Origin of the sequence: Paralteromonas sediminis, assembly GCF_003820355.1 — a bacterium.
GTDB lineage: Bacteria > Pseudomonadota > Gammaproteobacteria > Enterobacterales > Alteromonadaceae > Alteromonas_F > Alteromonas_F sediminis.
Genome location: NZ_RPOK01000004.1, coordinates 1 through 56,010, shown reverse-complemented (window position 1 = coordinate 56,010; position 56,010 = coordinate 1). Strand labels below are relative to the sequence as shown.

The 56,010-nt window shown below is 45.3% G+C and carries 63 protein-coding genes (1 of these 63 only partly in view); 38 read left to right on the top strand and 25 right to left on the bottom strand.

What is annotated here, in order from left to right:
* Window positions 1–123, top strand: the end of a protein-coding gene (locus DRW07_RS12385; RefSeq protein ID WP_124028252.1) for a type IV pilin protein. The gene continues 342 nt to the left of window position 1, outside the view; 123 of the gene's 465 nt are visible here — the last part of the coding sequence; its start codon lies off the left edge, out of view; the stop codon is at window positions 121–123.
* A 4-nt stretch (window positions 124–127) separates the two neighbouring features.
* Here DRW07_RS12385 and DRW07_RS12380 read toward each other — a convergent pair whose 3' ends face one another.
* From DRW07_RS12380 to DRW07_RS12365, 4 genes are read right to left on the bottom strand one after another with little or no spacing between them, the layout of a single operon-like run.
* The gene (locus DRW07_RS12380; protein ID WP_124028251.1) at window positions 128–595 is read right to left on the bottom strand and encodes a PilW family protein; all 468 of its coding nucleotides are present in this window, start codon (window positions 593–595) and stop codon (window positions 128–130) included.
* Window positions 580–1,455: a type IV pilus modification PilV family protein gene (locus DRW07_RS12375; RefSeq protein ID WP_124028250.1), complete on the bottom strand. Its 876-nt coding sequence runs from the start codon at window positions 1,453–1,455 to the stop codon at window positions 580–582. The genes DRW07_RS12380 and DRW07_RS12375 overlap by 16 nt, the downstream gene beginning before the upstream one ends.
* Entirely contained in the window at window positions 1,448–2,074 is a 627-nt protein-coding gene (locus DRW07_RS12370) for a hypothetical protein (RefSeq protein WP_124028249.1), read from the bottom strand. The genes DRW07_RS12375 and DRW07_RS12370 overlap by 8 nt, the downstream gene beginning before the upstream one ends.
* Window positions 2,068–2,583: a prepilin-type N-terminal cleavage/methylation domain-containing protein gene (locus DRW07_RS12365; protein WP_124028248.1), complete on the bottom strand. Its 516-nt coding sequence runs from the start codon at window positions 2,581–2,583 to the stop codon at window positions 2,068–2,070. The genes DRW07_RS12370 and DRW07_RS12365 overlap by 7 nt, the downstream gene beginning before the upstream one ends.
* Before the next feature lie 118 nt (window positions 2,584–2,701).
* Here DRW07_RS12365 and DRW07_RS12360 point away from each other — a divergent pair, with 118 nt between their 5' ends.
* Window positions 2,702–3,079 (top strand): type IV pilin protein, encoded by a 378-nt coding sequence (locus DRW07_RS12360; RefSeq protein ID WP_124028247.1) that lies wholly within the window; start codon window positions 2,702–2,704, stop codon window positions 3,077–3,079.
* Here DRW07_RS12360 and DRW07_RS12355 read toward each other — a convergent pair whose 3' ends face one another.
* Window positions 3,080–3,646, bottom strand: coding sequence for a GspH/FimT family pseudopilin (locus DRW07_RS12355; RefSeq protein WP_240630619.1), 567 nt, complete (start codon window positions 3,644–3,646; stop codon window positions 3,080–3,082).
* 150 nt (window positions 3,647–3,796) lie between these two features.
* Here DRW07_RS12355 and nadE point away from each other — a divergent pair, with 150 nt between their 5' ends.
* Both nadE and DRW07_RS12345 read left to right on the top strand, forming a co-directional pair.
* Window positions 3,797–4,645: an ammonia-dependent NAD(+) synthetase gene (gene nadE / locus DRW07_RS12350; protein WP_124028246.1), complete on the top strand. Its 849-nt coding sequence runs from the start codon at window positions 3,797–3,799 to the stop codon at window positions 4,643–4,645.
* Window positions 4,642–4,980 carry a P-II family nitrogen regulator gene (locus tag DRW07_RS12345; protein WP_124028245.1) on the top strand — a complete coding sequence of 113 codons (339 nt, stop codon included), beginning with the start codon at window positions 4,642–4,644 and terminating at the stop codon, window positions 4,978–4,980. The genes nadE and DRW07_RS12345 overlap by 4 nt, the downstream gene beginning before the upstream one ends.
* 8 nt (window positions 4,981–4,988) lie before the next feature.
* On the opposite strand, the gene DRW07_RS12340 is transcribed toward DRW07_RS12345, so the two are convergent.
* Both DRW07_RS12340 and ygfZ read right to left on the bottom strand, forming a co-directional pair.
* A complete protein-coding gene (locus DRW07_RS12340; protein WP_124028244.1) occupies window positions 4,989–5,471 on the bottom strand; it encodes an FKBP-type peptidyl-prolyl cis-trans isomerase in 483 nt (160 codons plus the stop codon).
* Window position 5,472: 1 nt separating this feature from the next.
* Window positions 5,473–6,399 (bottom strand): CAF17-like 4Fe-4S cluster assembly/insertion protein YgfZ, encoded by a 927-nt coding sequence (ygfZ, locus tag DRW07_RS12335; protein ID WP_124028243.1) that lies wholly within the window; start codon window positions 6,397–6,399, stop codon window positions 5,473–5,475.
* Between the two features lie 145 nt (window positions 6,400–6,544).
* Here ygfZ and DRW07_RS12330 point away from each other — a divergent pair, with 145 nt between their 5' ends.
* From DRW07_RS12330 to DRW07_RS12320, 3 genes are all read left to right on the top strand, one after another.
* Entirely contained in the window at window positions 6,545–6,796 is a 252-nt protein-coding gene (locus tag DRW07_RS12330) for an FAD assembly factor SdhE (protein WP_124028242.1), read from the top strand.
* 82 nt (window positions 6,797–6,878) lie between these two features.
* Entirely contained in the window at window positions 6,879–7,211 is a 333-nt protein-coding gene (locus DRW07_RS12325; protein WP_124028241.1) for a hypothetical protein, read from the top strand.
* A 14-nt stretch (window positions 7,212–7,225) separates the two neighbouring features.
* Window positions 7,226–8,128 (top strand): MaoC/PaaZ C-terminal domain-containing protein, encoded by a 903-nt coding sequence (locus DRW07_RS12320; RefSeq protein ID WP_124028240.1) that lies wholly within the window; start codon window positions 7,226–7,228, stop codon window positions 8,126–8,128.
* Here DRW07_RS12320 and nadB read toward each other — a convergent pair.
* Window positions 8,075–9,754, bottom strand: a complete 1,680-nt coding sequence (gene nadB / locus DRW07_RS12315) for an L-aspartate oxidase (protein WP_124028239.1) — start codon at window positions 9,752–9,754, stop codon at window positions 8,075–8,077. The genes DRW07_RS12320 and nadB overlap by 54 nt on opposite strands.
* A 154-nt stretch (window positions 9,755–9,908) precedes the next feature.
* Here nadB and rpoE point away from each other — a divergent pair, with 154 nt between their 5' ends.
* From rpoE to DRW07_RS12265, 10 genes are all read left to right on the top strand, one after another.
* Window positions 9,909–10,487, top strand: coding sequence for an RNA polymerase sigma factor RpoE (rpoE, locus tag DRW07_RS12310; RefSeq protein ID WP_124028238.1), 579 nt, complete (start codon window positions 9,909–9,911; stop codon window positions 10,485–10,487).
* Window positions 10,488–10,572: 85 nt separating this feature from the next.
* Entirely contained in the window at window positions 10,573–11,163 is a 591-nt protein-coding gene (locus DRW07_RS12305) for a sigma-E factor negative regulatory protein (RefSeq protein WP_124028237.1), read from the top strand.
* Window positions 11,164–12,156: a MucB/RseB C-terminal domain-containing protein gene (locus DRW07_RS12300; RefSeq protein WP_124028236.1), complete on the top strand. Its 993-nt coding sequence runs from the start codon at window positions 11,164–11,166 to the stop codon at window positions 12,154–12,156.
* Between the two features lies 1 nt (window position 12,157).
* On the top strand, window positions 12,158–12,592 hold the full coding sequence (locus tag DRW07_RS12295) for a SoxR reducing system RseC family protein (RefSeq protein ID WP_124028235.1): 435 nt from the start codon (window positions 12,158–12,160) through the stop codon (window positions 12,590–12,592).
* Between the two features lie 90 nt (window positions 12,593–12,682).
* On the top strand, window positions 12,683–14,479 hold the full coding sequence (gene lepA, locus DRW07_RS12290; protein WP_124028234.1) for a translation elongation factor 4: 1,797 nt from the start codon (window positions 12,683–12,685) through the stop codon (window positions 14,477–14,479).
* Window positions 14,479–15,384 (top strand): signal peptidase I, encoded by a 906-nt coding sequence (gene lepB / locus DRW07_RS12285; protein WP_124028233.1) that lies wholly within the window; start codon window positions 14,479–14,481, stop codon window positions 15,382–15,384. The genes lepA and lepB overlap by 1 nt, the downstream gene beginning before the upstream one ends.
* Window positions 15,384–16,067, top strand: coding sequence for a ribonuclease III (gene rnc, locus DRW07_RS12280; RefSeq protein ID WP_124028232.1), 684 nt, complete (start codon window positions 15,384–15,386; stop codon window positions 16,065–16,067). Before lepB ends, rnc begins: the two co-directional genes overlap by 1 nt.
* On the top strand, window positions 16,060–16,971 hold the full coding sequence (era, locus tag DRW07_RS12275) for a GTPase Era (RefSeq protein WP_124028231.1): 912 nt from the start codon (window positions 16,060–16,062) through the stop codon (window positions 16,969–16,971). Before rnc ends, era begins: the two co-directional genes overlap by 8 nt.
* 14 nt (window positions 16,972–16,985) lie before the next feature.
* On the top strand, window positions 16,986–17,624 hold the full coding sequence (gene pdxH / locus DRW07_RS12270) for a pyridoxamine 5'-phosphate oxidase (RefSeq protein WP_124028230.1): 639 nt from the start codon (window positions 16,986–16,988) through the stop codon (window positions 17,622–17,624).
* Window positions 17,597–18,388 carry a TatD family hydrolase gene (locus DRW07_RS12265; RefSeq protein WP_165870490.1) on the top strand — a complete coding sequence of 264 codons (792 nt, stop codon included), beginning with the start codon at window positions 17,597–17,599 and terminating at the stop codon, window positions 18,386–18,388. Before pdxH ends, DRW07_RS12265 begins: the two co-directional genes overlap by 28 nt.
* On the opposite strand, the gene DRW07_RS12260 is transcribed toward DRW07_RS12265, so the two are convergent.
* Window positions 18,358–19,137: a hypothetical protein gene (locus tag DRW07_RS12260; protein ID WP_124028228.1), complete on the bottom strand. Its 780-nt coding sequence runs from the start codon at window positions 19,135–19,137 to the stop codon at window positions 18,358–18,360. The genes DRW07_RS12265 and DRW07_RS12260 overlap by 31 nt on opposite strands.
* 3 nt (window positions 19,138–19,140) lie before the next feature.
* Between DRW07_RS12260 and serB the strand changes: the two genes are divergently transcribed.
* Window positions 19,141–20,127 carry a phosphoserine phosphatase SerB gene (gene serB, locus DRW07_RS12255; RefSeq protein ID WP_124028227.1) on the top strand — a complete coding sequence of 329 codons (987 nt, stop codon included), beginning with the start codon at window positions 19,141–19,143 and terminating at the stop codon, window positions 20,125–20,127.
* A 21-nt stretch (window positions 20,128–20,148) separates the two neighbouring features.
* Here serB and DRW07_RS12250 read toward each other — a convergent pair whose 3' ends face one another.
* Together DRW07_RS12250 and DRW07_RS12245 are read right to left on the bottom strand one after the other, a co-directional pair.
* Window positions 20,149–20,499 carry a hypothetical protein gene (locus DRW07_RS12250; RefSeq protein ID WP_124028226.1) on the bottom strand — a complete coding sequence of 117 codons (351 nt, stop codon included), beginning with the start codon at window positions 20,497–20,499 and terminating at the stop codon, window positions 20,149–20,151.
* A gap of 8 nt (window positions 20,500–20,507) precedes the next feature.
* Complete coding sequence (locus DRW07_RS12245; RefSeq protein ID WP_124028225.1) at window positions 20,508–23,024, bottom strand: PilZ domain-containing protein; 2,517 nt, start codon at window positions 23,022–23,024, stop codon at window positions 20,508–20,510.
* Between the two features lie 160 nt (window positions 23,025–23,184).
* Here DRW07_RS12245 and radA point away from each other — a divergent pair, with 160 nt between their 5' ends.
* Entirely contained in the window at window positions 23,185–24,546 is a 1,362-nt protein-coding gene (radA, locus tag DRW07_RS12240; protein ID WP_124028224.1) for a DNA repair protein RadA, read from the top strand.
* On the opposite strand, the gene DRW07_RS12235 is transcribed toward radA, so the two are convergent.
* The 5 genes from DRW07_RS12235 to ettA form a co-directional block, all read right to left on the bottom strand.
* Window positions 24,532–25,764: an ATP-binding protein gene (locus DRW07_RS12235; RefSeq protein WP_124028223.1), complete on the bottom strand. Its 1,233-nt coding sequence runs from the start codon at window positions 25,762–25,764 to the stop codon at window positions 24,532–24,534. The genes radA and DRW07_RS12235 overlap by 15 nt on opposite strands.
* A 6-nt stretch (window positions 25,765–25,770) precedes the next feature.
* A complete protein-coding gene (locus tag DRW07_RS12230) occupies window positions 25,771–26,472 on the bottom strand; it encodes a response regulator (protein ID WP_124028222.1) in 702 nt (233 codons plus the stop codon).
* Window positions 26,469–26,837, bottom strand: coding sequence for a DUF3019 domain-containing protein (locus tag DRW07_RS12225; protein WP_124028221.1), 369 nt, complete (start codon window positions 26,835–26,837; stop codon window positions 26,469–26,471). Before DRW07_RS12225 ends, DRW07_RS12230 begins: the two co-directional genes overlap by 4 nt.
* 14 nt (window positions 26,838–26,851) lie before the next feature.
* Complete coding sequence (locus tag DRW07_RS12220) at window positions 26,852–27,736, bottom strand: MipA/OmpV family protein (RefSeq protein ID WP_124028220.1); 885 nt, start codon at window positions 27,734–27,736, stop codon at window positions 26,852–26,854.
* Window positions 27,737–27,936: 200 nt separating this feature from the next.
* A complete protein-coding gene (gene ettA, locus DRW07_RS12210) occupies window positions 27,937–29,604 on the bottom strand; it encodes an energy-dependent translational throttle protein EttA (RefSeq protein WP_124028219.1) in 1,668 nt (555 codons plus the stop codon).
* A 136-nt stretch (window positions 29,605–29,740) separates the two neighbouring features.
* Between ettA and lpxD the strand changes: the two genes are divergently transcribed.
* The 10 genes from lpxD to DRW07_RS12160 all read left to right on the top strand — a co-directional run bounded on the left by lpxD (window position 29,741) and on the right by DRW07_RS12160 (window position 37,984).
* Complete coding sequence (gene lpxD, locus DRW07_RS12205) at window positions 29,741–30,757, top strand: UDP-3-O-(3-hydroxymyristoyl)glucosamine N-acyltransferase (protein WP_124028218.1); 1,017 nt, start codon at window positions 29,741–29,743, stop codon at window positions 30,755–30,757.
* Window positions 30,758–30,888: 131 nt separating this feature from the next.
* The gene (glyA, locus tag DRW07_RS12200; protein WP_124028217.1) at window positions 30,889–32,145 is read left to right on the top strand and encodes a serine hydroxymethyltransferase; all 1,257 of its coding nucleotides are present in this window, start codon (window positions 30,889–30,891) and stop codon (window positions 32,143–32,145) included.
* A 17-nt stretch (window positions 32,146–32,162) separates the two neighbouring features.
* Complete coding sequence (nrdR, locus tag DRW07_RS12195; protein WP_124028216.1) at window positions 32,163–32,618, top strand: transcriptional regulator NrdR; 456 nt, start codon at window positions 32,163–32,165, stop codon at window positions 32,616–32,618.
* Window positions 32,619–32,629: 11 nt separating this feature from the next.
* Complete coding sequence (gene ribD, locus DRW07_RS12190; RefSeq protein ID WP_124028215.1) at window positions 32,630–33,742, top strand: bifunctional diaminohydroxyphosphoribosylaminopyrimidine deaminase/5-amino-6-(5-phosphoribosylamino)uracil reductase RibD; 1,113 nt, start codon at window positions 32,630–32,632, stop codon at window positions 33,740–33,742.
* A 15-nt stretch (window positions 33,743–33,757) separates the two neighbouring features.
* Window positions 33,758–34,426, top strand: coding sequence for a riboflavin synthase (locus DRW07_RS12185; RefSeq protein WP_124028214.1), 669 nt, complete (start codon window positions 33,758–33,760; stop codon window positions 34,424–34,426).
* A 41-nt stretch (window positions 34,427–34,467) separates the two neighbouring features.
* Window positions 34,468–35,565 (top strand): bifunctional 3,4-dihydroxy-2-butanone-4-phosphate synthase/GTP cyclohydrolase II, encoded by a 1,098-nt coding sequence (ribBA, locus tag DRW07_RS12180; RefSeq protein WP_124028213.1) that lies wholly within the window; start codon window positions 34,468–34,470, stop codon window positions 35,563–35,565.
* A 43-nt stretch (window positions 35,566–35,608) separates the two neighbouring features.
* Window positions 35,609–36,091, top strand: coding sequence for a 6,7-dimethyl-8-ribityllumazine synthase (gene ribH, locus DRW07_RS12175; protein WP_124028212.1), 483 nt, complete (start codon window positions 35,609–35,611; stop codon window positions 36,089–36,091).
* A gap of 3 nt (window positions 36,092–36,094) precedes the next feature.
* Window positions 36,095–36,514, top strand: a complete 420-nt coding sequence (gene nusB / locus DRW07_RS12170; protein WP_124028211.1) for a transcription antitermination factor NusB — start codon at window positions 36,095–36,097, stop codon at window positions 36,512–36,514.
* Window positions 36,515–36,530: 16 nt separating this feature from the next.
* Window positions 36,531–37,493 (top strand): thiamine-phosphate kinase, encoded by a 963-nt coding sequence (gene thiL, locus DRW07_RS12165; protein WP_124028210.1) that lies wholly within the window; start codon window positions 36,531–36,533, stop codon window positions 37,491–37,493.
* Window positions 37,493–37,984: a phosphatidylglycerophosphatase A family protein gene (locus DRW07_RS12160; RefSeq protein WP_124028209.1), complete on the top strand. Its 492-nt coding sequence runs from the start codon at window positions 37,493–37,495 to the stop codon at window positions 37,982–37,984. The genes thiL and DRW07_RS12160 overlap by 1 nt, the downstream gene beginning before the upstream one ends.
* Here DRW07_RS12160 and dxs read toward each other — a convergent pair.
* The 3 genes from dxs to DRW07_RS12145 are packed head-to-tail and all read right to left on the bottom strand — an operon-like array spanning window position 37,981 to window position 41,042.
* Window positions 37,981–39,846, bottom strand: a complete 1,866-nt coding sequence (dxs, locus tag DRW07_RS12155; protein WP_124028208.1) for a 1-deoxy-D-xylulose-5-phosphate synthase — start codon at window positions 39,844–39,846, stop codon at window positions 37,981–37,983. The two genes, DRW07_RS12160 and dxs, sit on opposite strands and share 4 nt — an antisense overlap.
* Window positions 39,847–39,876: 30 nt before the next feature.
* Entirely contained in the window at window positions 39,877–40,788 is a 912-nt protein-coding gene (locus DRW07_RS12150) for a farnesyl diphosphate synthase (RefSeq protein WP_240630616.1), read from the bottom strand.
* Window positions 40,785–41,042 (bottom strand): exodeoxyribonuclease VII small subunit, encoded by a 258-nt coding sequence (locus tag DRW07_RS12145; protein ID WP_124028207.1) that lies wholly within the window; start codon window positions 41,040–41,042, stop codon window positions 40,785–40,787. Before DRW07_RS12145 ends, DRW07_RS12150 begins: the two co-directional genes overlap by 4 nt.
* 169 nt (window positions 41,043–41,211) lie before the next feature.
* Between DRW07_RS12145 and pomA the strand changes: the two genes are divergently transcribed.
* Both pomA and DRW07_RS12135 read left to right on the top strand, forming a co-directional pair.
* Window positions 41,212–41,976, top strand: a complete 765-nt coding sequence (gene pomA / locus DRW07_RS12140; protein WP_124028206.1) for a flagellar motor protein PomA — start codon at window positions 41,212–41,214, stop codon at window positions 41,974–41,976.
* Window positions 41,977–41,985: 9 nt separating this feature from the next.
* Complete coding sequence (locus tag DRW07_RS12135) at window positions 41,986–42,933, top strand: flagellar motor protein MotB (protein ID WP_276310717.1); 948 nt, start codon at window positions 41,986–41,988, stop codon at window positions 42,931–42,933.
* Here DRW07_RS12135 and DRW07_RS12130 read toward each other — a convergent pair.
* Genes DRW07_RS12130 through DRW07_RS12110 form a run of 5 tightly spaced genes read right to left on the bottom strand, consistent with a single transcriptional unit; the run spans window position 42,930 to window position 47,404 of the window.
* A complete protein-coding gene (locus DRW07_RS12130; protein WP_124028205.1) occupies window positions 42,930–44,183 on the bottom strand; it encodes an SAM-dependent methyltransferase in 1,254 nt (417 codons plus the stop codon). The genes DRW07_RS12135 and DRW07_RS12130 overlap by 4 nt on opposite strands.
* Window positions 44,170–44,952: a DUF1365 domain-containing protein gene (locus DRW07_RS12125; RefSeq protein WP_338067765.1), complete on the bottom strand. Its 783-nt coding sequence runs from the start codon at window positions 44,950–44,952 to the stop codon at window positions 44,170–44,172. Before DRW07_RS12125 ends, DRW07_RS12130 begins: the two co-directional genes overlap by 14 nt.
* The gene (locus tag DRW07_RS12120; protein WP_124028204.1) at window positions 44,946–46,229 is read right to left on the bottom strand and encodes an NAD(P)/FAD-dependent oxidoreductase; all 1,284 of its coding nucleotides are present in this window, start codon (window positions 46,227–46,229) and stop codon (window positions 44,946–44,948) included. Before DRW07_RS12120 ends, DRW07_RS12125 begins: the two co-directional genes overlap by 7 nt.
* A 3-nt stretch (window positions 46,230–46,232) precedes the next feature.
* The gene (locus tag DRW07_RS12115; protein ID WP_124028203.1) at window positions 46,233–46,967 is read right to left on the bottom strand and encodes an SDR family NAD(P)-dependent oxidoreductase; all 735 of its coding nucleotides are present in this window, start codon (window positions 46,965–46,967) and stop codon (window positions 46,233–46,235) included.
* Window positions 46,964–47,404, bottom strand: a complete 441-nt coding sequence (locus tag DRW07_RS12110) for a nuclear transport factor 2 family protein (RefSeq protein WP_124028202.1) — start codon at window positions 47,402–47,404, stop codon at window positions 46,964–46,966. The genes DRW07_RS12115 and DRW07_RS12110 overlap by 4 nt, the downstream gene beginning before the upstream one ends.
* Before the next feature lie 149 nt (window positions 47,405–47,553).
* On the opposite strand from DRW07_RS12110, the gene DRW07_RS12105 reads away from it, so the two are divergent.
* The 3 genes from DRW07_RS12105 (at window position 47,554) to DRW07_RS12095 (ending at window position 49,465) form a co-directional block, all read left to right on the top strand.
* Window positions 47,554–48,129 (top strand): LON peptidase substrate-binding domain-containing protein, encoded by a 576-nt coding sequence (locus tag DRW07_RS12105; protein ID WP_124028201.1) that lies wholly within the window; start codon window positions 47,554–47,556, stop codon window positions 48,127–48,129.
* 66 nt (window positions 48,130–48,195) lie between these two features.
* A complete protein-coding gene (locus DRW07_RS12100; RefSeq protein ID WP_124028200.1) occupies window positions 48,196–48,807 on the top strand; it encodes a sigma-70 family RNA polymerase sigma factor in 612 nt (203 codons plus the stop codon).
* The gene (locus DRW07_RS12095; RefSeq protein WP_124028199.1) at window positions 48,800–49,465 is read left to right on the top strand and encodes a ChrR family anti-sigma-E factor; all 666 of its coding nucleotides are present in this window, start codon (window positions 48,800–48,802) and stop codon (window positions 49,463–49,465) included. Before DRW07_RS12100 ends, DRW07_RS12095 begins: the two co-directional genes overlap by 8 nt.
* A 43-nt stretch (window positions 49,466–49,508) precedes the next feature.
* On the opposite strand, the gene DRW07_RS12090 is transcribed toward DRW07_RS12095, so the two are convergent.
* Window positions 49,509–50,273, bottom strand: coding sequence for an outer membrane protein assembly factor BamD (locus tag DRW07_RS12090; protein ID WP_124028198.1), 765 nt, complete (start codon window positions 50,271–50,273; stop codon window positions 49,509–49,511).
* A gap of 135 nt (window positions 50,274–50,408) precedes the next feature.
* On the opposite strand from DRW07_RS12090, the gene rluD reads away from it, so the two are divergent.
* The 4 genes from rluD to pssA all read left to right on the top strand — a co-directional run bounded on the left by rluD (window position 50,409) and on the right by pssA (window position 55,761).
* Window positions 50,409–51,392, top strand: a complete 984-nt coding sequence (rluD, locus tag DRW07_RS12085) for a 23S rRNA pseudouridine(1911/1915/1917) synthase RluD (RefSeq protein WP_124028197.1) — start codon at window positions 50,409–50,411, stop codon at window positions 51,390–51,392.
* The gene (gene pgeF, locus DRW07_RS12080) at window positions 51,373–52,125 is read left to right on the top strand and encodes a peptidoglycan editing factor PgeF (RefSeq protein ID WP_124028196.1); all 753 of its coding nucleotides are present in this window, start codon (window positions 51,373–51,375) and stop codon (window positions 52,123–52,125) included. The genes rluD and pgeF overlap by 20 nt, the downstream gene beginning before the upstream one ends.
* A gap of 79 nt (window positions 52,126–52,204) precedes the next feature.
* Window positions 52,205–54,775 (top strand): ATP-dependent chaperone ClpB, encoded by a 2,571-nt coding sequence (gene clpB / locus DRW07_RS12075; RefSeq protein ID WP_124028195.1) that lies wholly within the window; start codon window positions 52,205–52,207, stop codon window positions 54,773–54,775.
* 152 nt (window positions 54,776–54,927) lie between these two features.
* Window positions 54,928–55,761 carry a CDP-diacylglycerol--serine O-phosphatidyltransferase gene (pssA, locus tag DRW07_RS12070; RefSeq protein WP_124028194.1) on the top strand — a complete coding sequence of 278 codons (834 nt, stop codon included), beginning with the start codon at window positions 54,928–54,930 and terminating at the stop codon, window positions 55,759–55,761.
* The last annotated feature ends 249 nt before the right edge of the window (window positions 55,762–56,010 follow it).

Here is a 56,010-nt window from a genome sequence, read left to right as displayed (position 1 = left end):
CCTGTATCTGGTACGCCACAAGCCGGTGATGGCATCATTGTTTATTATAGTGATGGTAGAAAAGGATGGGATCAAAACAATAATGGTGCAATTGAAGCGTCTGAATTTTGTTGGAGCTGCTAATCACTTAGTGTGAGAATTTAATATGCTGCCAGCTTACAGACGTTAATGGCTTGGTCGGCGTCTTGAACGCAGTCTCCTTAGCTTCAGTTGTACTGATGGCGTAATGATAGTTACCTTTCATGTTACCTGATGTTATTTCTACCCATGTATCATCTACACCATCGCCGTTTCCATCAATGTAAGCGGCGTAGGAATAACTGGTTATCACCGTTACTGCTTCTGGGTTTGCCTTGGTAAAACTCCACTTTTTTTCAGCGTACTCTGCTGACTCTGGAAACCAGTTGGGGGACGTATTGATAACACTTTCTAGTTCCTGATACAGGCTTTCTTGCATTAAAAAAGTGCGTTGAACACCAATTAGTCTCGTGTACTGTTTATACACAGATACCAGCGCTAATGTAAAAAGTAGAATCAAAGTCGTCGCCAACATAAGTTCGATTAATGAGAAGCCCTTTCTCAATTGAATTTCCATGATCCTGTAATTATTTCCAATTTTTGATTGTCGGGATGGTCATGTAACATTTTTACAATGTTCGGTTCTGGTTTTACTAGCGCAGTGCCGACTTGAGTATTACATGAGGTGGCAAGTGCACCTTGTAATGCATATTGTGAGTCACTTGATATCACGTGTGGCTCACCGTTAAAACATAAGTGAAGTACTAGCCCAATAAAATGCGTGTTACTCCCGAACTTAAGGTCACCGTCTATGATTATTAAAAAGAGTGGCCTGTTATTTTTGCCTAGCTTGACATTATTTAGTGAACAATCGCCTTTGATAACAACGATACCATGAACATCTTTTGGGAACGTATTGCAACTTTCAAACGTCGAGTCAGCAAACTTCACAAGGTAGGATTGCAGATCATAGGTGAGTGATAATTTGTGCAGTAATACCTGATGCAAGTCATCGTTATTCAGGTGCGTTACAGATGCCAAAAGCAATTTATCTGCAAATTTAAAACGTCCAACGAGCACCTCTTGTGATAACCATGTGTTCAAGCTTTTGGTTTTTCTGACGGAAGCTTTTACTCTATATACTCCTTCATAGAGATGAGCCGATAGCGGTTCGTATTCCACCGCCGATAGATAGGTATACGGTACTGCCGCTTCCTCTGTAGCGGTTACGGTTGCTTTGTCGATAAATAATTTTGCAAGTTGTTCTTTCATTCTTTTATCGAGCGCTGTCGTTGCGCCATGATAATGCTGATTTACCACATAGTTTTGCTTATCCATATAGGCCTGCATTGCTACCAATGAGCAAAAAAATAGTCCTACCGAAATAATGACCAATGAAAGCGCTAAGAGCGAAAAGCCTCGCTGTTGTTTAGACATTGTCATTCCAAACCGGTGTTAACCAGGCAAACGTTATTTCAACTTCCGGCATGTGAGTAAGCTGGGCTGTTAAATGAAAAGATAGGTAAGAGCGCTTGGACGTAGCGTTGAATAAAGGGGTATTTTTAATAACCGTAAAATTTACGATATTAATGAATGTAGGATCGGTGAGGTCTTGCCAAGTCCCCCCAATACATGTGGCATTGCCCATGGGCACTTCAATGCTGCCTCCTTTTAGGCGGTAACCAAAATGTTCTTTAGATTTTTTTGTGGGAAGCATGCCGTCGCCATCATGATCATAAACAAATTCAACACAGGAAAAAGCACCGTTTTTATCCTTCATACCAAGTGTTATGGGGTCAGTAAATGGTGATTTTGTTGACGTTAGTAAGGTGTGTTTAGCTAATGCTTTGCCATCGAATCCCGCATACCGAACGTGACGGTCAATTATCATGGAAATAAGCTGCACTTCATTAATCAACCGACTGTATTGCTGGCTCTTGTAAAAGTGCAAGGCGGCACTCGAGAGTAGCGAAAGCATTGCTGTGGTCGCCAAGGAAGCAAGGGTTATGGTCACGGCTAGCTCGATAACAGTGAAGCCATTTCTGTTGACTAACATTGAGCAAACCCACTTAAGTTTCCATTCACTAGACATGTCCTTGTTCTGCCCAATGCTGAAATAACAGTCCGTGTTGTGGCAACTGGTGAGGTTAAAAGAAAAGACCCGTTAAAGCCATATGCGGTACCTAATGGTGAGTCAAATAGAATTCGGTCTCCCTTTATCAGCGTCGAGCTGCTCATTGTAATAGCCGAATCATATTTTTTATTGATAACGTATGGGGTGTTATTGATCAAACAATCAGAAGGTGGCAGACACGAGCATGATGGGTCCACTGTAGCGCCTAAACACCACGTCTGAGGTTCTAGCACGACCGTAACCGGTTTGCCGTTTGACATTGAAAGGGTTCTTGCCTGGTTTAGAAAATGCTCTACTGCATTCGCAGAAGCTTTATGTGTCAGTACATTACGCAAGTGACTGAGACCTGGGCCACTTAACAACATCATAAGGCTTAATAATGCTAGTACAAGCAACAATTCAATCAGTGTTATCCCTAAACGCTTTTTCATAGTTGCCGATCTCCCTGGCAGATAATGGTCAGTTTTTGACGTTTCACAGTGACGCCACGCAAAAAATCTATACGATTAGACGTACAAATAACAAGTACTGAAAGGGAAAAAACGTACCATGGAACAGGTTAGAAACAGAGCGGGCTTTAGCGTGATTGAGCTAATGGTTACCGTGGCTATTGTGGGCATACTTAGTGCCATTGCGCTACCGAGTTATCGTCACATCAATGGTCAGGCCCATCTCAAACTCACGCAAGCTAGTCTGCTTGATTTGCACATGCAACAACAGCATTATCAGATGCTTCATGGCAAATATGCCAAGCTGCAAGAATTAAACTTACCCGATTTGAAATATCACACCATCACAATGAGTGAGCATAGTGGAGTGGCTTTTGAATTTGTTGCGACTGCGAAAGGGGAGAGTGTGAAAACGCTTCAATGCAATGTGATAAAAATTGACCACTTGCTCAACAAAACGCCGCAGGAATGCTGGTAATTAGCAGCTTAGTGCTGAGCCAGAAGCATTTTCTGCGATCCCGTCACCGTTGGAGTCAACACTGATGCTGATTTTCCCATACAATGTTACAAGCAGGGCGCGTGCGTATTTGGCCTCGCCTGTTGAAGGGCAGTAAGTAAGGGTAAGGGCTTCATCCGCACTGCCATCAGGCGCAAAGCTAAATGCCTGATTGGTGCCACTAAGGGTATTGTTTTTGGAGGTGGGGTCACCACTGGCTAATAGCGCTTCATCAGCATCGCGCTGACCGTTGCCGTTGCCATCAATAAACACCATTTTACCATTGTTCCAGTTTCCCGAACAGGAGGTGAAATTGCTCGTTGAGCACACGGTGACAACTCTTTGTTCATTCACGGCAGTATGTTTAGCAAATCGCATGAGACTGCTTAAACCGTTGACATCAGCAGTGATACGGTTGGAAATGAGAATAGACTGCACGTTGGGGCCGACTGCTGTAAGCAATATCGCCACAATCGCTAACCCGATAAGAAGCTCTAAAAGTGTCGCTCCAACCGAAATCCGTTTTATTTGAATAAACTTTTTCATCATGCTGTATTCTAGGCCAAATATTGCAGATAATACGTATCGATCAGTGTACGAGGGTCTGAATTTTCTTACCTGTACGAAAAATGCGCTGTCATCATCATTAGAGTACTCTTTACATGCTATCAATACAAGGTCGAACAGGGGCAGTTATTTATGCATAAACAAGCCATAATCGAAGAAATGCGCGTGTTACCAGAAATAGACGCGGCATATGAGGTCGAAAGGCGAGTTAGCTTTATCAAAAATCAACTTAAGTTATCCGGTTTAAAAACCCTCGTTTTGGGGATCAGTGGGGGTGTCGATTCTTGTACACTTGGGCGTTTGGCACAGGTGGCTGTTGATGAACTCAATGCCAGCGAGGAGACCAGTGGAAGTTACCAATTTATCGCCGTGAGACTACCCTACGATAAGCAAGCTGACGAAAGCGATGCGCAAGATGCCATTCATTTTATCCAGCCGAGTAAGTCTGTTTCTGTCAATGTAAAGCCAGGGGCGGATGCCATTGATATGGCAACAATAACAGCGTTGGAAACCGTTGGACTAGTGCCTGACAACGAAAGCAAATGTGATTTTGTTAAAGGTAACGTAAAAGCCCGCACGCGCATGGTGATCCAATACCAAATTGCGGGCTTGACAGATGGGCTGGTGTTGGGAACTGATCACTCAGCGGAAAACATTACTGGATTCTATACCAAATACGGTGATGGAGCCTGCGATTTGGTGCCTCTATTTGGTCTTAATAAGCGTCAAGTCAGGGCTGTAGCAGCTTTTCTCGGCGCGCCACCACATATCATCGCTAAAGCACCAACGGCCGACTTGGAGTCACTGTCACCACAAAAGACAGATGAACAAGCGCTGGGTTTATCTTATGATGAAATTGATGATTTTCTCGAAGGGCGACACGTTGCCGCTCATGTAGACCAAAGATTGGTAGAAATATTCAACAAAACACAACACAAACGCGTTCCTATACCGACAGTGTATGATGATGAGGCCGTATGAAAAAAATAGAAGCAGTAATTAAACCTTTTAAAACAGACGATGTGCGCGAAGCTCTAAGTAGTGCTGGCATTTCAGGTATGACGATTACAGAGGTTAAAGGCTTTGGACGTCAAAAAGGCCACACTGAGCTTTATCGCGGTGCAGAATATCAGGTCGACTTTTTGCCCAAAGTAAAAATAGAGCTTGTGGTTCCTGATGACAGAGTTGATATCGCGGTTGAGGCCATCGCCAATGCTGCAAAAACAGGCAAAATCGGCGATGGGAAAATTTTCGTCCTGGATGTACTAAGTGCTACTCGCATCCGCACCGGTGAGCATGACGAGGAAGCTATCTAATATATGCACTAGCCGCAGCTGTGATCGCCTTTTTCACCGTGGGGATGACCGTGTTCAAGCTCTTCCGCTGTGGGCGCTCTGACAGACAGTATTTCAACGTCAAACGTTAGGTCCATGCCGCTCAACGGGTGGTTGCCGTCGACAACCACCTGGTCATCTTCAACTTCTATAACGATGACAGATTGCTCGCCATCGTCTGTTGTGGCTCGAAAGCTCATGCCTACTTCAACATCTATACCCTCAAACATAGTTTTGGGTACCGATTGCACTAAATTTTCATGACGCAACCCATAGGCTTTTTCTGCTTCAACTTTAACCGTAAAAGTGTCTCCCTCACTTTTTCCAATCAAGGCTTCTTCAAGGCCTTCAATTAGAAAGCGGCTGCCTAGAAGAACGAGTAAAGGCTCGCTTTCTCTGGATGAGTCTAATTGCACACCGTCATGAGTGTAGACTGAATAATGCAGAGAAATTACATCGTTGGCTTTGATCATTTTACCTTCGCTTTTTGATTAAAGACGCCTCTTGCGCAATGTCATAGGGGAGCGCGACGATAGAGAGGTCAAAATTAGGTTGTATTCGCAATTCTGCGTCAGGTGTTAAATCGTTTGGCATAACACATAGTGACCAGGCTTCGTTCGCGAGACAGGCCGAATAAATGATTGTACCAGACTTTCGCCAGTTTTCCCCCATGCGCATTTCCACTGGGGTGCCAGGTTTGCTAAGATCTTGGTGAAGGGGCTGACTTTTTACTATGTAGCACTGGCGCTTATTTTTGCCTAAGTACCGAGTTCGAGCGACCGTTTCCTGACCGAGATAGCACCCCTTATCAAAATCGATGCCATTTAGCGCCTGAATATTGGTCATTTGAGGCACCCATTCTCCCGCCATATTTTGCCGAAGGAGAGGAATACCGTTAGCAATGGTATAGGCATCAAATACCTTTCCGTCATACACAGGTACTGTCTCTGAGAAAGAAGGTTTTGTCTGCGTTGTCCATCCAAAGATCGCATTCTCAAAGTGCGGGGTCGAATAAACAACTTCCATAGACTTGGCTTGCTCAATCGCGTCATCACCGACAAATAGAAAGCCCTGCCACCCATCAGCACGATGACATTCTGCTTTGGCAAAAACACCGTATTTTGTGAATTGCGATAAACTGGACTCGATCCCCTCTTCATGTTGAATAAACCACACAGATTCACCAACTTGCACAATATGACCTAAGCCAACCATTTTTCCTTTTGGGTCGCACTGGGCGCCTATTCTGGCCTGCTCTGATGACAGGGATTGAACATCAATAGTCAGTTGACCCTGTAGAAACGTCTTTGCATCCACACCGGATATTTCAAGGATAGCCAAAGACGAAAGCGACAATATTGCATTGTTCGGAAGATCGTTTAACGCGTTAACTGTTTGCATGGCTGGTCTCACTGATAATTGTATTTAGCTCTTTATTGTGGGGGGCAGTTCGTAAAAATCAATCCACACACCTGTACCTTTGTGTCATTAGCATATTGGCAGTGGCGTGTTATCATCCAGAAAAATAAATAGATTGTGTGGAACTATGTTTTCAGCAAAACGATTAGCGCGGTTAAAATGGGCATGCAGACGTGGCATGCTTGAATTAGATGTACTGCTTCTGCCCTTTGTGGAACAAGCTTTCGATGACCTCTCATTTGAAGAGCAAGAAACCTTTGAGCGCCTATTGACGTGCGATGATCCTGATCTTTATGCCTGGATGATGGGGCATCAGCAGTGTGACGATAGCGCACTAGCTGATATGGTTGCAAAAGTCGTTAATCGCGTGCGTGTATAGCGTCGTTGTCAGGGCATTACCAAAAAGCGTTTATGACGGACTGTTATGCGCTTTTATCGTACTCTTACTACCGCTATCCTTCATGGGCAAACTGCAACAGGCAATCGCTTTTGTTGTATGTGGCAGCATTGTATTTGGGCTCCTTTTTGGACGTCGATTTACGCAAAACCTGACTGTAAGTGATCGCTTTAGTATTGACAATAAAGGGAAGGTAATGCGTCGGTCTGACGCACCTTTTGAAGCGAGTGTTTTAATACCCGGGCGAAGCAAAGTGTCACCGTGGGTACTCTATCTCAGCATCGAGCATCCAGCCACAAAAGTGTCAAGTGGCATGTGGATTTTAAAGGGGAGCGTGTCCGACCGTTCATTTCGACGATTGAGCCGCATTATTCGTACGCTAAGTACACATTTTTAACGGGTGTATAATACATGACTACTATCCCCTATTTGTTCGCGAGAGCACTATTTAAACGTCGGAGAGAGTTAACGCCTGACGTTTTAAAAAAAATGGCCTCCGTAAGCGTTGATGATCCCTATTTCAAGGTCGATTACGCTAACTATCAGCGATATGAATTAGCCACAGACTGGCCAAGTGTATTTACACACCCTTGTTACTTACAAATGGCATCGCTGCCCATGCAATTTGCGCTCATTATGCATAAATCGTCTCCGTTTAAGGCGCTAGGCTTAGTGCATATACACAACCAAATTACACAGCAGCCTTCTCTAGTACAAGGGCAGCCGTTTTCGTTAAAAGTAGCGTTTGGCAAGGTGTACTCTCATAAAAAAGGGGTTGCGTTTGAGGTGGTTGTGACAGCAGGGCAAGGTGGAAAATGTGTTTATGAAGCTATTGGCACCTATCTGGAACGAAGAGCGAAGTTCCAAAGTGAATATCTTCCAGCCTGTGAACATCTACCCTTGATTGATGATAATGAAAAGAAGCCAAGAAGGACGCTTAAAGACAAACACTTTAGCACCAATGCCGGAAGACATTACGCCAGCATATCCGGTGACTATAATCCTATTCACTTAAGCGCAATCAGCGCTAAGTTGTTTGGGTTTAAGCGGGCTATCGCACATGGAATGTTTAGCATGGCATGTGGCTTATCCATTGAAGAAGAGATGTTGGACTTTCGCCATCCCGATGAGCCTATCGTAGTAAAATGCGATTTTTTCAAAGCGATATTACTGCCTTCGATGGTCAAGGTTCAATCGGGACCGCTCAGGATGGACAGGCTGATTTTTATGTCTCAAACACTCGATGCTGAAGAAAATTACTTAGTCATCCAATATTACCGTGGAGAGGCTGCCAGGCTTCACCGAGGACTTTGATTTTTCTGGTATAAGAATCGATGGCGTCGGGTTTGCGGACATATCAGGGTAATCAAGGTTATAATGCAGTCCTCTGCTTTCCTTGCGTTGCATGGCACATTTCACTATAAGTTCGGCTACGGTCACTAAGTTTCTTAGTTCTAGCAAGTTGTTGCTTACCTTGAAGTGTGCGTAATACTCCTGAATTTCCTGCGATAGTAACTGAATACGCCTTAATGCCCTCTCCAAGCGTTTATTGGTTCGAACAATACCAACATAGTCCCACATAAACAGTCTTAGCTCATGCCAGTTGTGTTGAATGATGACTTCCTCATCAGAGTTACTGACTTGACTTTCGTCCCAAGGAGCAACCTCACCCGGGGCAGAAGAGTTAGGGAGTGACGCAATAATATGCCCAGCTGCCGCATGAGCAAAGACCACGCATTCAAGTAGTGAGTTAGAGGCCATGCGATTTGCACCATGTAGGCCTGTGTAGGCGACTTCCCCAATAGCATAAACATTTTCCAAATCTGTTTTTGCGTTAAAGTCGGTCATGACACCACCACAGCTATAGTGAGCGGCTGGCACAACTGGAATAGGATCTCGGGTGATATCTATGCCCAGGCTGCGGCATCTTCGATAAATGTTAGGGAAATGCTTTACGATAAAGTCGGCAGGTTTATGGCTGATATTTAAATACATACAATCCGCCCCCAGCCTTTTCATTTCAAAATCTATGGCTCTGGCCACAACATCTCTAGGCGCGAGATCGCCCCGTTCGTCAAACTTTTGCATAAATCTTGTGCCGTCTTCGTGGCACAAATAGGCACCCTCGCCGCGCAGGGCTTCAGTAATAAGAAAGTTACGTGCTTGGGGGTGATACAAACAAGTGGGGTGAAACTGATTAAACTCCATGTTTGCTACTCTGCATCCTGCTCGCCAGGCCATGGCTACACCATCGCCACTCGAAACATCAGGGTTCGAGGTATATTGGTAGACTTTACTGGCCCCCCCGCTTGCCAGGGCAATGTAACGACATTTTATGACCTCAACGTGCTCCCTATTTCGATTCCATACATAGGCACCATTACAATATCCAGGACGAGATTTACTCGCTATCAGATCGATAGCGTTGTATCTCTCAAAGAAATGGATGTTTGGATGCGCAGCGACAGCATCATTGAGCGTAATCTGCAAGGCCTCGCCAGTAGCATCAGCTGCATGCAGGATTCGTCTGTGGCTGTGCCCACCTTCTCGTGTCAGATGATATTTTGTTGAACCGTCATCGTTTTGTTCTGTGTCAAAAGGTACACCAAACTTTATTAGCCACTCCAAACAGCGTTTGCCCCTTTCAGCGGTAAAGCGCACAGTCTCTTCTTCACACAAACCTGCACCTGCTTTTAAGGTATCCTGTACATGGGCTTCTATGGAGTCTTTCTCGTCAAATACAGCCGCAATACCGCCTTGGGCATAACGCGTGGAACCTTCGTTGCGGTCACTTTTACTCAAAACAATGACATTACAATGGTCAGCAAGCTTTAACGCCAAACTGAGACCAGCTGCGCCGCTACCAATGATAAGTGCATCCGTAGTGTGCTCAATTGGGGCGGTCGAGCAAGAAGGGGATGAAGCAAAAGGCGATTTCATGTATTTTGACAGCTATTAACGGTTCTTAGTCTCGCAAGTTTACTGATTGGACTCAAAGATGGCAAAAAAGTGAAACTAATTGCCAAAAAATGCGTCTATGGGAACTTCCATGGGTTTCACCTGGCTAAGTTAGAATGATGAGGAAAGGGCTCGAATGAGCGAGCAGTACAGCGACCAACAACTGGTCGAAAGGGTCCAAAAAGGCGACAAAAACGCATTTAATTTGCTGGTTACCCGCTATCAGCACAAAGTAATGCACTTAGTGAGTCGATATGTAAAGCATTCAGGTGATGTTGCTGACGTAACGCAGGAAGCTTTTATAAAGGCTTATCGAGCATTACCGAACTTTCGCGGTGACAGTGCATTTTACACCTGGCTATACCGGATAGCGGTCAACAGTGCAAAAAACTACTTGGTTTCGCAAGGTCGAAAGCCACCATCCAGTGATGTTGATGCGCAAGAAGCGGATTATTATGAAGGTAGTGATGCGCTTAAAGAGCAAAGCACACCCGAGGCAAGTTTATTGTCTGACGAAATCAGTGAAGTACTTTTTAACGTGGTTGAGAAATTGCCCGATGACTTGCGAATGGCAATTACACTAAGAGAAATAGAAGGGCTGAGTTATGAAGAAATTGCAGCTGTTATGACATGTCCGGTAGGAACCGTGAGGTCAAGAATATTCCGGGCCAGGGAAGCGATCGATAAAGTTATTCAACCACTTTTAGAAAAATAATTGATCTTGTCACAGAACCTTTTAGGATAGTGATAGTCATAGAAACGTATTTAATAGCCGATTAGGCAATAGGAACACAAGTGTTATGACAGAGCAGCATGAAAACCTCTCAGCGCTGGTCGATGGTGAAATTCATGAAGACAAAGTCTTAGATGCATTAAGCCACGACGATCAGTTACGGGAGAAATGGCAACGCTACCACCTTATCCGAAGTACCATGCGCAAGGAAATGCCTGCGGGTCAATACATGGATATCAGTGCGCAAATTGCCGATGCCATCGAAAGAGAGCCGACTGTACTAGCGCCTAATAAGCGGTTTGCGCGTATACCTGTAATCGGCCGTCTCAGCAATAAGGTGGTGCCATTTGCAAAACAGTCAGGTCAGTTTGCGGTCGCGGCAAGTGTTGCTGCAGCTGTCATCATTGGGTTCCAAACGTTCAATCAACCTCCGGAGTCAAAGCCTTTTGTGACGGCTCCGCCAGCGGCCGGGCCTCAGGGTGGGTTAGCGCCGGTAAGTCTTGAACAAACAAGAGCGCTGCCAACTCAGTCCAGAGCTGAAGTGCTTGAAACCCGTCGACACATAAATGCACTGATTGCCGATCACGAGCAACAAGTTAAATTGAAGTCTGATTCCGATAAAAAAAATCAGGAAAATCAAGAATCACCAGTCCAGTAAATGATGGGTAAACTCCTATTGCTTTTCGTTTTGGCAACCACCTCTCTAGGCGTGGTTGCCTTACAATCCCCTGATACACCCGAACAGTCTCCTACGACAACAAAGAAACTCACAGCAAAAGATTGGTTAAGCAGGCTCAAAACTGTCGTTTCAGAAAGCAACTATGAAGTTTCTTTTGTGCTGTCAAGAGTTGGGCATGAAGCTGTACCGTACTTATGGCGACACAGCGTATTACCTGATGGTACTGACATGGAGCAGCTTAACCTGCAAAATGGACCTGGTAGAGAATTTATTCGGGTAAATCAGCAAATCAGTGTGTTTGAACCTGATCAGCCTCCTTACAGCGTTTACGGCAACAACATTAACGGCCCTATTCCTACCGCGTTGTTGAATGCGCCAGAGTCTCTGTATGGTGCCTATGAATTTGTTTTGGTAGGTCGCTCGCGGGTGTCAGGTCGTCCTGCTCAGCAAATACGGGTTGTGAGCCAGGATAATACCCGTTATGCCTATCAAGTTTGGCTAGATGAAGAGACCGCGATGCTGCTCAAGATGAATATGCTTGATAAGCAGGGTAATGTGCTGGAACAGATTCAGGTGTCGTCGTTTTCTTTCAGTGAGCAACCCCATCCTTACTTTCAGCGAGTGAATCAGTCTGCATTGCCTAAAGTAATGGCCTTGCCGCCCACGCAACTCGGTGAACACAAGTGGGCAGTGTCCTACGTGCCGGTTGGGATGAAAGAAGTAAAGCAAGATACGCGTCGATTGGCAATTTCAGGGCAGTTAGTTGACTACAGACTGTTTAGTGATGGTTTAGTTGATGTCTCTGTTTATGTAGAGCCCGCAAATCAATCCCTCAATCAAGATGTATTGCTGCGACACAAATTGAATACTTTTTTAAGCTTAACCAACGGCAATGTTCAGGTAACGGTTATCGGGGAAATTCCACCAGAAACGGCCAACAATATTGCTCGTTCTTTAGTTGTCTCGCGATAGCATGATCGAAGAATCAGCGGTAGTCGTAAACGTCGAAGGCGATGAAGTCACAGTTGAGGCCCAGGTGAAAAGCACGTGCTCTTCTTGCCAGACTCAGTCTGATTGCGGCACAGGGGCAATTGCTAGGGCGTTTAGCCATCGCGCCCAACATCTTACTTTACATACGCCTGTAGTGGTGCATGTTGGCGATCAAGTGATTATCGGTATACAGGAAAAAAGTGTACTTGTTGCATCGTGGTGGTTGTATTTTGTGCCATTGTTACTGTTTGTTTGTTCAAGTTTAGCGTTGGCATCATTATTCGGTGATAGTGTGCATGAGTTGCTATTATTCGTTCTCACCTTGGTACCCACGGTTTTGGGTTTTAGCTGGGTGTCGAATAAAATTAAACGGCTCGATAAAGGACGTTTCCACCCTGTCATTCTGCGAAAGCTGTGAAGTTAGCAATTTTTGCAATAAATCGGTAAAATCCGCGCTCGCAATACGCACCGTATCAATTGAATTCAGTTATCAGGTATCACCGAACCTATGCAACATAAGCACATTCGCAATTTTAGTATCATCGCACACATTGACCATGGTAAATCCACCCTGTCTGATCGTTTGATCCAACACTGTGGTGGATTGAGTGACAGAGAAATGGCTGCACAGGTTTTAGATTCCATGGACCTAGAACGCGAGCGCGGTATCACGATTAAGGCACAAAGCGTGACACTTAACTATAAGGCCAACGATGGTGAGACTTACCAGCTCAACTTTATTGATACGCCTGGACACGTGGATTTTACTTATGAAGTATCACGCTCCCTAGCTGCTTGTGAAGGCGCGCTCTTGGTTGTTGATGCAGGACAGGGCGTGGAAGCACAAACCCTAGCAAATTGCTACACGGCGATTGATATGGATATGGAGGTTGTACCTATCCTCAACAAAATTGACCTGCCTCAGGCTGAGCCCGAACGTGTTGCAGAGGAAATTGAGGACATTGTTGGTATTGATGCCATCGAAGCGGTGCGTTGCTCCGCAAAAACGGGTATGGGTATTGAAGATGTATTAGAAGAAATTGTTAACAAAATTCCGCCACCAGAAGGGGAAATTGATGCGCCTCTTAAAGCACTCATCATCGACTCGTGGTTTGATAACTATCAAGGCGTGGTATCCCTTGTTCGTATTAAGCAAGGTAAATTAACTGTAAAAGACAAAATAAGAATTATGTCTAATGGTGCTGAACATCAAGTTGATAAAGTTGGAGTATTCACACCAAAAGCATTAGAAACTAAGGAATTAAAAGCCGGTGAAGTTGGTTTTATCATAGCGGGCATTAAAGAAATTCACGGTGCTCCCGTCGGCGATACCATTACGTTGGCAAGGCAACCCGCAGATAGTGCTTTACCCGGTTTCAAAAAGGTGAAACCTCAAGTTTATGCAGGGGTTTTTCCGGTTAGTTCAGATGATTATGAAGATTTTCGCGACGCGCTTGCCAAGTTAAGCCTTAATGATGCCTCTCTATTTTATGAACCCGAGAGTTCTGCCGCACTGGGATTCGGTTTTAGGATTGGTTTTCTGGGTATGCTGCACATGGAAATCATTCAAGAAAGGCTTGAGCGAGAGTATGACCTTGACCTGATTACTACTGCTCCCACAGTAGTGTATGAAGTAGAGACAACGCGCGGTGAGATTGTGCAGGTTGATAACCCTTCCAAATTGCCTCCAGTCAATGATATCGCCGAAATCAGGGAACCTATTGTTGAAGCGAATATTTTAGTTCCTCAGGAGTTTTTAGGAAACGTCATCACGCTTTGTGTCGAAAAACGAGGTGTGCAAACTAATATGGCCTATCACGGCAAGCAAGTGGCAGTAACCTACGAGTTACCGATGGCGGAAGTAGTCTTGGACTTTTTTGATAGGCTCAAGTCGACCAGTCGGGGCTTTGCGTCTTTGGACTATAATTTTAAGAAGTTTCAGGCTTCAGATATGGCCCGCGTTGATATTTTGATAAATGGTGAGCGTGTGGATGCGCTTGCAGTGATCACTCATAAGGAAAACTCTCAATATCGCGGACGTGAACTCGTCGATAAATTGAGAGAGCTGATCCCGAGACAAATGTTTGATATTGCTATTCAGGCAGCAATAGGCAACCATGTCATTGCAAGAAGCACGGTAAAACAGCTTCGTAAAAACGTGATAGCAAAATGTTACGGTGGTGATGTTAGCCGTAAGAAAAAGCTTTTGCAGAAGCAAAAAGAAGGGAAAAAACGCATGAAACAAGTGGGCAATGTTGAGCTTCCTCAGGATGCCTTCCTCGCTGTACTCAAGGTAGGTAAATAATGGCAAATTACTTTTCGTTGTTACTGGTAATTCTTACACTTGTAACAGGCTTCATATGGTTAATTGACAGTTTATTCTTTGCGAAAAAACGCAAAGCCAGATGGGCCAGCGGCGGTGCTAATGCAAATGGAGAACCAACAGCAGAGCCACACAAACCCTATGTCGTCGACACTGCGCAGCAAATTTTTCCCATTATTGCTTTTGTGCTTGTTCTGCGCTCTTTCTTGTATGAGCCATTCCAGATCCCCTCAGGTTCCATGATGCCGACCCTGCTGGTTGGTGATTTCATCTTAGTTGAAAAGTACGCTTATGGCTTCAAAGACCCAGTAACCCGTTATAAGTTTTTGGATACCGGTAAGCCTGAAAGGGGTGACGTTGCAGTATTTAAGTATCCAGAAAACAAAAACTTGGACTATATTAAGCGTATTGTTGGTTTGCCAGGTGATACGGTCATTTATCGCAACAAGCAGCTTTTTATAAAGCCTTATTGCCAAGCGACAGCAAAAGAATGCGCGCCCATAGCGCCGGTTGAATTAACCTATGTGGGCAGCGGCGAATTTGTCCAGAATATGGCGCCTTTACAGCGGTTTACCGAGTCGTTAGGAAAAGTCTCTCACGACATTCTCAGACACCCTGTTTTTGATCAGCCTCCTTCCACATTTTACGCTCAGCCAGGTACGCAAATTGACGAGTGGATAGTGCCTCAAGGACATTATTTTGTATTAGGGGATAACCGCGACAACAGCAGAGACAGTCGTTTTTGGGGCTTTGTATCAGATGATAATCTTGTCGGCAAAGCCGTTGCAATATGGATAAGTTTTGAATTTGAAAGGCAACCGGATAGCTGGCTTCCTGCGTGGGTACCTACGGGAGTTCGCTTCAGTCGTGTAGGTGGTATTGACTAATGCAGGCTCGGCCTCGTTTTGCAGACCTCTATGAAGCCTTAGGTTACACGTTTGTCGATGAAAAGCTTATTATTCAGGCACTGACGCATCGCAGCGCTGACAAAATGCACAACGAGCGGTTAGAGTTTCTTGGTGACGCAGTACTGGGTATGGTAATTGCCGAAAAACTGTATTTGCAATTTAGTGCTGTTCCTGAAGGCAACCTTACTCGTATGAGAGCAACCTTGGTGAAAGGTGAAACCTTGGCGGAAATAGGCAGCGCGCTGGACTTAGGTAACTATATTCGGTTGGGGTCTGGTGAGAAAAAAAGTGGCGGTCACAGAAGGGCTTCCATACTTGCAGATGCGGTGGAGGCCGTTTTGGGCGCCATTTATTATGAAGCGGGTCTGGACGTTGTAAAAGCTGTTATTCATCGACTGTTTGAAGACAGAGTAAACAAACTAAATCCAAAAGCGCATCCAAAGGATAGTAAAACACAGCTTCAAGAATGGCTGCAGGCGCGCAAGCAGCCTTTGCCGCACTATGAAGTCATCTCAATCACGGGTAAAGACCACGCTCAAACTTTTATCGTTGAGTGTCGTATTGCCAATCAATCCCTGTCTACCAGAGGCAGCGCAAACAGTCGACGACGCGCTGAACAAGAGGCAGCTAATGCTATGTTGGGAAGCCTTAACGATGTCTGACAATACATTACCTGAAACACGCTGTGGCTTTGTCGCAATAGTGGGCCGACCCAATGTAGGCAAATCAACGTTACTCAATCGTCTAGTGGGACAAAAAGTGAGCATTACGTCTCGTAAGCCGCAAACTACGAGACATCGAATTGTCGGTATTGATACCGAAGATAAGGTTCAAACGGTTTATATTGATACTCCCGGACTTCATCAGGAAGAAAAGAAAGCGATAAACAGACTGATGAATCGCGCCGCAAGTAGTTCGCTGGCCGAGGTGAATAAGGTCTTATTCGTGGTTGAAGGAACACGTTGGACCGACGATGACGCGCATGTGCTGAGCAAAGTGAAACAAAGTGGCTTACCTTGTGTGTTGGTAATCAATAAGATCGACAAAGTTGAAAATGATCAGGCGCTGATGGAGCATCTTACCTGGTTATCAGACCAACATAAATTCAGTGATTTATTTCCCGTTTGTGCAAAGAGTGGTAAGCGTGTTGATGCGCTCAGAGATTTAATCAATGCGTCGCAACCACCTTGTGAATTTATTTTTCCAGAAGATTACATTACTGACAGGTCTAGTCGTTTCATGGCTGCAGAAATTATTCGTGAAAAGTTGATGCGTTTTACCGGCGACGAACTACCGTATTCAACGACAGTGGAAATCGAACAGTTCTTGATGGCTGAAAACGGTACTTACCGCATTAATGGTCTCATACTCGTTGAACGCGAGAGCCAAAAGCGTATGATCATTGGTAAAGGTGGTCAGCACCTGAAAAAAATTGGGACAGAAGCACGCAAAGATATGGAACAACTTTTTGAACAAAGCGTGTTCTTAGAACTCTGGGTTAAAGTAAAATCAGGTTGGGCCGATGATGAACGTGCGTTACGTTCACTAGGGTACGGCCTGGATTAAATTAAGAGGTCTCGATGGCACTTACCGATTTGCGCAGAAACTATACGCTGGATTCTTTAACAGAGTCAGATTTGACACCTAACCCTTTAGACCTCTTCGATAACTGGCTACAACAGGTCATCGAAGGTGACATTCCTGACCCAAATGCCATGACGCTTGCCACTGTGGATAGTTCAGGACATCCCTCCCAGCGCATAGTGTTGCTGAAAGGTCGCCCCGAAAATCATTTCGTTTTTTACACCAACTACGAAAGCAATAAAGCATCTGATATTGCGGGCAATAACAATGTGTCACTGCACTTTCCTTGGTATTTAATGGAACGACAAGTGATGGTGTTGGGACAAGCCTTCAAGCTGAGTGAAGACGAAAATGATGCTTACTTTGCTTCTAGACCCAAAGCAAGTCAATTAGGGGCGGTGGTGTCTCAGCAAAGTCGACCATTAGCAAGCAAGGCTACTCTGGTCACCTCATTGGAGCAATTGTCCGAGCAATACCGTGAAGCAGACATCCCTAGGCCAAAATTGTGGGGAGGATTCTATGTGGTACCGCACACTATTGAATTTTGGCAGGGCGGGGAACATCGGTTACATGACCGATTCCGATATACCACCGAGGATGGCAACAATTGGCAGGTACAACGTCTCAACCCTTAGTAGATAGTCATTGCCATCTAGACTTGGACGTTTTTAGTGATGATATAGACCAGGTCCTACAGCGCGCATTGACAGCAGGCATTCAAAGACTGCATGTCCCAGGAACCACTAAAGCAGGGTGGCATAAACAATACGGCCTGTCGCAACAATATGCCTGCATCGATTACTCGCTTGGTTTACACCCGTATTTTCTCACTTCACAGTGGCAGTCTGATTTTCAGTACTTAGAATTAAGATTTGAACGCCGTGATAACCGTGCAATTGCTATTGGAGAAATAGGCTTAGATGCAGTAATTGATGTGCCGTATGAGCGTCAGTTGGTGGCATTTGAAAAGCAATTGGCACTCGCCAGTGCGTTGAAGCTGCCTGTTATTTTGCATCACAGGAAAACACAACAAGATTTACTGAGGGTGATAAAAAAGCTGCGTTTTACTGAAGGCGGCATTGTGCATGCTTTTTCAGGCAGTAAAGAGTCAGCAATGCGCTTTATCGAAGCGGGCTTTTTGTTGGGTATTGGCGGCACCATTACCTATCCACGCGGAAGTAAAACCAGAGAAACGCTGAAACATATTGATACGAAGCATTTGGTGTTGGAAACAGATTCACCTGATATGCCAGTGTATGGAAAACAGGGAAAACGTAATGAACCAGAGAATCTCACTGAGGTTTGTGAAGCGTTATCTACAACGATAAAACGCCCATTTGAAGAGGTGGCAAAACAAACCTCGGAAAATTACTTATCACTGTTTTCCCTTAATTTATAAAGTAATTTCAACCCCGACCTGGTTAGATATATACCTGCAATAATGCCTAACACCAGTGAACTGAAAAGCTTGTCGAGCATGTCGGTAATGCGCTTTGAGTAATGCGCCCTGAAACTAGCGTCATCAACCACTACCACAACATAGCCTAACGGTTTGTCATCAACAAAATAATTGGCCGACGTTATAACGTGATGACCAGGATGCGTGAGGATGGATTTAAGGTCGATGTCTTCGGGAATTCTCAGTTGTTCAGAGCCATTAATTGAGTATATCGCAAGGGCTTTTACATTTGGTATGGCAACCCAAGAAGCCAAAAATCCCATGTGCGAATCCTGGGGAAGGTGCTGAAGCTGTGACCATTGTTGTGCAGCAAGTTGAGTCATCTGTTGATAGAGGTGATAACGATCATCAGCCTTACCAAATGCGGTTTGCGATTCATGTTGCTGCTCAAGATAAGACTGAAACTGATATATCAAAAGCAATATAAGATACACAGATAGTGCGAAGAAAATAATATGCAAAACGCGCTTAAAAATGGTTGAACGCGAGTGCAACTGCTTATACAGAACAGTGCTGCGCTGAGCGTCGTTTGTAGTCTTAAATAGCGAAGGTACTGTCATGGTTACGATATTTGAGTGCATACTAGCAACATAGAGGATCAGCAAGATTTTGCCAAGCGGTATTTCACCCCATTGAGACATCAGGTAGGATGACACCTCACGATCCGGTGCCAGTAATATAAAGGACATGCATTGAAATCACATTTTGACTTTTACCAGTACATTTTCTCTAAACCCCAAGGGGTTGCATGGCATCCTGAAAATGGGTTTTCCCCGCTAGAGAAAAGTGTAAACAGTGAGTATGCGCTTACTTTAATTTCACCAGCTCTCTCTTTTGATAACGTGCATGCGGTGTTATCAGCGTTGCACAAGCATTGCCGTATTTTATCGGTTTCTCTGCATCCATTATCGGGCTTATTGTCCTGTTATGGCCTTGTGGTTGCAGTTGACATTACAGACACTGAAGCACACATAAAAGAGCTCGCGGCTAAATTGGCACAGCAATTTTCAATGGAAATTGCGCTAACGCATTTAGCACCGAGTTTGAGTGAACCAGGACTGCTGGTTATGGACATGGACAGTACTATGATTCAAATGGAGTGTATTGACGAAATCGCCCGTTTGGCTGGTCGCTATGACGATGTGGCTGCTGTTACTGAGCAAGCTATGCAAGGAAAGCTAGATTTTGCACAAAGTTTGAAAACCCGCGTTGCATGCCTTGAGGGGGTTGAAGAATCTGCACTTTTGCAAATAAAGTCAGCGCTTCCTCTGATGCCAGGCTTAGTCACCTTGCTGACAGAGCTAAAGAAACGCCAATGGGTCTTGGCGATCGCTTCAGGCGGATTTACGTATTTCGCTGATCATCTCAAAGCATGGCTTGAATTGGATGACGCCGTTTCAAATGTGCTCGCACTAGAAAATGGTAAATTGACAGGTAAGACCAAGGGCAGGGTTATTGATGCCCAGGTAAAGGCTGAAACCGTCGTTGCGCTCCAGCAAAAATACAATATTGCGCCACATCAAACTGTTGCTATCGGTGATGGTGCTAATGATGTACTCATGATGCGTCAAGCTTCACTAGGTGTGGCTTTTCACGCCAAACCTACTGTTAGAACACAAGCGGATGCAGCGGTAAATCACTTGCCATTGGATGCGCTGTTGCTTTTGCTTAAACCCTAATTGCAAAAAAAACACAGTGTACTAAGCGAAAATACCTATCAGGATCGTCAGTGCTGCACCAGCAGCACTGCCCAGTGCGAAGCCAAACCAGCCGCTTTTCAACATATACCTAGCCAAAGCCGCACCAAAAATACCCGTCCATAACATAGCACTGTAAATAGAAGCCATAGAGTTGAGAACGGCTACGCCTTGAAATATCTGAGCTGCCAGTACGGTAATTGCCATACTCGCAGACAAAATCACCCAAATTTTGTTTTTAGGATCGGTGAATGCAACAGAGGGTGACGTGCCTTTCTCATTTGACTCGTCGCTTTTTGCTTCATTTGATTGTTGACGCGCTTTTTCTTTTTGTTTTGTACGTTCTTGGCGCATGCCTTGAATTACTCCTGTCCACTTCCTAATAAGGCCTTGATGCCGTCTACTTCTATTTTGTGTGCGGCGGGTGTTTGTTGATTTTTCGCCACCACCGACGCTGAATATTGATAACGCATTAGCACTTCATCGGTGATGTCGTGTACAAAAACGCATCCCGCCGTTGCCCACAGTTGCTCTTCTAATTCCTTCGCCCGGTGAAGTGCATACATACTGATATAGTTCATTTCCAGTTGTAACAGCTCCATATCAGGCTTGTCAGTATTGGCCAATATCACTTTGACCGCTATGAATTGACCCCGTTTCAACGCTTCGTCGATGAAAGACTGGCGCACTCCGTGGTTATTAAATCTATGCGACCAGCGGGTAATAATCGACATTTTTGGATTTTTTTGCAGAGGATCAAACATCATAAATAGCTCACCGCTGATATTTCTGTTTTCAGCGCGCGTTTGCTTAAACCCGAGTTCAATAAAGGCTTGCTCTGCGGTTCTGTCTCGATAGAGGAATTCCAGATTGGCTCTGTTACTCTCCGCCATAAAGCTGGCTAAGGTTTTTAGTCTGCTCTGTTGCTCCGGCATGACGCAGGCATAGGGATAAAAGCGCCCTTTTTTCTTGTGTGCTACAAACGACATAAAGGCCGTATTTTTAGCGTGCATGAAGCGCATTGCCTGACCAATACCCGGAAACTCTTCTTCTTCTGGATAGGTCTTTAGACGTGCCCGATTTTGTTTTATCAATTCTTCAAAAAACTTTCGGGCCGGTTTACCGTCATCACCGTTAATACTGCGCAGGTGCAGTACACTATATTCACTGGTGATATTTACCACTCTGTATTGCAATGCGGAGACGTCATGTTTGGTTGTCATGGCCTGCAATTTTTTAAAATTGAGAGTCACTCGGTTGTCAACCGCGCCATGAAATGGGCTGGCTAATTCGATTTTAAGGCCTTGCACTGAGATATCTTCTGTAATTCCTGCAACTACTACATCGTTGATACTGAGTTCAACAGGTGAGCGCAGCAAATAACGCGTTTCTATGCGGCTCTCAGAATATTTGTAGCGGAACACTTTAATATCGGCAGGGATTCGGTTTCTTGGGTGGCCAAATATGCGCAGATGTCTGATAGATTCCCGAGCGACTTTATGACTGGCATAGCACTGCTGGCCTGTTTCGTCGGTAATATCAGTAATGTAAACCAGGTGTCTGATATTCTTTAAGCGTGCCATCAGTCTGGGAGCGGGGGGGGCACTCTGGCGTTTGATTTTTACACTTATACTATCGGGAATAGAGAGTGGGGTGTGCGCATCCTCGGGTGATACCTGTGTACTTTTAAGTTTAAAAACACGCCAGCTGATTTTTCTTGCGCCGAATCCGAGAAATATATTTTTCAGCTTTGGCGCGTTTTCGAGCTCTTCTGGCGTAGCAGAGTAAAAATAAATACGATCGTTCTGAATATGATTGAAACAAAACACAATCATTTCATTTTCATTGGCCTTTGTGCATAGTTGCTTCAACCTGTCCTGACTGAGCATAAAACCGAGTTTTATGTTTTCTTCTTCATCAGTCCAATAATCGATAATGTCGCGGTTAGCCAGTGTGGTCATGGCATACCGGGGCGTAAAATCGTTGTCTACTTGATCGATAAAAACTGGCAAAGAAGGCAATCTTGGTGTCAAGTATTGCTCGCACGATTTATTGATAATGGCGTCAATCGTGTTGTTCATATTGACTTTGTAGCGGCGTTTATTACCGTGAATAAACTTTTCAAGGAACTGATCAAAAGGCGGATTAGGGTAATCTGTAGCGCGTTTCAGTCTAACGACTTGCTCTTTTTTATCGCGCTCGCTTGCAACTACAAAATAGGTCACTGCATCTCGTTTATCCAAAGCAAACTCTGACTCTAACCCTCTGAAGTATACTGATACTTTCTCGCTTTTCTTAAACTCCATGTCTGAGCCGGTTCGCATTTTCATGCCATGGGTAGAGATATCGATACTTGTGGCTAGCACACTTTTGTTATGCTCAGTAAACACTTCAATAGCAACGGCGAAGTTCATCCTTTCGTGATGTCGCTGTGCGTATTCGAGAAGGTTTACGATTGGCGCAGAGTAGCGCTTATTAGACGCGGGGTCTTCGTCAGCCGCCGCGGCGTCTTTCGCGGCGTCTTTTCGAGTTTGCTCGATAGCGTCTCTGGTATGACTCAGTATCGCCTCATATACCCCAAAGGTATATTCACCAAAGATTCGGATTTGTTGTTCAAACAGTTCTATCGCCGTCTCATCTAAAAAGTGCTTTATTCCATCGTATTCATAGAGTTCACAATCACCCTCTACCTGACTGCGCAAATCTATCGAGCGGATGCAGGGCTTGGCGAGGCGTCTGACCTCCATTTTAATTAAAAAGCGTTTTTCTTTCGGCACATCTGCAGCAATTTGATCAACCACCTGATTGAACTCTGGCTCACGAACCATAGGCTTGAGTTGTTCAATTATTGGTGCGTATTGTTGCAGATCTTGCGACATCCATTAGCCTTTTTGGTACAAAACATCAATGAGTTACCCCTTATCGGCGATAACGCTAAGAGCTTGACTCATAGAACGAAAACCGGCCTGAATTCAGTCGGCTATGCTCGAATTATAGGTTACACTTCGCTATCAGTGAATATAAACCGACAGGTAACGAATGGCAAAGCGAAAAACGGCTTATGTATGCACAGAGTGCGGTGCTGATTTCATGCGATGGCAAGGGCAGTGTGGTGAATGTAAGGCATGGAACACGCTTCAGGAAATCACCGTCTCTGCGGATAAAAATGCAAGCGCCGGTTTTACTGGGTATGCCGGACAAACTGAGGCAACAGTTCAGCGTCTCGATAGCATAGACATTAACGCTTTGCCGCGATTCACATCTGGTTTTAAAGAGCTAGACAGGGTACTGGGCGGCGGAATTGTGCCCGGAGCAGCTATGTTAATTGGAGGTTCACCTGGTGCAGGAAAAAGCACACTGCTACTTCAGGTAATGTGTTTTCTGGCCACAGGTAGAAAAACACTCTATGTCACCGGTGAGGAATCTCTGCAACAGGTTGCCATGCGCGCTCAGCGTTTACAGTTACCTAAGGACAAGCTTCAATTATTGGCTGAAACCCATGTGGAAACCATTTGTCAGCTGGCTTTAAAGGAGAAGCCTGATGTGATGGTGGTTGATTCTATTCAGGTTATGCACGTTTCTGATGTGCAGTCAGCGCCTGGCAGTGTTTCGCAAGTAAGAGAAAGTGCCGCTTATCTAACCCGCTTTGCCAAACAGCATCATATTGCAATGTTTATTGTTGGCCACGTAACCAAAGAAGGGAGTCTCGCCGGACCGAAAGTGCTAGAGCATTGTATTGATTGCTCAATGATGCTGGAAGGTGAAAGCGACGGACGCTTCAGAACACTACGAACACACAAAAATCGTTTTGGGGCGGTCAATGAATTGGGTGTGTTTGGTATGACAGACAAAGGTCTTAAAGAAGTGGGAAACCCCTCCGCCATTTTTTTAAGCCGAGCTGAAGAACCCTCTGCGGGAAGCAGTGTGATGGTTGTATGGGAGGGGACACGCCCTTTATTAGTCGAACTGCAGGCTTTGGTCGACTATTCACAAATTGCTAACCCAAGACGCGTTGCAGTGGGGCTTGAGCAAAATAGAATGGCTATGTTGCTGGCTGTTTTACACAGGCACGGCAATGTTCAGATGAACGACCAGGACGTATTCGTTAACGTTGTCGGAGGTGTCAAAGTTGCTGAAACCGGTGCAGATTTGGCTCTGCTACTGGCCATGATATCCAGCTTTCGCAATCAACCATTGCCACAGGAATTAATCGTATTTGGTGAGGTTGGTTTGGCTGGCGAAATACGTCCGGTACCAAATGGCGTGGAACGTTTAATGGAAGCCGCAAAGCACGGGTTTAAACGCGCCATAGTGCCCAAGGCAAATATGCCTAAAAAGACCATAGAAGGGTTACACGTTACAGGTGTATCTCGTCTCTCTGAAGCATTAGAGGCGGTGTGAGCGCGCATCAAATTTGAGCATAAAGGCAGCGCCACCCAGGGCCGAATTCGTAACGCTACAAGTACCTTTATGCCAGTGCATAATACGTTGCACAATAGCCAAGCCTAAGCCTGTCCCTCCGTGCTGCCTTGAGCGATGCGTATCAGCCCTGTAGAAGGGCTCAAAGACTTTCTCTTTGTCACTATCGGGTACACCGTCACCATCGTCCTCAACACTGATGACGACGTGTTCCATAATACTTACAGCAATGCGAACACGCGCCTTAGCATGGCGTAGCGCGTTGGCCAACAAATTATCAATGGCTCGGGTGAGTAAAGTCGCATCGGCGAGCAGTGTGACGTTATCAGCTACACATTCTAATGTAATTGAAGTACCGGGTCTGAATTTGGATAGACGTTGCTCGCAAAGCGCCTGTATGGGAATATCCTCTATGTGCAGATCTGGTTCGTGAACGTCAAGACGGGTAAAATCCAGCATTTCCTGAACCAAATGTTCCAGCTCAGTGATGTCTGCACGTATTGCCTGAATTTGCTTTTTGTCATACTGACCCGGAGAGACCAACGCAAAGCGAAGGCGAGCCAAAGGCGTCTTAAACTCATGAGTAATAGCACCCGCAAGCGCTTTGTGTTGGTGCAGTAGTGTTTTGATATTACTGTTAAGGGCGTTGTACCCTTCTACTAGAGGTTGCAACGGTGAATGTGCAGGAATCTTAGGGACTTCAAGGGTACCGTCTTTTTGCAATGTTTCTGTGGCGGTGCTTAGTTTTCTGAGATCACGCCAAATTGGAACAACCCAAATAGCAATTGCCACACCAAGAAAGCCAAAAAATAAAGTACTGTATAATATCCAAGACATTGATGAATTTTTAGTATTCGCGAAACGAGCCTGCACAACTGTGTCTTGGTTAGTGGGAATAAGAATAAGCCAATCATCGTCGGCTATACCCTGAATGACCTCATTATTTTCTAGTGCGGCCCCATGGGTAGAATAAGGGGAAAATTGGCTCGCTGGGTAGACTTGGGTTTTAGCGCCAGCTTGCCTAAGCAGCTTTAACAACGTATCAGGTTGATTTCGGTTGGCGGTAACCAGGGACAATATGGCTTTTTGAGCAGGTGTTTGTGCTGATTGTTTGTTGATGAGTAGCTTTTCTAAGCCAATCCCTAACACCAATATGCTTATCGCAACGAAAACATACAGGCTTATAAACAACCGAGACATGAATAGTTAGCTCCAGGCATCGGCAACGAAAAAGAAGCCCTTACCCCAAATGGTTTTAATCCTGTAAGGTTGCTGCGCATTGTCTTTTAACTTCTTGCGCAATCGGGAGATACGCACGTCAGCAGAGCGGTCTAAACCATCATATTCTCTACCAATCAGCTCGTTATATATCCGATCACGCTCTACTACAGCGCCGGCATTTTCTGCCAGTAATACTAAAAGGTCAAATTCGTGGCTCGTTAATGTCACCTGCTCTTGTCCGAGTAACACCCGTCTTGCCTGTTGGTCGATGGTCAGCTCTCCAAACACAAGCGCAGAGGTATTATCTGAATGCTTTATCGAGGAACGACGTAGTAGCGCCTGTACCCTCGCCAGTAAGACGGAAGGCTCTACTGGTTTGGTAATATAATCGTCTGCGCCAAGTTCAAAACCAAGCAGCTCGTCTGCGAGTTCTGTTTTTGCAGTGAGAAACAGTAAAGGGCCATCAAAAGTGCGGCGTATAGTGCGACATAAAACAAATCCGTCATCACCAGGCAACATAACATCTAAGATGATCAAATCAACGTTGTGATTGATAAGCGTATCACTCACGTTGGAGCCATCTTCTAGCGCGATAACACCAAACCCATGCTGACTCAAATAGTTAGCGGTTAACTCGCGAAGGCGGGCATCATCTTCAATAATCAGTAAGGTTTGTAATGTACTCAAAACAGGCTCCAAGGTAATCGAGTGCGTTGACTAAAATCTGCATCAAGGAGTTTATTAAAAACCAGGGTATGCTCGGCGAGACGTTTTCCGTTGGTATCATTAAGGTGCAATGTGGTATCTGATGTAAGCGTGATGTCTACAGTCACGCTTTTTTGGCCTTCATACATACACGTTAACACCTGTTTATTGGCGATAATACAAACTTTGCCCACAGAAAGTGAGAGAAGGGTAATGGATACCCGCATAAAACAACGTGTTTCAGATTCACTAACCAGACAGGTGTCAGGCTCGACTCGCCATATCGCTGGGTCACTGCTAGCTTGGGATAAAAAAGATATCATTGCCACAATGCTGGCAGTAAGCATTACAACTGCTTTTCTCAAAACTGATATGCCATCCCAACAAAACCACTCAACACAGTAGAAGAATCGACAAGCGGGCTATTTCGCATTCCTGAATGGAGCTTAACAGCACTCGCCCGAATCAATACATGCCAGCTGTCATCAATGCTGTGCAACGCAAGCACACGCATGCCAAACTGCAGACCGCTTTTACCCTCATAGCCTAACCCCTTGCCCAACAGTGGAAGTGTTCTGATGCCATAATAATAATCTGTCAGGTTATCACTGTACCAGTGCACGTTTGGCGAGGTGTAAACCGTCCAATCGTCAAAGGCCCACTTACTGGTGAAAGACAGCGAGCCGTGAGTGCCCTTATACACATCAGATACATCAGCGTAAACACTGGAATTAATAACACTGTTTTTCCATTTCCAGCGCCACCTCACGCCTGCATCAGCCGCCCATTTTCGCGAGGATACGTCGTCAATTGACACAGTAGATTGACCAATTATCGGATTGCCGATATTCATTTCATCGCCAGATTGAAAGGGGGAATCTAGCGTAAAGATAGGTCCTAAAATATTACTGGTGTGCCAAAAGCTGAAAAAGGCTTTTTCTTTGTTGGGAGTAACAAACAGATTTATCTCGTGGCGAGCGGTAATCGACGTCCTCCAGCCAAACTCTGCATTGTCGAAATACAAATTGTCACCGTAATAGGCGATATCAGGAATAATGACTAATGGAATGTTGTCACCGCCCACAAGAGGGTTGGTCATTCCTCCTACGCCAATAGCTACGCCCAACTCCCAACCTGTGTCGCCGGGACAGTCCTTATTGCGCGTACAGACTACGTTTGCACTGACTATGCTTACCTGTGCAAAGACAAGCAAGAGCAATAACAAAATGTTCACTGTGTTTTTCAAAGAAATATTCCCGCTTCTATAACACGGCGAAGAGTATCAAAGCTTTTACCAATACACAGCCAAGGATTACATTTCTACACATTTTTAAGTGTTGTTTACCAGTATGCTGATGCGTGCTGCCTTATTGTGTAGCGTTAGCCAAGGCCTATATTGATCCCTAGGCCTTATTAGGTCAGCCAGCCTATGCTGGCTGGCCATTTTTATTTACTTATTTTTTTGTATTTTAAGCGGTGCGGTTCTACCACATCCTGGCCAAAGTTATCTTTAAGCCAACGCTCATAGTCAGAATAATTACCTTCGTAGAAGTTAACTTTGCCTTCATCTCGATAATCAATGATATGCGTGGCTACTCTGTCAAGGAACCAACGGTCATGGGAAATGACCATGGCACAGCCAGGAAACTCCAACAGTGCATTCTCAAGTGCGCGAAGGGTTTCTACATCAAGGTCGTTGGTTGGCTCATCCAGCAATAATACGTTTCCACCGGCTTTTAGTAATTTCGCCAAATGAACACGGTTTCGCTCGCCGCCAGACAAATCTTTAATAAACTTCTGCTGGTCAGTGCCCTTAAAGTTAAAACGGCTACAGTAGGCACGGCTATTGATTTCAAAGCTACCAATTTTAATGACATCCTGGTCGTCTGAGATTTCTTTGTAAACTGTATTGTTTCCGTCCATGTGGTCGCGGAATTGATCAACACTGGCAAGCTGCACTGTGTCGCCGACAGAGATTGTTCCCCCGTCAGGTTGTTCCTGGCCGCTGATCATTCTGAAGAGAGTTGATTTACCTGCGCCGTTTGGACCTATGATACCCGCGATAGCGCCTTTGGGGAGGGTAAAGTTCATGCCATCGATCAATACGCGATCACCATATGACTTGTGTAAATCCGATACATCAATGACGTTATCGCCTAATCGCTCACCCGGGGGGATAAACAACTCATTGGTCTCATTTCTGCGCTGATAGTCAGAGGTGTTAAGTTCCTCAAATCGGGCCATACGCGCCTTACTTTTTGCCTGGCGTCCTTTGGGGTTGGTACGTACCCATTCAAGCTCTTGTTTGATTGACTTTTGTCTTGCAGATTCTGTCTTTTCTTCCTGTTCAAGACGCTTTTCCTTTTGTTCGAGCCATGAGGAGTAATTGCCTTCCCAGGGGATCCCTTCACCGCGGTCTAATTCGAGGATCCAGCCCGCCACATTGTCTAAGAAGTACCTATCATGGGTAATGGCTACCACAGTGCCCTCGTAGTCGTGTAAGAAGCGTTCAAGCCAAGCAACAGATTCTGCATCCAGGTGGTTTGTTGGTTCATCGAGCAACAGCATATCTGGCTTTTCAAGCAATAAACGACATAGTGCTACACGACGTCGTTCGCCTCCTGACAGTTTAGACACATCGGCATCCCAAGGCGGTAATCGCAAGGCGTCCGCTGCGCGCTCTAGTGACTGTTCAAGGTTGTGCCCATCTTTTGCTTGGATAATGGCTTCGAGTTCGCCTTGCTCTTTTGCTAAGGCGTCGAAGTCAGCATTTTCGTCTGCATAGGCTGCGTATACCTCGTCTAGTCTCGAAAGGGCATTCACGACATCTGCGACAGCCTCCTCGATATTACCTCTAACATCTTTAGATTCATCCAGTTTAGGTTCTTGTGGAAGATAACCAATATTGATTCCAGGTTGGGGTCTTGCTTCACCTTCAATATCTTTATCGATACCAGCCATAATACGCAGTAAAGTAGATTTACCCGCACCATTTAGCCCCAAAACGCCAATTTTGGCACCAGGAAAAAAGCTAAGAGAGATATTTTTTAGAATGTGGCGGTTGGGAGGTACAATTTTCCCCACCCTATGCATGCTATATACGTATTGAGCCATGACTGTCCTAAACAAAAGAATAAAATAACCGCCATTATTGTACAGACGTTTAGTGAGTGCTTCTATGTCAGGCAAGACAAAAATCCGGTAAACTCTGCGTAATTTGATTTGACCTTCCTTACAACAGGAATAATTCATGACTGATTTGACGCTATCGTTGAAAGATATTGCCGAGCGCGTAGGGGCTGAGTTGGCAGGAGAGAGCAACTGCCAAGTGACAGGTGTAAATACGTTATCAGAAGCAACCCCGAACCAGGTGTCCTTTTTGACCAATGCCAAATACAAACATCAACTGGAGACTACGCGGGCAGCAGCGGTAATTGTGACAGCTGAAATGGTTGACAAGGTAAAAGGCAATGCGCTGGTCCACGACAACCCTCATGCCACCTTCGCAAGGATCGCGCAGCTTTTTTACACGCCGCCCGTGCTGGCAAAAGGTATAGCTTCTTCTGCAGTGATTGCAGATTCAGCGCGTTTAGGTGAAAACGTTGCCATTGGCGCTAATGTCGTTATTGGTGAGGATGTTACCATTGATGATAATACAGTAATAGGCGCCAATACCGTTATTGAACAAGGCTCACAAATAGGCGCTAACTGCCTCATTTATCCCAACGTGACCCTTTACCACAAAGTACAAGTAGGCGACGACGTGATCATTCATAGTCAGACGGTTATCGGATGTGATGGATTTGGTTTCGCAAATGACGCGGGTAATTGGCTGCCCATCCCTCAAGTGGGTACCGTCGTAGTGGGTGACAAGTGCTCAATCGGATCAGGGGTAACGATTGATCGGGGCGCGCTTGGCAATACTGTCATTGGCAAAAACGTGATTTTGGACAATCAAGTACACGTCGCACACAATTGCACAATTGACGATCACGCGTGCATATGCGGTGCAACTGGTATGGCAGGCAGTACCCATATTGGTAAGTATGTGGTTATTGGTGGCATGTGCTCTATCAATGGCCACATCACAATTGCTGACAAGGTGCAAATCACTGGTAATAGTATGGTGACGAACGATATTACTGAACCGGGCGTGTACTCGTCGGGCCAGCCGGCATTGCCCAATCGAGAATGGCGCAAAATGTCTGTACGAACCAGACAGTTACCCGAGCTGTTTGACAGAGTGAAACAATTAGAGAAAAAGTAAATAACCCAATGGCCAAGCAAGCTTTACACTGGTCGGTGCAAAGCTTGCTCATAAATCGGTATACACAGCGCCCAAAATAGCTAAAATATGCGCTGATCAAATTCTACCTACCTAGCTGTTAAGGAGCGCCCATGTTACCACGCGAAATGACTATCGCTGATTTTGACCCTGAATTGGCTGACGCTATTGCCAAAGAAACCCGTCGTCAAGAAGAGCATATCGAGCTTATCGCGTCGGAAAACTATTGTAGCCCCAGGGTATTGGAAGCCCAAGGTTCACAGCTTACCAATAAATATGCAGAGGGTTATCCTGGAAAGCGCTATTACGGTGGCTGTGAATACGTTGATATTGCAGAAGACCTTGCAATCGAACGCGCCAAGCAATTGTTCGGCGCTGACTATGCCAATGTACAACCGCATTCTGGTTCTCAGGCAAACACTGCCGTGTTCATGGCACTCTTGGAAGCTGGTGATACTGTATTGGGTATGAGTCTTGCTCACGGTGGCCATTTAACTCACGGTGCCCACGTTAACTTTTCAGGAAAAACTTATCACGCCGTTCAGTATGGTCTCAATGAAGAAACCGGCGAAATTGATTACGAGCAGGTTGAGGCGCTGGCGCTTGAGCACAAGCCTAAAATGATTATTGGCGGCTTTTCTGCTTACTCAGGCATTGTTGACTGGCAACGTTTCCGTGAAATCGCAGACAAAGTAGGCGCATACTTACTTGTTGATATGGCACACGTGGCTGGTCTTGTCGCCGCAGGTGTTTACCCTAGCCCCATACCTCACGCCCACGTGGTGACTACAACAACTCACAAAACGCTTGCGGGCCCTCGTGGTGGGTTGATTCTATCTTCTTGTGGCGATGAAACGCTTTACAAAAAATTCAATAGTTCTGTATTCCCAGGCAATCAGGGCGGCCCTCTGTGTCATGTAATTGCCGCTAAAGCCGTTGCGTTCAAAGAAGCCCTGGCACCAGAGTTTAAAACCTATCAACAGAATGTGGTTGCCAATGCACAAGCCATGGTTTCAGTTATGCAGGAGCGCGGCTACAAGGTGGTTTCTGGCAAAACAGACAACCATTTATTTTTGCTAGATCTCATCGACAAAGATATCACGGGCAAAGATGCAGACGCAGCATTGGGCAGAGCGAATATCACAGTGAATAAAAATTCAGTCCCTAACGATCCGCGTTCACCCTTTGTCACCAGTGGCCTTCGTATTGGTTCACCTGCTATTACCCGCCGAGGTTTCGGTCTTGACGAAGCTAAACAAGTAGCGACTTGGATCTGCGACGTACTTGACAATCTGGGGGATGACTCTGTCGAAGCTAGGGTGAAATCTGAAGTGATCGAACTCTGCAAAAAATACCCTGTTTACGCTTAAGGGAATAACGAATTTAGATGATTTGCCCGTTCTGTTCGGCACATGAAACTAAAGTGATTGACTCGCGCTTGGTGGCTGGAGGCCAGCAAGTGCGTCGTCGCCGTGAATGCACCGCTTGTAGAGAGCGATTCACAACCTTCGAAGGGGCAGAATTAGTCATGCCTCGGGTTATTAAGCGAGACGGTTCACGCGAACCTTTCAACGAGGATAAGCTCAGAGCCGGTTTACAAAGAGCCCTTGAGAAACGTCCGGTAAGCACTGAAAGTATTGAAAAGTGCATTCTTTCTATTAAATCTACTCTGCGGGCTACTGGAGAAAGAGAAATTCCCAGTGAAATGCTCGGCAATCTGATAATGGATGAGCTTAAAGTGCTTGATAAAGTCGCTTATGTCAGGTTTGCATCTGTATACCGTTCTTTCGAAGATATCAAAGAGTTTGGTGAGGCGATAGCCAAGCTAAACGAGCCAAGCTAACGCGCCTAGCGATGGAATTAACCACATATTCAGATCTCGATAAAAAATGGATGGCACTCGCTATCGATCTAGCTTGGCAGGGGTGCTATACCACATCTCCAAACCCTAATGTAGGGTGTGTAATTGTGAGTAGCGATGGCAACCTGGTTGGCCAGGGAGCTCACCTTAAAGCCGGCGAAGCGCATGCTGAAGTGCATGCCTTGCGAGACGCTGGCAAACAGGCAAAAGGTGCTACTGCATTTGTTACTCTTGAGCCCTGTTCCCATACTGGACGAACGCCGCCATGTGCTAATGCTCTGGTAAATGCAGGGGTGAAACGTGTCGTTGTTGCCAATGTTGACCCTAATCCGTTGGTTGCAGGTAGAGGGATCAAAAAACTGAACGAACATGGCATAGAAACGGTTACCGGGGTGTTGGCTGACAAAGCGGCCCTGCTAAATCGTGGCTTCTTTAAGCGTATGAAACAGGGTAAGCCATTTGTATCGTTGAAACTGGCGGCTAGCATGGATGGACGAATAGCGTTGTCCAACGGTCAGAGCAAGTGGATAACAGGACCCGAGGCTAGGAGGGATGTACAGCGGTTCAGAGCAAAGAGCTGTGCCATATTGACAGGCTCAGGCACGGTGAGGGCAGATGACCCAAGCTTGTTGATAAGGCCTGAGCAAGCCCAAATTGACGACTACCCCAATCTACCAATTAGGCAGCCAGCACGTTATGTTATTGATAGCACTGGCTCGTTGCCCGATACGTTTCAAATTTTTAATGACGGTCATAAAACGATCGTTTTTACCACAAAAGAAGTAACAACCCCCGGCAGTATAGAATATTGCCGAGTAAAGCAGGTGGGTAATCACGTCGATCTTGATGCTATGCTCATGGAGTTGGGTAAACGTGAGGTCAATCAGCTCTGGGTTGAAAGCGGTGCGACCTTAGCGGGTCAGTTACTCTCACAACAGTTGGTTGATGAACTTATTATATACCTTGCGCCTAAGCTATTGGGCGACCAAGGCTTGCCTATGCTTAAATTGCCCCAATATTCTCATTTGGCCGAATGTCCTGAACTATGGCTAAAGGATCTGACTTTGGTTGGTCAGGACGTGCGTTTAACTTATCACCTCAAGTAGCGTTAAAGAGAGATTATGTTTACAGGTATCATTGAATCGGTCGGAACAATTTCTTCTATTGAGAGAGGGCAAGACAGCTGCAGAATTACCGTTGCAACTCAATCCCTCGACATGTCAGACGTAAACCTAGGTGATAGTATCGCCACTAACGGTGTTTGCCTGACTGTCGTCGATATGGGTGACAGCTATTATAAGGCAGACGTGTCAGCAGAAACGATGAAGCTGACTGGCTTTGCTGATTATGGTTCGGGTAGCAAGGTTAACCTCGAGAAAGCGATGCAAGTTGGCGGACGGTTAGGTGGGCATATCGTGTCTGGACACGTTGATGGTATGGGCACAGTCAAAGACATTATTGACCACACTGACTATATTGAAATATGGGTGACGGCACCCGACGAGCTGGCAAAGTACATTGCCCATAAGGGCAGTATAACGGTTGACGGTGTCAGTTTGACGGTCAACAAGGTCGACGGGGCTGACTTCATGTTATGGATCATCCCACATACATTGCAAGAGACAGTGATCGGCCAATATAAGCCAGGTACAAGAGTAAACCTAGAAGTCGACCTCATTGCCAGGTATCTAGAAAGACTTGTCATGGGCGATGACGCGGCCATAAGCCAGTCTAAAAAAAGCGGTATTACCGAAGCGTTCTTAGCGGAACACGGATACCTGAAAAACTAAGGTCAGACAGACCGGCTACCCTACTAAAAAAAGGCAAAAGCATGGCGCTTAACACAACAGAAGAAATCATTGACGATATTCGTCAGGGCAAAATGGTCATCTTAATGGATGACGAAGATAGGGAAAACGAAGGCGATCTAATTATGGCCGCCGAGCACATTACACCAGAAGCCATTAATTTTATGGTCACCCATGCTAGAGGGTTAGTGTGCTTGCCCATGACTGAAGAGCGCTGCAGAAAACTGAATTTACCACTGATGGTAGATAACAATGGCGCACAGTTTTCGACCAATTTTACGGTTTCAATTGAAGCAGCAAAAGGTGTGACAACTGGCATTTCAGCTGCAGACAGGGCTACAACCGTTCTGGCTGCTGTCAATCCAGATGCCAAAGCCAGCGATATTGTTCAGCCGGGTCACATTTTTCCATTGATTGCAAAAGCTGGAGGCGTATTAAACCGAGCCGGGCACACTGAAGCCGGCGTGGATCTTGCCCGCCTGAGCGGATGTGAGCCTGCTGCGGTCATTGTGGAAATCCTTAATGAAGATGGTTCAATGGCCAGGCGTCCAGAATTAGAAAGCTTTGCAAAAAAGCATGGGCTTAAAATCGGCACTATCGCCGACCTTATTGAATATAGAAATCTTAACGAAACGACGATTGAAAAAGTGTCAGAGTGTAAGTTGCCAACAGAGTACGGCGATTTCGAGTTACATACCTTCAAAGATACCATCGATAATCAGCTACACTTTGCATTGAAACACGGTGAGATCAGCGAAGATGAGCCCACGCTGGTACGTGTGCATTTGCACAACACGTTAAGCGATCTACTAGGTTCTACGCGTTCAATAAGCCGTTCAATGACGTTACCACAAGCCATGCAGCGCATCGCAAAGGATGATGGCATTTTAGTCGTATTGGGCAAACAGGAAGACATTCCCGAGCAAGTCAGACGCTTTGCGGCTGAAGACAGGGGCGAAAAGCCAACCGGTGCTGACTGGAAGGGATCGTCGCGCACTGTCGGCGTTGGGAGTCAAATCCTCGCCTCATTGGGTGTGAAGAAGATGCGACTGCTGAGTAAACCCATTAAATATCACGCATTGTCTGGCTATGGGCTTGAAGTGGTGGAAACCATTTACTAACGGCGCTATACTTCGCGCCGCTTTCACTTTGGAGAAAAATACCATGCAAGTTATAGAAGGTAACATGCGTGCCACTGGCAAAAAATTCGCAATCGTTGTATCTCGGTTCAATAGCTTTGTTGTTGAAAGCTTACTTGAAGGCGCCTTAGATACGCTGGAGCGCCATGGCGAAGTGAACGAAACTGATATTACTCTCGTCCGCGTTCCAGGCGCTTACGAGCTTCCTTTGGCAGCGAAAAAAGTAGCCCAGTCTAAAAAATACGATGCCATTATTGCGTTGGGCGCAGTCATCCGTGGAGGAACCCCACACTTTGATTTTGTTGCGGGTGAGTGTAACAAAGGATTAGCGCAAGTGTCTTTGGAGTTTGATATTCCCGTATCCTTTGGCGTAATCACCACAGATTCTATAGAACAGGCCATTGAGCGCTCGGGTACCAAAGCTGGAAATAAGGGCTCGGAAGCGGCGCTGGGTGCACTTGAAATGGTAAACGTTATTGCTGCCCTTGACTCTAACGCTGAGGCCTAGTTTGTGAAAGTGTCTAACCGTCATCGAGCCAGAGAGCTAGCTGTTCAGGGAATTTATTCCTGGCAGCTCAGCAATAATGCCATAGAACAGATAGAACTGAGTCTGGCTACCAGTAACGACATGAAGAAAGTTGACATGCCTTTCTTCCAGCGTCTACTGCGCGGCACCGTTGAAGATGTAGTCTTACTTGATGAAAAGATTAAGCCTTATTTGGGGCGTTTACCTGAAGAGTTGGACCCCATCGAGAAAGCCATCTTACGGTTAGCTACCTTTGAACTCATCGCTTGTGTTGACGTGCCTTTTCGTGTGGTGATCAACGAATATGTTGAGCTAGCTAAAACGTTTGGTGCGCAGGAAAGCCATAAGTTTATCAATGGTGCCCTTGATAAAGCGGTTAAAACACTGCGCGAAAACGAACGATAAAGCGTCCCCATTTGTAATGAAAGAATTCGACTTAATTGACCGTTTTTTTAAGCAAAAAGGTCATCACAGGCGAGACGTGGTTGTTGGTATCGGTGACGATTGCGCTGTTATGTCTGTCCCTCCAAATCAGCAACTTGCTGTGACAACAGACACGCTGGTTGAAGGTGTGCACTTTCTAAAAGATACACCAGCACGCTCCTTGGCGTACAAGGCCGTCGCGGTGAATCTAAGCGACCTTGCAGCCATGGGGGCAGAACCGTCATGGCTGAGTATGTCACTGTCATTGCCGGATACCAATGAAGCATGGATGGAAAGTTTTGCAGAGGGCTTCTATGAGCTTCTCGAGTATTATTCAGTGCAGCTCGTTGGTGGCGATACAGTCAGAGGTCCTCTCTCTGTTACGGTTACTGCACAGGGCTTTATTCCAGAAGGCAATCAAATGTTACGCTCTGGCGCACAACCCGGTGATTGGTTGTACGTTACGGGCTCGCTCGGTGATGCTGGGGCGGGGCTGGCTTTGTTACAAGACGGCGCGGAAATTAAAACAGACACTGAGCAATATCTAGTCGAACGTCATTTGAACCCTACACCTAGAATAATGTTGGGGACATCGCTAAGGCGTATTGCAACGTCCTGTATTGATGTATCCGATGGTCTTTTGGCAGACTTAAGGCACGTGATGAATGCATCTAATGTCGGTGCCCGGTTATTTATCGACAGGCTGCCTCTTTCTGATCAGCTGGTTGACCATGTTGGGTTAGACAAGTCTGTTGAGCTGGCGCTAACTGCAGGTGATGATTATGAGTTGTTATTCACTGTAAGCGAAGAGCAAAAAGGACAGTTGGAAACCGTATTGTCAGGCGCCTCCCTTCAAGCTACTTGTATAGGTCAAATAACAGGGCAAAGTGCCCATTTGGATTTACGTCTTGGTGATCAACCTTATACTAAACCAGAAAAACTAGGCTTTGAGCATTTTTAGTGGATACAGAAACCAGAAAAAAACTCGATTTGACACATCCTATGCACTTTCTTGCCGTAGGTTTTGGTTCTGGTCTCGCAGTAAAAATGCCCGGCACATTTGGTACCTTGGCAGCGTTACCTTTAGTATGGGTGGCAAGTTTATTTCCCGATGAAATTTTTATCGCGTTAACAGTGTTAGTTTGTCTAGCCGGTATTAAGATTTGCGACCAAACTGCAAAAGACCTTGGCGTTCATGATCACAGCGCCATCGTGTGGGATGAATTCGCGGGGCTTTTTATTACTTTCCTATTAGTGCCTTTTAATCCATCAACAGCCATTGTCGGCTTTTTGTTGTTCCGGTTTTTTGACATTGTAAAACCATGGCCAATCAGCTTATTGGACAAAAAAGTAAAAGGCGGCTTTGGAATTATGGTGGATGATATTGCTGCGGGCGTTATGGCGTGCGTAGTAATGCACGCCCTGTTATATTTTGAGTTTCTAACGCTCTAATTTTTCAAAAAAGCGTCAATTTGCGCGATAATGCCATCGGCATCCAATTGATGAACCTTGTACATTTCTGTCTGAGTGCCCTGCAATATGAATGAATCGGGCAGTCCAATGTTGAGGCAGCTGATGTTAGCTTTCACACGCATTAAATACTCGTTCACTGCACTCCCTGCTCCCCCCATAATTGAACCGTCTTCTAGGGTAACAAGTAAGTTGTAATCTTCAAGCAGTCTTGTGATCACCTCTGTGTCTAATGGTTTAACAAAGCGCATATCAATAACGCTATAATTATTTTGCTCTGCTGCTTCTAAAGCGTAGGGAAGCAATGTACCAAAATTCAGGATTGCCACAGATTGCCCATGTCGCAGTGTTCTTGATTTACCAATTGCCAGCTGGCGCATTTCACTCGTTACTTCTACCCCCATGCCGGCTCCACGCGGATACCTGACAGCTGCGGGTTGACCTGCCAGGTGACCGGTATACAGCATATCGCGACAATCTTGTTCATCACCGGGAGTCATTACGATCATATTGGGAATGCATCGCAGATAAGAAATATCAAAGGCTCCTTGGTGAGTAGGACCGTCAGCACCTACAATACCTGCTCTGTCGATAGCAAAAAGGACAGGTAAATTCTGAATAGCAACGTCGTGGATAAGCTGGTCATAGGCCCGTTGTAAAAAGGTGGAATAAATTGCAACAACGGCGTTCATTCCTTCTTTCGCTAGGCCGGCGCCAAAGGTTACCGCGTGCTGCTCGGCAATGGCGACATCGAAATACTGCTCAGGAAAGCGCTGTGAAAACTCGACCATGCCGGAACCTTCACGCATTGCTGGCGTAATGGCCATCAGCTTTGAATCGATGCTTGCCATATCGCATAGCCAGTCACCAAATATCTTAGAAAATGTGGGTTTTCCAGGGGCAGATTTTGGCAGTGCTTCCTCTGCAGGATTAAACTTGGGCACAGCGTGAAATTTGATGGGATCTTTTTCTGCAACTTCATAGCCTTTACCTTTTTTGGTAACGACATGAAGAATATGCGGCCCGGAAAAGTTACGCATATTACGCAGTGTATCTACGACAGCATTGACATCGTGTCCATCAATCGGACCTATGTAATTAAACCCTAGTTCTTCAAATATGGTGCCTGGTACAACCATCCCTTTGATGTGCTCTTCTGCACGGCTGGCGAATTCTTTGATTGGGGGTACGTTAGACAGTAATTTTTTGCTGCCATCGCGAATGCTGTTAAAGAAGTTTCCGGTCAGCAAGCGTGCCAGATGACTATTGAGCGCACCGACATTTTCTGAGATAGACATTTCATTGTCATTCAGGACAACTACCATATCCTTTCCGATGTCACCAGCGTGATTCATCGCCTCAAAGGCCATGCCTGCAGTAAGCGCACCATCGCCGATAACAGCTACCACTTTTCTACCTGCATTTTCCTTTTCAGCAGCCACTGACATACCCAATGCTGCGCTGATAGAGGTAGAGGAGTGTCCTACAGCGAAGGTGTCATAATCGCTCTCTGGGGGCCATGGAAAAGGATGAAGACCGTCTTTTTGACGGATACTTGTCATTTTTTCGGCTCTCCCGGTAATAATTTTATGAGGATAGGCTTGATGACCCACATCCCAAATCAAGCGATCAAACGGTGTGTTATATACATAGTGGAGCGCCACCGTCAGCTCTACAGTACCCAGGCCAGATGCAAAGTGACCACTGCTCTGACTCACGCTGGTAAGCAAATACTGGCGTAATTCCTCTGACAACTTGTTTAGTTTGTCCTGCGGCAGCTTTCTCAACGCTTCAGGTGTAGTCGCCAAAGCCAGAGTTGGGTAGTGTGTCAAATCCAGTGTCATTATTGTGTCTTGTATTTATAAATAAGAAAATTAATGGTCGCGGTTAATTAACAGCTCGCAAAATGCTTCCAGTGCTTCTGTATTGTATGGCAAAGCGGCTAATGCTTGAAGCGCATCGTGATACAAAGTGTGTAATTGTTGCTTCGCACCTTCAATACCAAGTAACGCGGGGAAGGTGTGCTTGTGCTGTTCATCGTCCGATCCAGCTGGTTTCCCTAGCTGTGCTGTATCACCAGTACAATCAAGGATGTCATCTTGAACCTGAAACGCCAAACCAATAGCGTCTGCAAAGCATTCAAACTGCGCCTTTTCGGTAGTTGTGACTTTATCAGACAAGGCTAGTGGCATAGTAACGCAAGCCTTGAGGATTGCACCTGTTTTGAGTTTGTGCAGTAACATTAAGGTCTCAATCGTGTGAGCGACTTTGCTGTCTTCCCCAGTAGCGGCCAAATCAATGGCCTGCCCACCTACCATACCACTGAAACCCGAAGCTTTGGCCAACTGATTGATGAGCACTATCTTCTGACTTGGCGACGCATCGATTTGTTCATCACAACTCAACAACTCAAAGGCCAGCGATTGCAATGCATCTCCCACCAAAATCGCTATTGCTTCATCATATTTTACGTGGCATGTCGGTTGACCTCTTCGCAGGTCGTCGTCATCCATCGCAGGTAAATCGTCGTGGACTAATGAATATGCATGTATACATTCAATCGCCGCGCCAATGGAAAGTGCATGTTCACGCGAAACCTCTATGGCGTCTGCAATAAGTATCGCTAATAACGGACGGAGTCGTTTACCACCATTGAATAAGGCGTATTGCATCGCCTCAGCCAGTATTGTGGGTTGCGCAGGCAAACCATTAATTAGCGTACTAAGCTTTTTATGAATAGACTGGTGTACCCATTCGTGAGTAAGCGTCAAATCATGAGTTTTCACTGTTCGTCCGTCTGTTCACTGGCTTCAAGATCGACCAGAGTTTCACCGGTTTGGCTTTGCATCAGTATTTTGACTTTCTGTTCTGCATTCTCAAGTGCCTTTTGGCTTTGTTTAGCAAGGACAATGCCGCGTTCAAACTTTTCCAGTGCATCATTGAGCGGCAGATCACCTTGTTCCATTTCATTCACAAGGTTCTCGAGTTCCTCCAGGGTTTCTTCAAATGAAACGGAGTCTTCAGATGTCTTCTTCGTCATGTGTTCCAGCCAGTAAATGCGCGAGGTAGCGCGCACCTTAACCGAGCTGAAATAAGCGGTCAACGACTTTGTCAACGCGCATATTGTTTTACAAGTGTAGAAATCTGAATTTAAGCCGATAGAATGAAAGAAGTGACCTTATTCCGTAAACAATAAAAAGGAACCGCGAGTGGATTTAGCAACCCTTATCGGCATTTTGGGCGCCATTGGCTTTGTGGTGATGGCAATGGTTCAGGGTGGCGACATTGGCATGTTTATCAATGGGCCATCTGTACTTATTGTGTTTGGCGGAACCATCTTTGTTTGTTTAGCCCAGTATACGCTTGGGCAGTTTTTTGGCGCGGGTAAAGTTGCAGCAAAAGCCTTTATGTTCAAAATTGAGGCACCTGACGTGCTCATTGAAAAAGTGGTTGAGATGGCAGATGCGGCGCGTAAAGGCGGCTTCTTAGCTTTAGAAGAGGCTGAAATAGAAAATCCTTTTATGCAAAAGGGCGTCGATATGTTAGTTGACGGACACGACGTTGACGTAGTCCGTGAAACCTTGTCTAAAGACATCAAAATGACGACAGAACGGCATGAATTTGGCGCCAGTATCTTCAAGGCTATGGGAGATGTCGCTCCAGCCATGGGGATGATAGGTACGCTCATAGGTCTGGTGGCTATGCTATCAAACATGGATGATCCCAAAGCCATTGGGCCTGCGATGGCAGTTGCGCTTCTCACGACTTTATATGGCGCATTTTTGGCCAACGTTGTTTGCCTACCCATCGCGGTCAAATTAGGTAATAGGGCAACAGAGGAAGAATTGAATCAAAAGTTGGTTCTTGACGGAATCATTGGTATTGCCGACGGGCAAAACCCTCGCGTTATAGAAGGCATCCTGAAAAACTATCTGGCTGCCAGCAAACGCGGTGGCACTACAGACGAAGAATAAGGGTTCATTGTGGCAGAACAGCAAGAAGAATGTCCGAAATGTCCTCCTGAGGGGTTACCTGCTTGGATGGGAACCTTTGCTGACTTGATGTCGTTGCTAATGTGTTTCTTCGTCTTGCTATTGGCTTTTTCTGAAATGGATGTACTCAAGTTTAAGCAAATTGCTGGCTCAATGAAGTTCGCCTTTGGTGTTCAAAATAAGATTGAAGTTAAGGATATACCGAAGGGAACGAGTGTTATTGCCATGGAATTCCGTCCTGGCAGGCCTGATCCGACCCCTATTGATGTCATTCAGCAGCAAACCATTGAAATGACACAGCAAGCGCTAGAATTTCAGGCAGGTGATGAGGATTCTGCAGGGGGCAGGCAAAAACAGCGAGGCACTGAACGAGGGGGGCAGGCACAGCAAACCGCGTCTGATTCTGCAGCTTCAGCATCGGAAGCAACGTCTGACCAGGAAGAAGTCAATGAACTTATGAAAAAAGTGGCTCAGCAACTTCAGCGTCAAGTATTGGACGGCGCCATTGAGCTTGAATCGTTAGGCCAACAAATAACTATCAGGATAAGAGAGAACGGTTCGTTTTCTGCGGGGTCTGCGTTCTTGCAACCACAATTTCGCCCAATCTTGCAGCAGATTGGTGAGTTATTAGCAGATGTCCCTGGTGAGATTGAAATTTCGGGACACAGTGACAGGCAAAATATCTCCAACGAGCTGTATCGTTCGAATTGGGATTTGTCTTCGCAAAGGGCGGTAGCCGTAGCTGAGGAGTTGAGGCGTGCTACGGGTTTTGATGAGAGCAGAATGCGTGTGGTAGGTAAAGCTTACACAGACCCCCTTATTGAGAACCCTGAGACCGCCGATGATAGAGCACGCAACCGACGCGTTGAAATCAACATCAATCAAGGAAAACCTATGCTTTCACAGCCTATATCTGTGATTGAAGGAGGAGAGAGTTAACCTCTCTCCATGTCATCTCTGAATTGTGGTTTGCTCAGTACCAATTGAACCGTGCTTATTGTCCTCTCTAAAAAGCCACCTTCACAATACTTTAAGTAGTATTCCCACATTCTCATGAAGCGGTCATCATAGCCGTCTTTGTATAGCGCATCTTTACTTTGGACAAAAGCCTCATACCAGTCTCTGAGTGTCCTGGCGTAATCCAGACCTATATCATGAAGGTCGCGTATCATCATATCAGTCGCTTTTTTGATATGTTGATTAAGCACGAGCTGAGAAGGTAAAAAACCACCAGGAAAAATATATTTTTGAATGAAGTCCACATTCTTCGAATAGCTATCATAGCGGCGGTCGTCGATGGTGATAGCCTGAATCAACATTAAACCATCTGGCTTTAGCAGCGAGGTACATTTTTGAAAAAAGTTGCCCAAATAAGACTGGCCAACCGCTTCAATCATTTCAATGGAAACCAGTTTAGAATAAGTCCCAGTCAGGTTTCTGTAGTCTTCTTTCAGCAATGAGATCCTATCTTGTAGGCCTTCACGGCGAATCCACTCCGCAGCATAATCGTGTTGTTCTTCTGATATTGTTGTTGTGGTTACATGACAGCCATAGTACTTAGCTGCATGAATGGCCAAGCCTCCCCATCCTGTTCCTATTTCGAGCAAGTGGTCCTTAGAGGTTAGCTGCAGCTTTTTGCATATCGTATCAAGCTTATGAAATTGGGCCTCGGAAAGAGAGCTATTTGCATCGGGATAAATGGCGGCCGAATACATCATTGAGGGGTCGAGAAATTTGGTATAGAGCTTGTTACCCAAATCATAATGCGCTTCTATATTTCTCTTGGCTTGACGCTTAGAGTTGCGATTAAGCAGATGCTGAACCCGCAAGACGGGTAAAGACAACCATTTGAACTTTGCCTCCCATTTGTCCAAAGTAGGCAGATTCCTGGCAAACATTTGAATGACCTGGGTTAAATCAGGTGTTTCCCACAGTCCCTCCATAAAAGATTCACCCGCACCAACACTGCCTCCCAAAAGAAGTTTCGGATAAGCAGCGGGCGATAAAATGTTTACCTTGGCATGGATGTTTGATTGTCTGCCAAATGTAGCAACAGGTTCGCCTCGCTCAGAAAGGGTTAGCTGGCCATCTTCGAACAAAAACATGGCTTTTAAAAACACGCTTCGACAAAAACGTTCCGTTAATGTCATCTCATTGGTGTTAGCAAGTACAGATTCACTTTGTGACATTGTTATTTTCCTGAACGTGAGATTGAATCGAACCCGGATGTCCGTAGACAGGGGTACGTTTAATAAAGAGTTTTAGTGCTTGCCAATAGATGCCAATAAGTGAAAACAGGGTAGTACTCGGCATCTTAAGGGTCAGTGCCCGCAAAGTCCTGTCGGTCAGAGGTTGTTTTTTCATGGCAATAGACGCAGTAAAGTGTCTGTGTTCCTGATAGCAGGAAAGCGCAAGGCTTAATCTTTCATCTGGTTGTGATACCTGCCACTTATAGGTCATGTCAATCGGGTTAAAAGGCGACACATGAAAGGTTTTTTGGGTGTCATGTTGCTGTTTGAGATCAACCAAGTAATAGTGTTTTTCATTCCAGGGCGTGTTGCTGACCTCTGCAAGCATGTAGTCAAACACCTGCGATTCCTCATTGCGGTGATAATAGAAATTTACTGGGCTGAAGTAGATCCCCATGGAGCGCAATTGTCCGAGGAAAAATATGTCGCCATCGAGAGCCGAAGTAGCACCTAAGTGCACCATCCTTTCTTTTATCGCTTCGATGAGATCGCAGGTGCTGTTTAAGTCTTTGTGAACAAAATAGTCAGAAAGCTTAAAACGATGGAAGGACAATCTGCTAATAGAAAAGTGGCGTAGTGACTTTGTTAAATGTGGAAGCTCATCCAGTTTGAGCCAGAATAAACTCAAAGCATATTCAAACGAATGCTGTGTGGGATGCACGCGTTCGTGATGCACCTTGCCCTGATAAATAGCGCTTTCTATCACCACTCCACTCCAAATCGTTTAACAACGTCAAGTGCACTGCGCACGCCATCTTCGTGGAAGCCGTTGTACCAATACGCGCCGCAGAAATGCAATCCATCAATGCCACATATTTTAGCGCGCTGTTGTTGCGCTGCTACCATAGCCATGTTGTATTGAGGATGCGCATATTTAAATTTACCCAGTATAGACGACGGCTTGATAGCCGATGTGTTATTAAGGGTTACGCAAAATGTGGGCGTGACGTTCAAACGTTGCAAAATATTCATGTTGTAACTGACCGCTGCTGCATTTGCCAAGTCGCTGTCATCACCCTTAATGTCATAGTTCCAGCTGGCCCAAGCCAGCTTTCTTTTTGGTAAAACGCTGACGTCAGTGTGTAAGACCACTTCATTCATAGCATAAGGGATAGCGCCAAGTATAGCGCGTTGCTCCTCGCTGGGGAGCGCAAGGCAACGCAAAGCTTGGTCGCTATGGCAAGCGAATATGACTTCGTCAAAAGTAAACTGCTGCTCCTTGGCAACGAGGGTATATTCCGTTTTGTCACCGCTCAGGGTTTTCGTTACGCTGGACACAGGTGTATTAAGCAGGATCTTGTCTTTATAGGTAGAGGTAAGTGGGTCAATATAGCTGCGCGAACCACCTACGAGGGTGTACCACTGAGGGCGATCAGCAACATTCAACAATCCGTGATTATTGAAGAACTGCAAAAAAAATGTCAGTGGAAACGCCTTAACGTCCTCGACACTCGCTGACCAGATCGCTGCGCACATGGGCAGGATATAATTTTTGGCAAAATCATCACTGAGTTTTTCTTGCTCAATAAATTCGAACAAGGTGATGTTGTCGGTATTCGTTTTACTTTCAACAAGCGACTTACACCGTTTATTGAATCGTAAAATATCGCTTACGATACGCCAGAATCGCGGTCTAAAAATATTGCGTCGTTGAGCAAATAAGCTATTCAGATCGTGACCATTGTATTCTAGGTTTTGTAATTTATTACGTACGGAGAAACTCATTTCTGTCGGCTGACGGGCAACATGTAATTCGTCCATCAGTTTTATGAAATTGGGGTAGGTCCAATCGTTGAATACAATGAATCCAGTGTCTATTGCGTAAGATTGCCCTTCTACCGTTACATCTTTAGTTGCCGTATGCCCGCCGATGTAGTCATTGGCTTCGAATACAGTAATATCATGCCTTTTGTTTAAAAAGTAAGCGCATGTTAATCCAGATATACCCGTGCCGACGATGGCAACCTTTTTTCTTTGAGCCGTCATTACTTATTGACTTCCTTCGGATTTATTTTTCATGAATAGTGATATCTTTTTTTGTAGCCCTGCGGGTAATAATCCTAAAAAGCGCAACATCAGGCTGAACCGGGTAGGAAAATAAACACTTCTGTTTTTAGATTTAATACCACGCAGAATATCTTTTGCTGCCTCTTCGACTGAAATAAGCATTGGCATATCGAAGTCGTTTTTATCGGTCAACGGTGTCTTAACAAACCCAGGAGAGACACTTTGAACAATTATTCCTTTACTGTGTAAGTCCACTTCTAAACTTTTGGTGTAATAAAACAGCGCTGCCTTGCTCGCGCCATATGCCTGACTTTTACTGAATGGCAGGAGTCTTGCGAGACTATCTACGATTAAAACTTGATTTCCTGGTTTGAGGTTGGATAGTAGCGCTGACGTCGCATTGACCACACCAAAAAAGTTTGGCTCAAACACGCGCCTGAACATGTCTGGTTCAAATGCATCAATATCGACATATTCGCAAGTACCTGCATTTAACACAGCTATATCGCATTCAACGTTTCCTAGTGCAGTGTGAGTCTGAGATTCATTGGTGACATCAAACTGCAGAGTGCTGATATTCTCGTGGTGAGCCAGCTGTGCGAGTTTGTCTTCATTTCTTCCGCATGCAATTACTTGATAACCTTCATCTGCTGCGCGCAAAGCAAGCGTTTCGCCAATGCCAGACGTCGCCCCAGTAATTAAGAGTCTGAGTGTCATTGTTTGGCCATCCGATGTTTGATTTTTTTAATTATCGAGCCAAGAATGGGAATGTTCTCGTAAACCATCTGCCCAACGTCGTAATAATCCCTGTGATAGATAATTTTATTATCGTGTACCTTTAATAACGTGGTGCCTTGCATATTAATTGCCCTACCTTTGTTAAGCGCCCCCGTTTTTAGAGTCATTGTCCATGTAATGAGATGATCGATTTCTGCATTGTTATCTTTGCAATCAGCCACGTTATGTATAGTAAAGGTACATGTTGTCGTGTTAGCAAGAAGGTTTGCGAAATAACCTTTGACTTGCTCAATGCCCGTGTGGCGAGCCACAGGATCTTCAAACACCACCTCAGAGTGATAGATGCTGTCGAGCTGGTCCAATTGAAGGTTGGCAAGTTCTTTGTACAGTTCGCAAAATCTTGATATGAGTGACATGATAGTTCGAGTTTTTCTACATATTTAGATTTTACTCTCTGGAAAAGTGAAAAGATCATGAAATAAATGTCATCTTTCATCGACTTAAATTCGATCCAGAGCACTTTTGATGCCGTAGTAATCATAATTGCAACCTAACTAAACGAGCTATGCTGTATAAACACTGCCCTTTGTTTCCTCTTTCTGCGCACTTGTTACCCGGCGGCAGGATGACATTGAGAATTTTTGAACCACGTTATGTGAGGATGGTCAAAGAGGCGTGTGCGCAAAATGCTGGTTTTGTTATTTGTATGTTGAATGCGAGTGGAAGCAAAGACGATAACACGCACATTTATCCGATTGGTACATATGCCGAGATTGTTGACTTTGATATGCTGGAAGATGGTCTGTTAAGTATCACTGTAGTGGGAAAGCAGGCAGTCAACATTCAAAACATAGGCACCGAATCGGACAATTTAAGAGTAGCTGATTGCGTTCCTATTTCGCCGTGGTGTTGTGATGTAGATGAGGCCGACATCTCGGTAATGCGTGACAAACTCAAACAAATATTTGAACGGTATAATGAACTCAACATACTCTACGAAACGCCCGATTTTGAGGATCCAATTTGGGTTATCCATCGTTGGTTAGAGCTCATTCCGGTTGATCCAGAACAAAAACAATACTTCATCGGACAAAAAGATTGCAGTTTAGTGCTACAGTTTCTAAAGGAACTTGTGGATTAATGTGATCCATTCTCAATCGCGACAAGTAAAAGTAAGCTAGTGTCGAACTGTTGCGGATAATCTTACATGCTAGTTGGAATTCCTTTGGAAGAAAGCAAAAGCGTTACCAAACCGAAAGAGTGTGCAGACATCATGTCTAGATACTTGGTTTTGGTTGCTGAAGAACGTTCAAAGCACGCCTTTTCGAAAGTATTTAATTACTTTGCCCCCAGGTTACGTTCGTATGCGTTAAAACAGATGGGGAATGAGGCTTTGGCGATGGAGCTTGTACAGGACACCATGTCCAATGTGTGGCAAAAAGCACATTTGTTCAACGCTGAAAAAGGATCTCCTTCTACTTGGATTTTTACCATTGCTCGCAATATTCGTTTTGACATGCTGAGAAAATTGCAAAATCGCAAAGAAGATGTGTGTTCTGACGATTTGTGGCCTGTTTTATGCGAACAAACTGCTGACACAACTGAGGCGCCACTTGACGAGCAAATTACGCTAGAGCAGATTGGCGGAATGTTTGACTCACTCCCTGATAAGCAAAAAGCGGTTATCGAAGCTATTTATATAGATGGTAAATCACAGCAAGAAGTTGCAGACGAATTATCTATTCCATTAGGCACTGTTAAGTCCAGAACCAGACTAGCGTTGCAAAGATTAAAGGATATGCTTAAAGACCATGATTAATCGACATCCAACAGACGAGCGGTTGTTAGCTTTCGCTCGAGGTGCTCTGGCAGGTGGCGAAGCGTTGTTAATAGCAGCACACTGCGATATGTGCCCTCATTGTGCAGCCAAAGTCCAGCAGTTCACTGAAACGGAGGCTGAAAGTGCATTTGCCGAGTCGGACAATATAATGGAAAGTCCTGCTTTCTCTTCTATGCTAGCTTCCATTACTCAGCAGCCAGTTGCTGAACGTATTCTTGCAAAAGAGCAAGATGAATTCATCGAACTAGACGGACGAAAATTTAAATTGCCACGGAGTTTAAAGCGCTATTCGCATTCAACGGGAAATTGGTCGAAATTAGTAGGGAAATTGTGGCAAGCACCCGTAGATATTGGTGGAGAAGGTCGCGCTAATTTCATCTACATGGAGAAAGGTGGGAGTGTGCCCGAGCACACCCACAAGGGTAATGAACTCACACTCGTGATAAACGGCGCGTTCAGTGATGGCATTAATGACTACGACTCTGGCGATTTTATCGCTATGAACGACAGCCACACCCATGCTCCCTTCTCAGAAGACAAAGACGGATGTTTGGTGTTCACAATTGTAGAGGAGCCGCTTCATTTCACCTCAGGTATAGCTAGGTTGCTGAACCCGTTTAGCCATTTGTTTTTTTAAAAAAAGCGCCATTTAGGCGCTTTTTTATTGTCCTAATGTTTTATTAGCTAATAAAAGGGCTGTCTGGGTAGTTCAACTTAAGCGTTTTCAGTGCGTTGGTTTTTAGCTCATCTAGCCCTAGCTGGTCGTACGATTCAACCATAATCTCAAGGGCGGATTGAACCTGTTCAGTATCCGGGAAATGTTCAATCACATAGCGTCCACGATTGGCTGCAGCGACATAGGCCTCTCTGCGCATATAGAATCGCGCGATAGCTATCTCATATTTAGCCAAACGGTTTTTGATAAACACCATACGTTTTTGTGCATCAGCAGCATATTTACTATCTGGGTACTGCTGAATAAGTCGACGAAAATCCGCAAACGCTTCGCGTGATTTGGCTGGATCTCGATCAGAGCGATCAATGTTCATTAAATCCTGAAACAGGTTAGTGTCATTGTCCATGTTTGTCAGACCGCGCATATACAACGCATAATCGACGTCAGAGTGATTAGGGTTAAGACGAACAAATCTGTCAATTGTCGCTATCGTCTCATCTGGCTTGCCCGATTTGTAATAACTGTATATCAGGTCAAGTTGAACTTGGTGTGACAAAGGTCCGAAGGGATATCTTGAATCGAGGGCGCTTAAGGTTGTTGCAGCTTGGGCAAAATTACCGTTTGTCATACTGGATTTTGCAGCGTCATACAGACTTTGTGCACCTTGGTTCGCAGTTATCACTTGTAACTCTTCATCGGAGCTGCTGCAACCGGCTGCCAAAATGGCGACAGTGGCCATTGCACCAATCTTAGGTAAAAACGTTTTCATCGAATGTCCTGTATCTCTACTGCTTAAGCTTTTGCTCTTTGTGAGGGATTGTAAGCTAATTCTGATCATATACAAAGCTCAACGCCCACTCTCATTAATTGATATACTATGATTTTATTCAGATGCACGAGTTCCATGAGCGATAACATAAAATTTATTCACCTAACTGCATCAGCCGAACCTCGGCACTTTGGAGCCAGGTTAGACCAGGTGCTCGCAGAATTGTTTAGCGATTATTCCCGCTCTCGTCTCAAAGAGTGGATACAGCAAGGTAAGGTGAGTGTTGATGATGATGTTTGCACCGTACCCAGACAAAAACTAAAGGGTGATGAGAAGATAGAAATCAACGCTGAGTTGGTACAGGAGGTGTACCATCAGGCAGAGGATATAGACATCAACGTGGTGTTTGAAGATGAGCATATACTTGTCATCAACAAACCAAGAGACGTTGTAGTTCACCCCGGTGCGGGAAATACAAGTGGTACTTTGCTAAATGCACTATTGTCACATGTTCCTGGTATTGAGCAGATTCCCCGAGCAGGAATTGTCCATCGATTGGACAAAGACACCACTGGTTTAATGGTGGTTGCTAAATCACTGCTAGCGCAAAACGCTTTAGTCGAGCAGTTGCAGTCACGGGAAATGGGCCGGGAATATGAAGCCATATGTTATGGAACCATGGTGGCAGGCGGAACAGTGGATGCACCTATCGGCCGACACCCCACAAAACGCACGTTAATGGCTGTCAGAGAGTTGGCAAAGCCTGCAGTGACTCACTATCGCGTTATCGAAAAGTTTCGAGCTTTTACGCATTTGCGTTTGAAGCTTGATACTGGCAGAACGCACCAAATCCGTGTTCATATGGCACACATAAAGCATCCATTGGTTGGTGATCCTGCTTATGGTGGCAGAACACGCCTGCCTAAAGGTGCGGACGAGGAGTTCATTACCTGTTTGCGGTCATTCAATCGTCAGGCATTGCATGCTGCTCAGCTAAGCTTCTTCCATCCTGAAAGTGGAGAATGGCTGACTTTCCAAGCCCCCTTACCCGAGGATTTTCAAAAGCTGTTGATTGCTGTTCGTCAAGACTCAGAAACCCATGGCATTGATGAACTTTAAGGGATTGGATGTCTTAACACCCAACTGGCCTCTGCCTTGTCATGTTGTTGCTTACTCAACTACAAGGATAGGCGGTGTGAGCAAAGGAAACTTTGCCTCCCTTAATCTAGCCCAGCATGTGGGAGATTCTGTTGAAGACGTTTTAAAAAATCGGTCCTTGTTGCCCTTTAGTCAGAATATTCAATGGCTTGATCAAGTACACAGCAACCGAGTTGTAGAGGCTGTACCTTGGGAACATAGCCCTCAAGCTGACGCGTGCTATTGCCAAGAAAATAACGTGTTTTGTGCTGTTATGACCGCAGACTGCGTGCCGATTTTATTGTCAAACAGGGCGGGTACTGAAGTGGCAGCTGTCCACGCGGGCTGGAAAGGGTTGGAAAGCGGTATTATTAGTAATACGCTCGAAAGAATGAAGGCAGACAGCACTGATATTTTTGCTTGGATAGGGCCTTGTATCAGTCAACCTTGTTATGAAGTTGGCGCCGACGTTGTTGGCCATTTTATTGATGACTTCCCGGAAGCCTGCAAGCCGAATTCAGCGCAAAAGTGGCAATTAGATCTTCCTGGCATAGCCGAAACCCAGCTGTCCAATGGGGGAGTAGATCACATTTTCAAGAGCAAAATGTGTACTTATATGCGGTCTGACCTATTTTTCTCACATCGATTTGCGACACATCAAAGTTTGTCTTCAACAGGCAGAATAGCCTCTGTCATCGGGATATTATCCCCTTGAATAGTTAAACATTCGTAACCATAACTGAGGTTATGAAAGGTAAAGCTACTTTGCCTAGTCGTTTGTAGAGAGGACGAATATGCGTTTGGATAAGTTTACCAGCAAATTTCAGATGGCTATTTCAGATGCGCAGTCATTAGCGCTTGGGCGAGACCATCAATATATTGAACCAGTCCACTTGATGACTTCCATGCTGAATCAGCAAGGCGGGTCAGTGCGGCCGTTGTTTGATCAAGCTAATGTTAATGTTAATGCATTGCGTTCAGCGTTAGCTGAAGCGGTTGACAGATTGCCCAGAATTTCTGGCGTTGGCGGTGACGTTCAATTGGGCAAAGAAACAGCCATCCTGCTCAACTTGTGTGACAAAATATCGCAGCAGAGAAAAGACGAATACATTACCTCCGAAATTTTTGTACTGGCAGCCCTTCAAGATAAGGGCAAGCTTGGTGAAATTCTCCGCTCGATCGGCGCAACAGAAGACAAAATTTCCTCAGCAATTGATAAAATGCGCGGTGGGCAAAAAGTGACTGACCCCAATGCTGAAGATGTTAGGCAAGCACTTGAAAAATTCACTACAGATCTCACTGAGCGAGCTGAGCAAGGTAAGCTCGATCCTGTCATCGGGAGAGATGATGAAATTCGCCGAACTATACAGGTCCTGCAACGCCGAACAAAAAATAACCCTGTTTTAATAGGTGAACCAGGCGTTGGTAAAACAGCGATAGTCGAAGGACTAGCATTAAGGATTATCAATCAGGAAGTACCCGAAGGTTTAAAAGACAAAAGAGTACTTTCTTTGGATATGGGCGCGCTGGTGGCCGGCGCTAAGTATCGGGGAGAATTCGAAGAGCGGCTCAAAGCCGTGTTGAATGAGTTGGCCAAGGAGGAAGGTCGGGTCATTTTATTCATTGATGAATTGCATACCATGGTAGGTGCGGGTAAGGGCGATGGTGCAATGGATGCTGGCAATATGCTCAAACCAGCGCTTGCCAGAGGTGAGTTGCATTGTGTTGGCGCTACTACGCTCGACGAATACCGACAGTACATCGAGAAAGACGCGGCGCTTGAGCGACGCTTCCAAAAAGTTTTGGTAGAAGAGCCTAGTGTGGAAGATACCATCGCTATACTCCGAGGCTTGAAAGAACGTTATGAGTTGCATCATTCTGTAGATATTACTGACCCAGCCATTGTTGCGGCTGCCAGCTTATCCCACCGCTATATCAGTGACAGACAGTTACCTGATAAGGCCATTGACCTTATTGATGAAGCGGCATCAAGTATCCGATTGCAGATGGATTCCAAACCGGAAGACATGGATAAATTGGAACGCCGCATTATACAACTCAAGCTAGAGGAGCAAGCGCTCGCTAAAGAAACTGACGATGCCAGTCATAAGCGGTTAGAAAATATCGAGATTGAGCGTGAGCAAGCGGAAGCTAAATACGCTGATATGGAAAAAGTCTGGTTGGAAGAAAAAGAAGCGATGCAAGGCACGCAATCTATCAAGTCTGAGCTTGAGCAGGCAAAGTTGGACCTGGATATTGCCAGACGGGCTTCTGATTTAAACCGAATGTCTGAATTGCAGTATGGCCGTATTCCTGAGCTTGAGTTGAAGCTTGAACGCGCTGCGGAGAATGAAACTCGGGAGACGACACTGCTCAAAAACAAGGTGACAGACACAGAGATCGCAGATGTGTTGTCACGTTGGACGGGAATCCCGGTATCAAAAATGCTGGAAGGTGAGAGAGAAAAACTAATTCGTATGGAAGAGGTACTGCACAAGCGCGTGGTTGGACAGCAAGAAGCCGTTTCTGCGGTCGCCAATGCAATCAGACGATCCCGTGCAGGGCTGGGGGACCCAAATCGACCTATTGGCTCCTTTTTGTTTTTAGGACCTACTGGCGTTGGTAAAACTGAGCTATGCAAGTCATTGGCTGGATTTTTGTTTGATACCGAAGATGCCATGGTTCGCATTGATATGTCAGAGTTTATGGAAAAACATTCTGTTGCACGATTGGTAGGTGCCCCTCCAGGGTATGTAGGCTATGAAGAAGGTGGTTATCTAACCGAAGCCGTAAGACGCAAGCCATATTCAGTAATTTTGCTTGATGAAGTAGAAAAAGCACATCCTGATGTGTTTAATATATTGCTGCAGGTATTGGATGACGGACGCCTGACCGATGGTCAGGGGCGGACTGTTGACTTCAAAAACTCAGTCGTCATTATGACATCAAACCTGGGCTCAGATGTTATTCAAGACAAGCACGAAGAAAGTCAGTATGAAGAGATGAAGACCATGGTGATGAACGTAGTCGGTCAACACTTCAGGCCCGAGTTTATTAACCGGGTTGATGATATTGTGGTATTCCATCCGTTGGGTAAAGAGGAAATTAAGTCCATCGCTAAAATCCAATTGGCATCGTTAAGAGCAAGGCTGGCTGACAAAGGGTTCAGGCTTGAGCTATCTGGTGCCGCAATGGACAAGTTGGCGGAGGCAGGTTTTGACCCTGTATTTGGGGCTAGACCGCTCAAACGGGCCATTCAGACGCAAATAGAAAATCCGCTCGCCCAAAAGCTATTGGCTGGAGAAATATTGCCTGATTCGACAATACGCATTGATTTAGACAATGACAATCTGCACATAAGTTAAAGATCACAACCGCTCAAAATGGGTTGTTGAGCGGCTTCTTTGTGGATGAACAAGGCACTTTGTACTGTCAGAAATTGGTATCTAGAATAAGGTACGGTATGCCACGTTTTATGTTTATGTAATAATGTCTACTCACTAGATATGAGAGCACTATGAATCAGCAAAAACGAAAAGGCATTTATCTGCTTCCTAATTTATTGACCACCGCAGGGCTATTTTCTGGCTTTTTTGCCGTTGTCTCTTCCATGAACGGCCGCTTTGAAGCTGCTGCTGTGGCTATTTTTGTCGCTATGATATTTGACGGACTAGACGGTCGGGTGGCGCGAATTACCAATACGCAAAGTGATTTTGGCGCTGAGTATGATTCGATGGCTGATATGGTGTCATTTGGCGTTGCACCGGCATTAGTGGCCTATAATTGGGGGTTAACCGAACTTGGAAAATTGGGCTGGTTGGCAGCATTTGTATATGTTGCTGGTGCAGCATTGCGTCTAGCCCGATTTAATACGCAAGTGGGCATTGCTGATAAGCGATTCTTTCAAGGGTTGGCCAGTCCCGCTGCGGCGGCGGTCGTATCAGGAATGGTTTGGGTTGGTGTTGAATACGATATAGAAGGGACTGATTTATCTTTTATTGTTGCTGCGATAACTGGCCTTTCGGGGTTGTTAATGGTGAGTAACTTCAAATATAACTCGTTCAAAGAAGTTAACTGGCATGGAAAAGTGCCTTTTGTGGCTCTCTTACTCATCATGCTGATATTTATTGTTGTAGCAACCGAACCCGCACTCGTTTTGTTTATTGTTTTCTCGCTTTACGCACTTGCTGGGCCTATTAATACCTTTAGAACTGTTGATAAGGTGACACTTGACGATGTAGTGGGCGACCATGAAGAAGACGCCGATTTTGAAAGCAAAGTTACTGAGTCGCCAGCGGCAAAGGATGACGAAAAAGACAAAAATAGTTCAAAAGAAACACAGGTTGATTAAAAACTGTGCGAACAGTCATTTTTAGGTGTTTTTTTTGAATTAGTGCGTTGACAATTTTATCGCTAAGCGTATTATACGCATCCCGCTTGAGGAGGAAGCTCACCAAGCCGTTATGCGAAGCATAACAATTGTTCTTTAAAAATTAGATACAAGACAATCTGTGTGGGCACTCGTTAAGAGTGTCACAACGACAATTTATTTAGCTTTACTTTATTAATTTAAAGTCAAGTATTTCGATTTTAATTGAAG

Bases quoted from the DNA above. Each gene is read 5' to 3' on its own strand.
- DRW07_RS12380 (WP_124028251.1), bottom strand. From the start codon at position 595: ATGGAAATTCAATTGAGAAAGGGCTTCTCATTAATCGAACTTATGTTG.
- DRW07_RS12375 (WP_124028250.1), bottom strand. From the start codon at position 1,455: ATGTCTAAACAACAGCGAGGCTTTTCGCTCTTAGCGCTTTCATTGGTC.
- DRW07_RS12370 (WP_124028249.1), bottom strand. From the start codon at position 2,074: ATGTTAGTCAACAGAAATGGCTTCACTGTTATCGAGCTAGCCGTGACC.
- DRW07_RS12365 (WP_124028248.1), bottom strand. From the start codon at position 2,583: ATGAAAAAGCGTTTAGGGATAACACTGATTGAATTGTTGCTTGTACTA.
- DRW07_RS12360 (WP_124028247.1), top strand. From the start codon at position 2,702: ATGGAACAGGTTAGAAACAGAGCGGGCTTTAGCGTGATTGAGCTAATG.
- DRW07_RS12355 (WP_240630619.1), bottom strand. From the start codon at position 3,646: ATGATGAAAAAGTTTATTCAAATAAAACGGATTTCGGTTGGAGCGACA.
- nadE (WP_124028246.1), top strand. From the start codon at position 3,797: ATGCATAAACAAGCCATAATCGAAGAAATGCGCGTGTTACCAGAAATA.
- DRW07_RS12345 (WP_124028245.1), top strand. From the start codon at position 4,642: ATGAAAAAAATAGAAGCAGTAATTAAACCTTTTAAAACAGACGATGTG.
- DRW07_RS12340 (WP_124028244.1), bottom strand. From the start codon at position 5,471: ATGATCAAAGCCAACGATGTAATTTCTCTGCATTATTCAGTCTACACT.
- ygfZ (WP_124028243.1), bottom strand. From the start codon at position 6,399: ATGCAAACAGTTAACGCGTTAAACGATCTTCCGAACAATGCAATATTG.
- DRW07_RS12330 (WP_124028242.1), top strand. From the start codon at position 6,545: ATGTTTTCAGCAAAACGATTAGCGCGGTTAAAATGGGCATGCAGACGT.
- DRW07_RS12325 (WP_124028241.1), top strand. From the start codon at position 6,879: ATGGGCAAACTGCAACAGGCAATCGCTTTTGTTGTATGTGGCAGCATT.
- DRW07_RS12320 (WP_124028240.1), top strand. From the start codon at position 7,226: ATGACTACTATCCCCTATTTGTTCGCGAGAGCACTATTTAAACGTCGG.
- nadB (WP_124028239.1), bottom strand. From the start codon at position 9,754: ATGAAATCGCCTTTTGCTTCATCCCCTTCTTGCTCGACCGCCCCAATT.
- rpoE (WP_124028238.1), top strand. From the start codon at position 9,909: ATGAGCGAGCAGTACAGCGACCAACAACTGGTCGAAAGGGTCCAAAAA.
- DRW07_RS12305 (WP_124028237.1), top strand. From the start codon at position 10,573: ATGACAGAGCAGCATGAAAACCTCTCAGCGCTGGTCGATGGTGAAATT.
- DRW07_RS12300 (WP_124028236.1), top strand. From the start codon at position 11,164: ATGATGGGTAAACTCCTATTGCTTTTCGTTTTGGCAACCACCTCTCTA.
- DRW07_RS12295 (WP_124028235.1), top strand. From the start codon at position 12,158: ATGATCGAAGAATCAGCGGTAGTCGTAAACGTCGAAGGCGATGAAGTC.
- lepA (WP_124028234.1), top strand. From the start codon at position 12,683: ATGCAACATAAGCACATTCGCAATTTTAGTATCATCGCACACATTGAC.
- lepB (WP_124028233.1), top strand. From the start codon at position 14,479: ATGGCAAATTACTTTTCGTTGTTACTGGTAATTCTTACACTTGTAACA.
- rnc (WP_124028232.1), top strand. From the start codon at position 15,384: ATGCAGGCTCGGCCTCGTTTTGCAGACCTCTATGAAGCCTTAGGTTAC.
- era (WP_124028231.1), top strand. From the start codon at position 16,060: ATGTCTGACAATACATTACCTGAAACACGCTGTGGCTTTGTCGCAATA.
- pdxH (WP_124028230.1), top strand. From the start codon at position 16,986: ATGGCACTTACCGATTTGCGCAGAAACTATACGCTGGATTCTTTAACA.
- DRW07_RS12260 (WP_124028228.1), bottom strand. From the start codon at position 19,137: ATGTCCTTTATATTACTGGCACCGGATCGTGAGGTGTCATCCTACCTG.
- DRW07_RS12250 (WP_124028226.1), bottom strand. From the start codon at position 20,499: ATGCGCCAAGAACGTACAAAACAAAAAGAAAAAGCGCGTCAACAATCA.
- DRW07_RS12245 (WP_124028225.1), bottom strand. From the start codon at position 23,024: ATGTCGCAAGATCTGCAACAATACGCACCAATAATTGAACAACTCAAG.
- radA (WP_124028224.1), top strand. From the start codon at position 23,185: ATGGCAAAGCGAAAAACGGCTTATGTATGCACAGAGTGCGGTGCTGAT.
- DRW07_RS12235 (WP_124028223.1), bottom strand. From the start codon at position 25,764: ATGTCTCGGTTGTTTATAAGCCTGTATGTTTTCGTTGCGATAAGCATA.
- DRW07_RS12225 (WP_124028221.1), bottom strand. From the start codon at position 26,837: ATGCTTACTGCCAGCATTGTGGCAATGATATCTTTTTTATCCCAAGCT.
- ettA (WP_124028219.1), bottom strand. From the start codon at position 29,604: ATGGCTCAATACGTATATAGCATGCATAGGGTGGGGAAAATTGTACCT.
- lpxD (WP_124028218.1), top strand. From the start codon at position 29,741: ATGACTGATTTGACGCTATCGTTGAAAGATATTGCCGAGCGCGTAGGG.
- glyA (WP_124028217.1), top strand. From the start codon at position 30,889: ATGTTACCACGCGAAATGACTATCGCTGATTTTGACCCTGAATTGGCT.
- nrdR (WP_124028216.1), top strand. From the start codon at position 32,163: ATGATTTGCCCGTTCTGTTCGGCACATGAAACTAAAGTGATTGACTCG.
- ribD (WP_124028215.1), top strand. From the start codon at position 32,630: ATGGAATTAACCACATATTCAGATCTCGATAAAAAATGGATGGCACTC.
- DRW07_RS12185 (WP_124028214.1), top strand. From the start codon at position 33,758: ATGTTTACAGGTATCATTGAATCGGTCGGAACAATTTCTTCTATTGAG.
- ribBA (WP_124028213.1), top strand. From the start codon at position 34,468: ATGGCGCTTAACACAACAGAAGAAATCATTGACGATATTCGTCAGGGC.
- ribH (WP_124028212.1), top strand. From the start codon at position 35,609: ATGCAAGTTATAGAAGGTAACATGCGTGCCACTGGCAAAAAATTCGCA.
- thiL (WP_124028210.1), top strand. From the start codon at position 36,531: ATGAAAGAATTCGACTTAATTGACCGTTTTTTTAAGCAAAAAGGTCAT.
- dxs (WP_124028208.1), bottom strand. From the start codon at position 39,846: ATGACACTGGATTTGACACACTACCCAACTCTGGCTTTGGCGACTACA.
- DRW07_RS12145 (WP_124028207.1), bottom strand. From the start codon at position 41,042: ATGACGAAGAAGACATCTGAAGACTCCGTTTCATTTGAAGAAACCCTG.
- DRW07_RS12130 (WP_124028205.1), bottom strand. From the start codon at position 44,183: ATGTCACAAAGTGAATCTGTACTTGCTAACACCAATGAGATGACATTA.
- DRW07_RS12120 (WP_124028204.1), bottom strand. From the start codon at position 46,229: ATGACGGCTCAAAGAAAAAAGGTTGCCATCGTCGGCACGGGTATATCT.
- DRW07_RS12115 (WP_124028203.1), bottom strand. From the start codon at position 46,967: ATGACACTCAGACTCTTAATTACTGGGGCGACGTCTGGCATTGGCGAA.
- DRW07_RS12110 (WP_124028202.1), bottom strand. From the start codon at position 47,404: ATGTCACTCATATCAAGATTTTGCGAACTGTACAAAGAACTTGCCAAC.
- DRW07_RS12105 (WP_124028201.1), top strand. From the start codon at position 47,554: ATGCTGTATAAACACTGCCCTTTGTTTCCTCTTTCTGCGCACTTGTTA.
- DRW07_RS12100 (WP_124028200.1), top strand. From the start codon at position 48,196: ATGCTAGTTGGAATTCCTTTGGAAGAAAGCAAAAGCGTTACCAAACCG.
- DRW07_RS12095 (WP_124028199.1), top strand. From the start codon at position 48,800: ATGATTAATCGACATCCAACAGACGAGCGGTTGTTAGCTTTCGCTCGA.
- DRW07_RS12090 (WP_124028198.1), bottom strand. From the start codon at position 50,273: ATGAAAACGTTTTTACCTAAGATTGGTGCAATGGCCACTGTCGCCATT.
- rluD (WP_124028197.1), top strand. From the start codon at position 50,409: ATGAGCGATAACATAAAATTTATTCACCTAACTGCATCAGCCGAACCT.
- pgeF (WP_124028196.1), top strand. From the start codon at position 51,373: ATGGCATTGATGAACTTTAAGGGATTGGATGTCTTAACACCCAACTGG.
- clpB (WP_124028195.1), top strand. From the start codon at position 52,205: ATGCGTTTGGATAAGTTTACCAGCAAATTTCAGATGGCTATTTCAGAT.
- pssA (WP_124028194.1), top strand. From the start codon at position 54,928: ATGAATCAGCAAAAACGAAAAGGCATTTATCTGCTTCCTAATTTATTG.